The sequence below is a fragment of the Campylobacteraceae bacterium genome (genome assembly GCA_013215945.1).
Classification (GTDB): domain Bacteria; phylum Campylobacterota; class Campylobacteria; order Campylobacterales; family Arcobacteraceae; genus NORP36.
The window spans coordinates 1-57,671 of record JABSOM010000002.1 but is presented as its reverse complement, the minus strand read 5'-3'; the positions used below and the strand labels follow the sequence as shown (position 1 = coordinate 57,671).

Genomic DNA, 57,671 nt, shown 5'->3' with positions numbered 1-57,671 from the left:
ATCACCAGAAGGTTCAGTTTCTTGACCCATTATATAATTAGAACCAAAAGTATTAATATTTTCTAAAAGTTCTCTTCTTGATGCTCTTAATTCTCTTAAATCTTCTGATTTATAAGTAATATTATTTGAAGTAGTATATTCTTTTCTTCTATACACAGCAGATATTGCAGCGTTAACTTCTGCTAGTTCTTGACCTAAAGTTAAAGTTGCACCTGCCATGTTATTCCTTTTAGTATATTTTAAAAGTGAATTTTGACAGAATAGAAAATAAAAAAGTAGGGTAGGATTTCTTACCCTACCTTTTTTTTAAAAATTATGATAAGGATAAAAAAATAATGATTATGATAGAATTTTCCAAACTAAAACAAGGCCTTTGATGATTAAAAACATACTATTACTTACACTTTTAATATTCTCTTTTTCATACGCTAAAGAAACAAATGTCACAAATCAAATATTGCAAATGAATAAAGAGATTCAAGAATTAAAAAAAAATCAGAATAATCCACTTTTGGAATATAAATTAAAAAGAATAGAAGAAAAAGAAGAAAAATTATTTGAATATGAAAAGAAACTTGTTAAAGATACAGTACTTTATAACCATAAGATAAAACTTATTCAAACAGATATAAATTCTCATATAGATGGCTATAAAACGATAGCTACACAGACAAGCAATTTTATGTCAAATGCACTTACAGCATTTAGTTTATTTATATTAATCTCTACAGTTTTAATAAGTGTTACTGGGCTTTTTTTCACAAGAAAATGGATTGGAGAAAAAGTTAATGAATCTATTCAAAAAAAAGCTGAATTAAAGATTTATGAATTAAATGAGAAAGTTAAAAGTGTAGATAAAGTAAAAACAGAATTTGAGACTGAATCTAAGTTGACAATTGAATCGTTAAATAATAAGCTAAAAGAAGCGACAGAATCTCTAGAAAAAATTAAGTCAACGACAAATTATGCAAAAAAGGAAATTGACTCATTTAAAGAAATTTTTAAAGTTATAGTTGAAAAAAATCAAGATAAACAAACAGACACGGATAAAAATATTGTTAAAATAATTAATGAAAATATTGACGAATCACAATTGAAAACTTTTGATGATTACTTTTTTAAAGCAATGGAATATAGTGCAAAAGCTGATTACCTTAATTCCATTAAGTTTTATGAAAAAGCTATACTACTAAGCGTAAATAATGCAAATTTATTCACTAATATTGGAGTTACTTATGGGAAATTAGGAAGATATGAGGAATCAATTGTTGCGTTTAAAAGGTCTATAAAAATAAAACCTAATAATGATGATACATTTGTTCATATGGGATTTGCCTATCATAATCTTAAAAGATATGATGAAGCGCTGGACTCTTATAAAAAGGCTATAGAAATTAATCCAAACAATGACCGTGCATTTTCTAATATAGGAGTTGTGTACGAAATACATAAGAAATATGAAGAAGCGATTATTGAGCACAAAAAAGCTATAAAAATAAACCCGAATAACTACAACACTTTTTATAATCTAGGAGTTATCTATAGTAAAACTGGAAAATATAATGAAGCTATTTTGCAATACAGAAAATCTATTGAAATTAATCCTAAGCATGAAGCCACTTTTTATAATATGGGTAGTGATTATGTTGAGCTTAAAGAGTATAGTGAAGCCAATAAGGCATATCTCAAGGCAATAGAAATCAACCCTATGAATGGCTTGGTTCTTGCTATTATAGGATTTAACTATTCTATGATGAAACAATACAATAAAGCTATAGATTTCTTAAAAAAAGCTACTGAAGTTAATCCAAATAATGAGAATGCATTTTTGAATATGGCAAGTGTTTACTGTAAGTTGGAAAATTATGATGATGCTATTTCTGCATTTAAAAAGGCTATTGAAATTGACCCCACCAATCACGATTCCTTTTTTAAATTGGGGCTTTCATATGCTTATTTAGACAACTATTCTGAAGCAATTAAATCAATTAAAATTGCAATAGAAATTGAACCGAAAAATCAATATAAAGAAAAATTAGATGAACTTTTAAAGTAGAAATAAAGTTTATCCTTTTTTTATGTCATCAAAATCTTCACTAAGTTCATCTAGTATTTCATCGTATAAACCATCAGTACTCATAACCCTCTCAATGGCTATTCCAAGCGCAACACTATCTCTTTCCATAAGAAAAGAAATCACTTCTAAGCTTCTATGGCTTAGGGATGGTTTATTTTTTAGGTTCTCTCTTTTATCCCAAAAAGATTTCTTTGAATTTATTAAATTATTAACACTCATTAGTAATTATCCCTCCAATCATTATAGTTCTGTGGTCTTTCTTCATTTTCCTCTTCCTCATTTGTAATTGCATTTAATTCATTCTCAATTTTTTCATGAAATTCATCTTCTAAAACATCCCAATCCATTCCTTGTGGGTAATACATCATTTCTATAAGTTCAAGTGCAGCCATTGAATAAACTCTGCAATCAACTCCTTCATTTCTCGTTCTAAATTTCACCCATCTTCCATCATCACCACGTTTTTCGGCAGTTAGTTGTTTAAAGTATTTTGAATCATAAATAAATTTCTTATCGCTTTTTTCTCTTTTTGGAAAGTGCATATATCCTGCACCTGCATCTTCTGTCATTAAATTTGTGTGTAAAACGTCTTTTGTAGTATTTACTCCAACAGAAAATAAAGGTATTTTCCCAGTATTATTTCGTGTTGCATTACCTTTTATCGTAGGAGTATTAATTCCTTTATCTCCTTTGATTGCAAAAATATTTAGTTCAAATCTTTTTTTACAATAGGCATAAACGTATTTAGTTCTATGTCCTCCTGTATCAATACAAGCAGCCATAACTTTTAAATCAATTCCACTTTCATGTTTGTATGTTCTATCAAGTAAATGCATATCCAGTTTTTCCCATACATTTGGATATTTAGGATCACCATCCAATACCAAATAATCAATAGACCAACTCTCTCCATATTTTCCCCAACCTACAATTTCAACTTCAAGCCTGTTATCTTGTGTATCAATACCTGCTGTTATTACAAGTACTCCTTCAGGTACTTCACTTGTATAAAGTTCACATCTTGTATCAAATTTATGAGTATCTACTTTTTCATAGTTTTCTTCCCAGACATTTGCATCCCTTGTATTGGTCCATGTTTTCATCAAAGTAACATTGCCCTGGTTCATTTTCTTTTTTGCTTCTAAAAACTCTGTGAATATTTCATTCCATGTAAGCATTGGAGAATAATAAGAAGGAATATTAAAACCTGCATGAGGATGGCCTTCATTTGTTGCTATCCATTTTGCACCGTTTTTTTCGTCCATCATCCATGTTTTATGATGTTCTTCAATTAATGTTCCACACTTATGACAACACGCTTTTACATCGTTTGTTAATCTATAAGTTTCCTGATCATATTCAAAAATAAAAGTATCTTTAGTAAAATAAAATAGTCCTTTACAAGAAGGACACACCACATGATATTCTCGTTGGTCACTTTCGTCATATTCAATTTCAATATTACTTCTACCTTTTACAGTAGGTGTTGAGTTTAAATATATTTTTCTATTTGGAAAAGCATCTGTTCTTTTTTTGAAAACAGATATTGCACTTCCCTCCCCGTTTAGATCATGAGGGAAACCATCAATATCATCTAAATCTAAAACTTTAAAACTCAAAGACCTACCTTGTGCAGTTGAATTAGACCAACCAAATACCAACATTCCACCAGGGAATTCCATGCTATCTGCAGTTCCAATATCATCTTTGGTTTTACCTCTTTTTATTTTGTTTGCAATATTAGGCATTAGCTCTAAGCTTGGTACCAGCTTGAATATTCTGTGTTTCTTCATTAGTCCTTCTGTTGGCATAACTAACATCATAGGGCAAGGATAAATGTCCATATAACACATTAAAAAGTTGTTTCCTATTTCAGTACCACCAATTTGAGTACCTTTTTTAACTTTCACTTGTTGTATCGGATTTTGAGGTCCTAATACATCCATAATTTCTCTTACAAAAGGGAAACGACTTGTTCTCCATTGTCCTGGTTCAGAACTTGATTTTTTTGGAAGCTGTCTTCTTTCATCTGCCCACTTAGATATTTTAAATAAAGGATCAGGCAATAAACCATTTAAAAAAGAGTTTTTATACACTCCAATGTTATTCATCATCTGCCAAAGCCTTTAATATATAATTTATTTCTATTGTTAATAACTCATGTATTTTTGTTTTATTTTGATTTAGCAGCTGTGCAGATAATCTATCTGGTAATGATGAAAAACTATCTCTTATTTTTCGTGCTAATTCAAAAGCTTCAATTTTTACAACATTAATATCAACTAAGTTTTTTTCTAACTCCTGGTTCTTTAAAAACTTTTCAATTTTAATATCTTCTTCTTTTGAAATACTTGCTTTTTGTAAAGGAGTTTTAGCAAGTGTAATTAAGCCCTGATAAAATTTCCTTATATCTTCTACAGTTTGAGATTCAAATGATTCATTATTTGTATTTTCTATTTCTTCTTCCGGAGCTTTTGTTTTAGTTAATTTATCAACATAAGATTTTAATGCAGCCAACCTATAAAGTTTTTTGCCATCGTAACAATGTTTAAATATTCCATTTTTATCTAAGGCAGAAATTCTAGGAGCAGATACACCAAAAGCCAAGGCCAAATCTTTTTTTGTGATGTATTGTTTTTGGGTATCTCTTTTATTTGCATTGGCTTCTCTTTGTGAATCACGTGTAAAATCTATATTATTTAAATAAGCTTCTATTGTTTCAAAGCGAAGAAGTTTGTTATCTTCAATACAATCTATAAATACATCCTTAGCTTCTAGCTTCGTAATGTATGGTGCAGACGTGCCTACAATCTTTGAAAGCTCTGATTTCGTAATATATTTTTTATCCATTCTTAACCTTATATTTCAATAATTAACCAACTTAACCAAGTTGGGTTAATTTCTCTACATGGCCCTAGCCATAATACTTAGAGATACTTTTTTCTATGATTTACCCAAGTTGAAAGTTAACCAAGTTGAAAAATCCCAAAATTATCCAACTCTTGCGTCGCAAGTTTCCCTTATACTTTGAAACCCTCCGGAGTACCTTTTTTTTCTGTGTCATATAAGCACTTATTTACTTATATAAAACTCCAAGTTCTTTCTAAATCTTTTACCAAATTCTCTGTCTTTTATTTCCTCTGCTTTCTTTAAAGTTTTAGCATTAAACATTTGAGGAACAGACAAGGTTTGTACTGCTCTTATTTCTTGTGAGCCATCTACTCTTTGTAAAATAGCAGGACTATTTTTAGCTTTAAAAGCACGCTTCAATACTTTTCTTCCTCCTTGTTTCTTAATTCTAATACTCACCTGCCCTCGTTTCTTTAGGACTTTAGCTCCAAAGTTAGAAACATTTCTTTGTTTAGAACTAATCACAATATTAAAAATCAATCTTCCTTGGGAGGAACGACTAACCTTGATAAACTTTCTTAAGCTTTTTGCTTTAATATTATAATTAGCTCTTACATCTTGGCTCATTTTCGTAGTCATTTTTCTACCAATTTCATTGATAGTTCTACTCAAAGATTGATTGTAAACCTTTGGATTTAATGCATAAGTTAATTTGTCTAATCCTTCTAATTTAACATCAACAAACATCTAATTTACTCCCTTTTTAAAAGATACTATAGACTTATATGGAAAAGTAGTTCTTAGATATATACTTACTACTTCGATTACTACGTGTGTTATTGCCATAAATCTACTCGCTTTTTTTATTGCTTTTTGTACCCTATTTGTACCCATTATTTTTATTAACCTTTTTGGTACATTGAGTTAACTTTTTTTGCACCAGTATTTTCATGTAAATGAGTGTATCTTTTGGTCATCTTTTCATCTGCATGATTCATTAATCCCTGTACTACAATAGAGTTTTCACCCTCCATAGTTAAGTGACTTCCAAAGGTATGTCTAAACGTATGCATTACTGCTTTGTTTTTTCTATCTCTTTTTAATATCCCTTCATTAAATGGTTTTAATATCTTTTTAAATCGTACATACATAGCACTATATGAGAGTTTTTTCTTTTTATTTGATGTCAAATATATGTTTGCTTTTGATGCAGAGAAGTGTATGTTAAGCAGATAAAGAACATCATTACTAAGTATCCCCATGTAATTAATCTCTCGTTTAAAATCATATAAAAGAATAGTTTTGTTATCAAAGTTAATGTGCTTCATTTGTATACTAAGTATTGATTCAGCCCTTGCACCAGTAGATAAAGACAAGTAAGCGAACATTAGTGTTCCTATTTTTTCATCTTTTAATAGATCATATAAATTATGTACTTCTGATTTACTAAGGATTCTATCTCTTGCATTATTACATTTAATAAGTGGCACGTTTTTACAGTTATGAGTAGTAATCATATTGCTTTTTATAGCATGATTTAATATTGTTTTTACCAGGGTAATTGTTCGATTACTTGAAGCAGCTGAATACCCATATTTATGATAAATCTTCTGTAAATCAAGTAATGAACTATCACTTAATTTGTTAATTGAATGTGGCCCAATGAAAGGTTTGATATGTTTTATATATATTAATTTTGATGATTCATTTGATTTATTATGTAGTTCTTTATCGCAGAAATACTTCATTGCCAAAGTATCAAACTTTAAAAGTTTAATAGATTTTTTTATTGATAAATCTTCTCCATGTCTAATATTCATTACTGTTGAATTGTATTTTTGGATACAAGTATTCTCATTAATTCCTTCACTAGCTCTTCCAATTTTAGTACGAACCCTTTTACCCTCTTCATCTTTATAAAAAATATAATATGTTTTATCTCCATTCTTCAATAAATATGTTTGAATTTTACATCCAAACTTTAAAGAGTTTATAAAAGGTGTTACACTCATAAACTTGGAGCCAACATTTCGTAAAATCTTATTTTATAAATAATAGATCTATATTCTGCAAGAACATCTTCGCTAAGTTCAAATTTATTTACAATATCTTTTACTTTTACAGATGCACTAAATTGAACTTCCTCTGTTGCAGCTAAATTGGCTAATTCTTCTATTCTGTTTAACAGTAATTCAATTCTTTTTTTAATCATAGATTCAATCATATTTTTTCCTTGTTTCTGAACTTTCTTGAGAAACTTCATTATGTGCTTTTTCATTTTTACACTTATCCTTCTCTTCATAAAACTTATTAACTGATTTGTTAAAAAATGATTCAGGTACTTTTTCTTTATATAATAATTGCTTTTTATTATTCACTATCTTCATAATATTTTCAATTCTGTCATAACTTAAATATCCAATATCTACAATTTTAAACCTAGTCATGTGTTAATGCTTTCTTCTTTAAATCTGCTAAAGGTATGAAACTATCTTTTTGTTGGATTAAAAAGGCTTTATTTAATCGTGTATAAGCATTAAAAAGTTTATTTAGAAAATTATCATCTTGAAAGTGAGCTAAACAATATTCTAAACTCCCTACTTCATTTAAAAGTTTTTGATCTTGCTGAGTAAAGGCACATTCATCATTTCTCTTTAGTTGTTCATATTTAACATTTGCAAGAAATTTTGTTGTTTCTACAATCTCTGATATTGCTGCATCAATTGCACGTGAACAATGACCTAACTCTTTGATTATGCTTTTACATTTTTTAGTCATTGAATCTTCTTTTGCATCTTTCTCAACTTCTTTAAACTTCATAAACATTGCATCAAACTTTTGTACACCTGTTAGATAATTAAATTCTGAATTTCTTTGATTTTCTTTGATATATATTCTAAATTCATTTAAATTTTGGATAGAAGAAAGGTCCTGCTGAATATCCATAAGAACTAAATAAGATTCACTTTTAATGTTTAACTTTTCAATCACATAATTTAATATTTCATTCGCAGCTTCTAATTTTTGATTACTACTCATGAATTTCTCCTTGAAAAATAGTGTCATCTTCTTGTCTGATTTGTGAGAACATTTCATTTGCTTTTGCTATTGTTGCATTACCTGTGAAAGTAGAATTTTTAAAATTTATTGTAGGTTTATATAAATCTTTCCAATTACTACTAATAGCATTTTTAAGAATATTTTTATCTCTTCCATATTCAAAATATTTATTTAGTAATCTCTCATGAATTTTATATGTTGTTTGTAATTTCATGCTTTTTCTTAATGCACAATATTCTAAATATAATTCTTTTTCAGTACTGTCTAATTCTTTATATAAGTGATGGTTAAATATAGTAAGTGATGGTTTAGGTACAACCCTTTGACCTTGGGTACCCATTTGTGGTACAGCTGCTTGACTTTGGGTGGGTAGTACAACCCTTTGACCTTGGCTAATTTTAATATTAAATCTTTTTAAAATATCTTCGTCTAATTTTGGTATATTTTCTAATGGATAAATAATATACATTGTAGAATTTCTTCCACCTTTTGAACTGCTTCTTTTTTTAGATAGAAGGGTTTGATTAATTTCTAATTCTTTTAAATGTTTAATTACAGTAGTTCTTGATAAAGAAGTTTTCAAGACAATATTATTTAATGATGGATAACAAAATCCTTCATCATTAGCATTATCTGATAATGAAAGCATTACAAGCTTCTTATTGGGTTCCAAAGAACAATCTTTAAAGACTTTAGTCATCATTGAGATACTCATAACTATCTCTTTATCTTTACTAATTCAAAGCCATTTATATAACCAATTAATACTATTCTTGTAGTGGTGTTCTTTTTAGTTGTTTTACATTGCATGTTATATCTCCCAAGACATAAAGCCTTAATAAACAAACCAACATTAATCTTGGGAGGATTAAAGTGTAAGTTGGTTTATTAAAGACACTTGTTTAGCCTTTTTAGATATACTAATCGGGCACAGCGCGAGTGCAAACAAAGCAAGAGTTTTATTTTGAACAGTCAAACTCTTGTTTATCTACAATTAACTCTAAGAATAGTAATTTTCACATGTACTACTCTATGGAATTAATATGTCTCCGACATTGATGTCGGTAACATACCTCTATAGCTTTTTGAATTTTTTATTTAATTTTTTCAATCTTTTTACTAATCGTTTTTCGATTACTTGAGATACTTCAACTGTATCTTTTGAAGTTAATACACCTTGAATCTCTAATTCAATACCAGTTTCTTTTGAATGTGAACGGATTACTATTTTATGATTCTTATGATTAGTAGTAAATGCACCAAACTTTGTAATCTCACTCAACTTTCTTTTAATAGCAACAATCTCTGCTTTCAATAAAGAAGCCTTTGCAAACGTAATATTTTTCATTTCTTTCCTTTTTAATTTTTAAATAATCACAATAGAACCCTAAAACTAGAACTCTATGAAATTACTATTTCTTTAGCTTTAGAAATATCAAGTTTTCTAACAACAATCTTTTTTTCACTATCTTTAATATTTATAAAATCATGTATTTCTGTACTGATAATTTGCTTCATAATTAATCCTTAGTTATTTCTACTGATTTGATTAAACTAATTGCATTTTTTGTTTGCAGTGCAGCTTCGATTGAATCATCTACTTCTTTTAACATATTGGTTTTTTCTTCTTCTGTAATCTGTCCATCTTTAATAGCTCTTTTAATTTCTGAAAAACTTTCATTTGATTCTATTTGCATACTATCTGCCAATTCACCTAAATTACTAACATCACCTGGTGATTGAGGTTCAGTTGATGTAATTACAAAATCAAACATACTTGCCAAATATTTCAAGGGACTATAATCTCCTGTAATTTCCATAATATGAATAAATTCTTCAATAGAGATAGCATTTATCTGATTCGACATTTTTAATTTATTTGAAAGCACTCCACTTGTTGTACCGATTTCATTTGCAAACTCTTCATTTTCAATAGTATTTCTCTTGCAATCAGCTTTGATACTTTTTTTAATAGAAATTAAAAGACCATGGTCCTTAGCTCTTTTGTTGTTTCCAAATCTGTATTTTTCCATTTTCTTATCCTAATTTTTATTTTTTTGTACTTCAAGTACTTCATTGTTTTTTGTTACACTTTCCGTATGATTTGTAATGAATGATTTAATATCTTTCCAAAATAACACTGGAATATTGTGATTCACTGATACTGCAATAGCTTTTGTAGTAGGAGGATCATATTTCCAAGGTTCACGTTTATACTTTCTTGCCATACATGAATTAATATTCATAGTTTCAGCAAGAACTTTAGTGTCAATTTTTCTTAGTTTTTCTAAGTAATTTTTTGTTTTCATTCATAATGATAATATTATTCCCCTAAAATTAAACTTAATAATGGGAATTTTATTATCTTTTTAAATAGTAATATATCATTATTAATAAAAAGGAATATTTTGAGTATCTTTAGCAGTAAAAAACTAGATAAATATGCAGAGAAAAGATTTAAAACAAATAAAGAATTTTTAAGCTGTTTGCTTTCAAGTGGAATTGATAAGAAAGAAGATGCAATTAAAAAATGGAGGCAAGGAAATAGTATTCCAAAGACAAATGAACTTCCTATAATTGCAGATTGTTTAGAGTGTAATATTACTGATTTATTTGAAGATTCTGATGCACAAAATGAAAAAATAGCAAAACTTGAAATTACTAAAAATGCGAGTAAATATTTAAATCTTATGACTATCGAAAACAATGAGAACATAATTACCCTTCCTTATTTTGAAGATATGTACGCTTGTGCAGGAAATGGAGTAACTAATTTTGAATCAAATGCTAAACCAATAAGCTTTGATAAAAGTTTCCTAAAAAAATATTTAGGAGATATAAAATTTGACAATCTTCATATGATAAATGTAATAGGAAATTCAATGCACCCTACTATAAAAGAAAAAGAAATTATATTTATTAATCCATTTGAAAATGAAAGTCAGATTGTTAAAAGTGGAGCTGTCTACACTTTAAAGTATTATGATGAAGTATTTATTAAACGTATAGTTAGTAATCCCAAAACAGGAGAGATCGTTCTTCATAGTGATAATAAAGAGGAACACCCACCTATTGAAATATTAGAAGAAGATAAGCACAACTTTGAAATAATTGGAAGAGTTGTTGCACATTTTGATTGGATTTAGTAAATAATGAAACCTATTTACATCATCTATATAATTTTAGCATTGATAACAATTGTAATGTTTTCATATAAAGATGATGGTGCAGTAAGTAAGATTAAGACACACAAGGAAGCTATTGATAGAGCTTCGGATATGTTGAACGAGTATTAATAAAGCATTTATTCATCGAGATTAAAAAAACCTCCAGAATCTGTATTTTTTTCTTCTGGTGGAGCGATAATTCCATATACCTTTAATACGTAATACTTTCTATCAATTACCTCTAAATCATTGTTGAAAATAATTACGGACTTAAATTCACAATCGAGCATATCACCTGCATAAATTGGAGATTCTCTATTTCTTAAACTTTCGATCCAATTATTATCAAGAATTTCAACATCGAGACTCCTATCTAAAATTAATTCCCACTTAGCATTACCAAATAATGTTGGTTTTTTTATAATTAAGCTTGCTCTGAAAATATTTATCTTTGTATTTTCTTTAAAAGTTTCTTCATAGTCATATTTGAACTTACCTGAGAGTGTATGTGTTTCGTTATCGAATTTTACTTTAAACGTATTTTCAGAGCTTCTAACCGCATTATATACATCATTAGCCCCTTTTAATAGTTTATCTTTTTTAACTTTGAATCCGTAATTAGCCAACTCACTTTTTTTAATTATCTCATTAATATCAGTATATAATTTATCTTCTTTTTGTTTTTGGGTTAAGTCTTCTCTTTCGGCTGCTTCAATTAGCTTTTTCTTTCCCAAAACAAGGAAGTCTCCAACAACAGCCATTGGATTTGTAACATATGCCTTTAATTTATCATCTGGTAATTTTTTGATTGCATCACGTACTGTTGATAGAATTGAACCATGCTCAATATCAACCAAGAAAGAAGAAACAACAATCTCATCACTTATAGTCTCTAATAATGCTTTATTGTAATTATCAATTCCCACCATAAACTCAAACATTGATTCAAATACTTTTTTTGCATCACTATTTTTTTTAAAATCTAATATTATTTTATATTCATTATCTTCCAAAATTACACCATCTCTCAAATAAAAATTATTTAACTCAATCATTTTACCCTACTCCTTATTAATATATAACTTCAGAAGTATTATAGCATGAATTTCACAAAAAGGGAATTTAATTATCAATTTAAGCTTTCTTTAAAGGGAATTAAATTATCATTACACACACCAAAAGCAAACCAGCTTTTAAGTTCTTTAAAAAAACATTGTTAATAAATCCAATCGGCACAGTAATCTAAAAAGATGAAAGGTTGAAGCAACAGAGTAGTTAATAATTTCCTCTATTGGTAACAAACAGCTTAGGCAAGAGTTAAATAAATTATAAAAATATATTTATATTTGAGTTACTAATTAACTGGTAATTCAATAGTGAATATAGGAGGAATATATGGCAGATGATTGGTTTATTTTTATGTGGTTGTTTTTTACGAGTATTTGGTTATTTGATATGTAGGGAGTGCCTACATATCTCTTTTTTGGTTATCACCGGGTTCAACTGGTTCAGGAATAATAATGGGTTTTCCAGAACTCATATATAAATCAAATAGTTTGTGCATATATTCTCCTTTCAAAAGTTTTAACTAAAAAAAGATTTATATATTGCAAAAAATAACATGATTGCAATTGAAAATAATGAGAGCCAATTTGATTGAGTTAGCAACTTTGCTGTACTCGTTATAGCTTCGTTATTAAATTTTATTGCTCTTATAAGAACATTATTTATATGTTCAAGTGCCGTAATTGTCGGTGTATCGGATTCGTCATATCTCTTCATTACATCAATTTCTAACCAAACTCCACCTTTTGAGTACTTATTACGTAGAAATGCACACAAGATAGTAATTATCGCGAATACAGAACCTAATAATGAGCTTGAAAACATTGATATTTCTATAATGTCTTCCAATGGATTAGATTTAAGAAATTGTAATGCAAGTGCAATAACTAAGAAGTTAACCCATAAAATAGTTTTCATGATTTTAATTTGTTCTGGCATGTCTGTATTCAAATTAATGTTTAATCTTGCTCTTAGCTCTGTTTGATGAAGCTTTAAATTGTTTTCGTATCCTTGCTCTTTTTCGGTCATTGTGAACCCCTATATTATTTAAATTTGAGCCCTTTTTTTATACGTTTTTGTGATAAAAATATTATATCAGAAAAGGTCTCTACTTTGAATAACCAATTATAAATAATATTACTAAAAGGATCATCATGGAATACATAATTTATTTAGGCCCAGTAACAATTACTATTACCTGTATCTTGTTTGTCTATGTTAGAGATAAGAATTCGGAGAAAAGAAAAATTAAATTTGATATGAAGAATAAACTATGAACAACACAATCATAGTATCAGACAGCATAGCAAATAAATTCAAAAAAATCTATGCAAAAAAAAATAAAAACATGGTGGTAGTTTCAATTAGTGAAGCTGCTAAAGAGATATTGAAAATTAAAGGATAAAAGATGAATGAAGAAATTAAAAATATATTAGAGTGTTCAATGAAAGATGTTGTATTAGAGGCAGTAGCAGAAGTAGATATTAAAGGGATTATGGCAAATCAAATTAAAGAAGTTACAAACAGCATAGCAAGAGATATGTTTGGAAATTATGGAGATTTTAGAAAAGAGCTTGAGAAAAAGCTTCAAAAAGAAGTTGCTTTTAATCTGGATAGATTATCAGTACCTAACTTTGGAGAAATAGCAGTTGATGCTATACAAGCAGAACTAGGATTAATTGAGTTAGAGAACAAAGCAGATATTCAACTTAAAGCCACTCAAAAACTAAGGAACTTTTTAGGCTCGAACAAAGAAACAATTACTTGTTTGGATTTAGAAAATGAATTTGCAACATTTTTAAAAGATGAACTATCAGATGAATTTGATTGTTCATCAGCAATGGAGGAAATTCAAGGACTAGACGAACTAAATAATTCAACAGAATACATGAGTTCAGAAGTAGAAATCACATCAGTATTAACAGAAAAAACATCTCAATATAGCTCATGGAAATCATGCACTACTCACTTAATATTTAGTTGTAAAAAAGATGATGAATGTTTATATGAAGTATCTATGCATCTTAATAGACAAAGAGATGAAGAAGCTGGAGAAACATATTCAGATGATGACTATTTTGTAGAAGACAGAAAAAACCTTTATTCAATTATTGGTATTCAAATAAATGGTAGAAGTATTGATGAATCAGGAACTTTATTTCTTAAAACAATTAGAAATGAACTAGAACAAATGGCATTAAACTCATTTATTAATGGTGTTAAAATTGACATGAATAAAAGATCTTTGACTGAAATAGAGGAAGAGTAATGCTTAATACAATTTTATTAGTAGTCTTTATCCTGATGTTAGGTACTGGTGTTTATTATCAAGTCAAAAGAGATAAACAAACAAAGATTTTACATGTACTTCAATTTGAAAATGAAAATAAAAGAAGTGATTTGTTAGATATGAACATTGAAGAACAGGAATTAAGATTAAGAGTTTTAAATGAAAAATATAATGAAAGTGAGAAAGAATAATGAGTATATTAAACAGAAAAGCATTAGAAGAGATAGGAAAATTAATTGACATTAATAATCCTAAATATGAGTTAAATTATCTATTAGTTGATAAATCAAATGTTGTAAGTACAAATACAAAAGCATTGTGTGTTGTAAAACATTATGAGCCTGTTAAAGAAGCTTTTTTAATACATGGAAGCATTGTAAAAAAAGCACTTACAGAAAGAAAAGCAACCGACTTTGTTTTGTCAAAAAATAAAATTGTTGTTATGAATGATAATGAAGAACTCATGACATATTCATTATCATCTAGTTTTGAGGATTTTAAATATCCTGATTATGAAAGAATATTTCCAAAAGGACTTGCAGAGGAATGTATTTCCTTTACTGACAATTCGCAAATATCTGGAATATGTGCATTAAGTAAAGTTCATCTAAATCCTAAACATATACCAAAATTGAAATCAGGAACAATCAAAATTAATACACCTGATTTACCTGTTCTAATTGAAGATGGTGAAGAAAATATAAAAATAATTGTAATGCCTATTGTTGATAAATTTAAAGAATTTGAAAATGAAGGTCCTTTTTAACCCACACTTAACTCAACCAATTAGAACACTAACAAAATGAAATCAGGGGTGTTCCTATACACTATGTACACCTAAGTAGTTAGTACATACAGTTTAATGTATTTTAATGTAAAATACATTTTTATAAGCAAGTAATATTACTTACATAACCAATTAAATACTAACAATAAATTTTACATCTTAATTTAGGGTGTAAATCAATGAAAGGAAACAAATGAATATATATCAAACTATTCCCTATGAAATAAGAAAAGAAGATGAAACGCACTTAACAATCGAAGATGTTGAGAAAGCATTAAAAGATTCTTTCTTTAGTAGTCATGTCAGTACTCCCCAAATTATGAGTGTATATATAGATAATAAATATACCCCTCTTCGTATTGAAGTTAATACCTACAAAAATACTGTACCTCTTGAAAATAATATTTCAGTACCATATAAAGATTATAAGGACGAACAAGGTGAATATATTGAAATCATTGTAATATACATTGAAACTAAAGAGGAATATAACTTAGTAAAACATACATGCAAAGGATTAGGAATAACATACAATCAGTTGGGCTTATTTATTGGATATGGAGAAAACTCAATAAGTAATGCTTCAAGAGGAGATGTTAGTAAAGCCATGAAAAAAGCCATTGAGTTATATACCGAAACTTTGAAATTAAAAAAAGAATTAGAGAATTCAGATAAAATTAAAGCAACTCTCAAAGAATGGCTTAAGTAGGTACCTCTAGAAAGGTGTTCAGATAACTAAACACCTTTAAAGTGGCAATTAAAATAAATTCCCACTTTAAAAATACTTTAATCTATTGACAAAACACTTTAAATCAATTATACTTGCACAATAAAACTCAAATAAGGTGTAATTATGAATAGTATAAACTTAGTTAAAGTGAACTTCAATTTAACTCATGTAGATGTTATAGAGGAAACACAATCAATAGTAGTAAAAGATATTTGCGAAAATATTGGACTAATCTTTTCAGGACAATTCACAAAGATAAAAACAGACCCAAGCTACCAAAGTAAATTAATTAAAGTTCAAACTAATGGTGGAGAACAAGAAGTATTTACAATCCCATTATCAAAACTAAATGGTTGGCTGTTCAGTATCAATCCAAATAAAGTTAGACCAGAAGTAAAACAAAAATTAATCGAATACAAAAATGAGTGTTTTGATGTCTTAAATAATTATTTCAACAAAGGAATTGTAGTTAATGAAAAGTTCCATAGACAACAAATAAACGGTTACAAATCTCAACTATCACAAAAAAATAAACTAATAGCCAACCTCAAAAAAAATAATAGTCAAACCACAATAGAACAAGAAATAAGAAAGCTAATAGAAAAAGGCTTGAAATACGATGAAGAGAGAAAAAGGTTTGAGAAACTATATGGAGAATATTGGAGATTAAAAGCAATAACAAATAAGTTGCAGAATACTTTTAATGAACTAAATTTCCTAAACATCTAAAGGTAATAACAAACCCTAAGCACACACATAAGTTATGCAATCTTAAGTATAGGGTTTGCATTGCTGAAAAGTATAACTAAAAATTAATTTAATAAGGAATAAGTAATGGCTTGTAAAAATATGTTTCCTAAGGGTGCAGGTTTCGGCTTTATTTGTAGTGATATTGGACATAAAAATAAATCTGATACCTTTTATAATGAAGAACAAAAAAAAGATGTTAAAAAGTATAAATATGAATTTATAAAAATGATAAAAAAATATACTAAATGTGATTCTTATGGAGCATATCATGAAGTTATTGCACACATTGAAAATGTAGGATTATCTGAATTAAATCTTAATGACCCTTTTGAAGATGTAGAAGAGTGCGTTAGTTATTGGGATTGATATGAAAAAAGAAAAATTAAAACAAAATGATTGGTGTTTCTTTTGGAATGAAAATATTAAAAAAGGAGTTGTTTATCAATTTTTTGAATATAGCAAGCACAAGCATCCTTATGTCTCAATAGATAAATCAGATGATAATGATTTAAGTTGGTGGTTAAATGCTAGAAAATTAACTGATGAAGAATTTGAACAAATTATAGATAAGGAAAAACAATGAAGAAATTAGCATATAGCCTAGATGGAGAAACATATTACGAGAGAGAGCATATTGAATATGAACTTGAATCATATGGTGAAAGTGACATTGTTTATGTTGGAGAACAAATAAAACAAAAACATAGTGATTTTATAGGTATCGATGATTTAATTGAAAAAATGAAAGAAAATGCACATGAAGTTTCTCCTGATTTTTCAGATGATTACTTAGGAGACATGACAAAAGAACATCAAAATAATATTGAAAAGATTATTCTTGATTATTTGGATAAAAACATTGAACAACCAACTTTTTATTTAATTGAAAATGTGAAAGAAATTACACCAGAAGAATTTTTAAAGGGTAATAAATGAAAAAAATAATTATAGTTAAAACAGTCGAAATAACACTTGGTGCAGAATGTGACAAACTATCAGACACTCAACTAATAAATGATATTCAAGGGCTATATGATAACTATGGAATTGATTCAACTATGACAATGGGAGAAAGTCAAGAAACAGAATCCATTCATATTGAGTCAATAAATGGTGAAATGGTTTTTAGTGATGGAGGAAGGCTTGATTATGCAGGAGGTGGCCCAGTTATTATTGATGGGAAAAAGCTTTGGAGAGAAGATGATGAATAAATATAAAATTTATGATACAAAAGAAAAAAGATTTTTGGGATTGCACGAAGCCGCCATAAGTAATGAAGGTAATGTTATTACTTTTAAAAATGGTGCAATTTATGATGTAGCAACTAATAGCAATAGATATACAATTCACTACTACATAGGTAAAACAGATATAAACGATAAAAAGATTTATGATGATTGTTCTATTATTGAATTTGATTTTATTGGATTCGGAGATAATGAAAGTGTTAAATATAACGGTTTTATTAAATGGAACAAGTCAAGGTTTAGATATGACATAGAAACAATTTCTCATGGAGATAAAGATGGTGATAATTATATTTTTGACTTAGGAAAATGCATTGATAGAATAAAAAATATTAAAATCATTGGAACACTACAAGAAAAAGCATCAGTATGTGGTTCGTGTCATGGGGACGGTGAATATGAGGTATCTGCAGGAAGTCATTCTTTTTTTGTTGATTGTCATTGCATTAAAAATAAAAAAGTACCAAGACACAACTTAAAAAAGGAAAAATCATGAGTGAAAGAATAGACAGAATATTAAAAATCACAGAAGTAACTGATATATTTGGCGTTTCACGACCTACAATTTATAACAGAATTAAAAGCGGTGATTTCCCTAAGCCTATAAAATTAACAAAAGCCTCCGTAGGATGGCTTGAATCAGAAATTAAAGCTCTAATCCAAAATAAAAAAGATGAAAGAGATAATTCCTAGTCTTTTTTTAAGTTATCTAAAAAACTACTCCACCAGTTCATTAAATCAATTCTTTCATCCAAATATATTGCTTTATTATAAATTTGATGAACAGTACTTCCAACTTTATGAGCAAGCTGCATTTCAATAATATCACTCTTAATTTTATGTATTCTATTATTTTCATGTAACAATGTTGAAGCAGTATGTCTAAAGCCATGAGCCGTCAAATCAAACCCCATTCTTTTTAATGAAAAATTCAGTGTGTTTTCTGATAAGGTTTTTGAATTAGATACTCTTGATGGAAAAACATATTTACTTACATCTTTACTTACCTTCTTCATTTCTTCAATAACCCCTAACACACTACTTGACAATGGAACAATGTGATCCTTTTTTGTTTTCATTTTTGTACCAGGAATAGTCCATAGCTTATCTATGAAATTAATTTCATTCCATTCCATATATCTTAAATTATAAGGCCTTACAAATAAATGTGGCAAAATTTTTAAAGCCATTTTTGTTGAATAATCCCCTCCATAGTAATCAATAGCATGTAGTACAGCAGAAAGCTCTTTTATATCTGTAGTATGTGCGAAGTTTTTAACTTCTACTTTCCTAAATATTAAATTTCTATCTACATCCCCCATAATATTTCTTTTAGCTTTCCCAACTGTTGAAGCATATCTATAAATTCTCTCTACTATGTTAAAAGTTCTTTTAGCAGAAACATTTGCTCCCCTCTTATCTATAATCTGTAACACCTCTACCATTCTCAAAGATTCAATATCGTCCATATACTCTTCTCCAACGTATGGATAAATATCTTTTTCTAATTTCCTAATGCAATCACCTTTGTATCTCTCATTCAAATCCTCACGCATCATAAAGTACTCTCTAGCTACGTCAATAAATTTATGTTCATCTTTTCTAATATTTTTATTTTTTGCTCTAGAAGAAGGGTTAATATTATTGCTAAGGCCTTTTAAAGTATCATTCCGTTTCTCACGAGCTTCTTTTAATGTTAATAAAGGATATTTACCAAAAGATAATGTATTTGTTTTTTTCTCATAGACATATCTAAGGTACCATCTTTTAATTCCATTACTAAAGACTTTAAGATACAGACCACTTCCATCATATAACTTGTAATCTTTTTCACTTACTTTTGCATTTTTTATTTCAGCTTCGCTTAGAGGTTTCGTGATTCGAGCCATTAAAGTCCTTTGATTGTAGAAAATAAGGGTACACTTTTTATTTTCAGAAAGTGTACCCCTAAATGTACCCTTAAAAATCTTTAATTCATCTTTATTAGACTATATTGACTTTTACAAGCTATTTTATTAAGAACCTAGTATAGGGCTAATTATGGGAGTTATATGTAAGTTTTTGATTGATTTTGATTGTATAATGGCAGACGGTAGGGGATTTGAACCCCTGGTTCCGTGAAGAACACTAACTTTCCAAGCTAGCGGATTAAACCGCTCTCCCAACCGTCTTTAAGTTTATTCTACAAAAGATGTAAAATAATTTTGTGTGTAGAGTTTTATCAAGTTTTTACTTTAGCTTGGATTAGTTTGGGCGTATTTGTTCTTTTATTTTTTAAATTTAGTGCCAAGGGTTCAGCTTTCATCATTTTCTTGTTTTTACACACTGATAATAATATTGATAAGCCCCTCTTCCTTTTTTAGGAACAAGACCAAGACCCAAATCTTTATCCAATAAAAGCATTGTTTTTTCATTTGAATAAGAAATTAATTCATTCTTTTTCATTTTAAATTCATAAATTTCATCTGCGCTGGAATAAAGTTTATTTTTGTGCAACATTATCTTTAAAGGTTTTTTAATTGCTTCATCATAACTAAGGGTTATTCTTTTTCCTTGTATTATATTATAGGTATTCAAACAGGTATATTTAATATTTTGTTCAAAAACTTTAGAAGCAAAAAGCGCGGGACTTAATAATACAAGAGCCAATAAATATTTCATTATTGTTTTTTCTCTATTTTTCTAATAACATCATTAATCTTTTTGATTCTGGTACTTGAACTGGGATGTGTTGAGAAAAATTCATTTTTTTCTTTTTTTCCAAGGCTCATATTTTGCCAAAATTTTAAGGCTTCTTTTGTATCATAACCTGCTTTGTCCATTAAATAAATACCTATTTCATCGGCTTCACTTTCTTGCATTCTTCCATAAGGCAACATAACACCAAATTGACTTCCAATACCGTAAGCTTGATTAAAAGTATTCGTATATTCAGGTGCTTGTGATGCTATTACAACATTTCCTATAACTAACAAACCTTTTTGCAGCATTGAAGAAGTCATACGTTCAGCCCCATGCCGTGCAAGCGCATGAGCTATTTCATGAGACATAACCGTTGCTAGTTGATCATCATTTTTAGCCGCTTTTAAAATTCCTGTATAAATCACTACTTTTCCACCTGGTAAACAAAAAGCATTCATTGCTTTGTTTTCTACTAAATTAAATTCCCATTTAAAATCAGGTCGATTGGCGATTTTGGCTATTTTTTTTCCAATTTCTTTTATTTTTCGTGATTCTTTTGTATTGACAATTACTTTTGATTTTTTAAGTGTTTCTTTATAGCTTTTTTCGCCCAAAGAAAGTTCTTCTGAGACAGACATGAAAATCATTTGTGATCTGTTGGTATAAGGCGTTTTACTTGAACATCCAAGTATTATAAACGCAAGTAGAAAAGTTAAGATTATATTTTTATAGTATTTCATTTGAATCCTTGATACTGAAGATTATATCAAACATTATATTATTTAAAAGTGGATTTGTTATAGAAAAAGAGTAAAAAGAAGAAAAGCCATTGCTTTTCTACTTTTATGAACTAATAATTAGCTGGTCTTCTTTTTGCGCTTGGTTTAGAAGAAGGTTTATTGTCTTTTGAAGAAGAAGTAGAAGATGAAAAAGATGATTTTGATCGTGAATCATTGTTTTTTGAACGTCCATCACTTCTGTTTCTTGAATCATTTGAGTTAGCACGTGAATCGTTGTTTCTTGAACGTCCATCGTTTCTGTTTCTTGAATCATTTGAGTTAGCTCTTGAATCATTGTTTCTTGGACGTCCGTCAGTTCTGCTTCTTGAATCATTTGAGTTAGCACGTGAATCAGCGTTTCTTGAACGCCCTTCATTTCTGCTTCTTGAATCAGTTGAGCTTGCTCGTGAGTCATTGTTTCTTGAACGTCCATCATTTCTGTTTCTTGAATCATTTGAGTTAGCACGTGAATCGTTGTTTCTTGAACGTCCGTCATTTCTGTTTCTTGAATCCCCTGAGTTTGAATGTTCTTCTTTTCTTGAACTTCCATTTTCATTACGAGAATGTTTTCGATCAGCGTTAGTACGTCCTCCTCTATCATTACGAGGTTTAGAGTTTCCTCTTTGGTTTCCTCGATTACCACCTTGTTTAGGAGGGCTAACTTTCTTTTGAACAGAAGTAAAATCATCAATTTCTATTACTTCAACATCTTTTTTAATTAAAGTTTCTATGTCTTCAAGCATTTGCATTTCTTCACCACATACTAAAGACATAGCAACACCATTGTTTCCAGCTCGTCCTGTTCTTCCAATTCTATGTACATAATCTTCTGGAACATTTGGTAATTCAAAGTTTACAACATGAGGAAGTAAATCAATATCAATTCCACGTGCTGCAATATCTGTTGCTACTAAAACCTTGATTTTACCTGCTTTAAAATCTGCCAAAGCTTTTGTTCTTGCACCTTGAGATTTATTTCCATGAATGGCAGCTGAAAGTATAAAGTTCTTGTTTAAATGCTCACTTAATTTATTAGCTCCATGTTTAGTACGTGTAAATACAAGTACTTGTGTCCATTTTTCTTCATGAATCAAGTGGGTTAATAAAGCTTTTTTTGTATCTTTATCTACATAATGAATAATTTGTTTGATTTGCTCAGAAGAAGTATTTCTTCTTGCAACTTCAATTAATTCTGGTTGGTGTAATAAACCATCTGATAATTTTTTAATTTCATCTGAAAATGTAGCAGAGAAAAGAAGTGTTTGTTTGTCTTTTGGTAATACTTTTAATATTCTTTTAATATCGTGAATAAAACCCATGTCTAACATTCTGTCTGCTTCATCAAGAATTAAACACTCAATATCACTTAAGTTAATACTTCCTTGAGACATTAAATCCAATAATCTTCCTGGTGTTGCCGTTACGATATCAACACCTTTTTTTAAGATTGCTTTTTGAGGGTTGATTCCAACTCCACCAAAAATAACGCAAGATTTAAAAGAAAGATATTTTCCATACGTTTCAATACTCTCAGCAACTTGTGCTGCTAATTCTCTAGTAGGCGTTAAAATAAGTGCTCTTACTTTAGGCTTACCTTTTGTTGGGTTCTGATTTAATAATTCTAATAAGGGAAGAGTAAAACCAGCTGTTTTACCAGTACCTGTTTGTGCTCCCGCTAGAACATCTTTTCTTTGTAATACAATAGGAATGGCTTGAGCCTGAATTGGAGTAGGACTTGTATATCCCTGATCTTCTATTGCTTTTAAAATTGGTTCACATAAACCAAGTTGTGTAAATAACATTAACTACCTTTTATTTTTTGTCTGTAATAATATAAATGCTTCTGCATTTAGGGATTAATAATTTGTTTGGATGTTTACAAGACTTACGTTAAACTCTTTGTTTAAATCATCTTGAAAAAAGCGCATTATACCATAATAATTAAAAGATTTTCTTTGTAAAATTTTACTCTTCTTTTTCTTTAAAATAAAAAGAAGTTTTGTTTTTGTTTTCACTCCAAGAATATGCTTCATCTTTTAGTACTTTTAAATAAAATAACTCCCCAGAATTTCTCCATGCATCTAAAATCAAACCGCCTAAAAAATTCTGATAAACGGAGCTTACCACCAAAGCATTGTGCTCAAAATACTCCCCTTTTTTATGAACCGCCCAATAAAATTTAAATGTTTTAAAATTATATTTTTTAATTTTTTTAACCAAATCTTGCGTATAATCATAACAAAAACCGCGCTCTTTAAGCCCTAAGTTAATCAAAGAATTATGCATCCAAGCACTGCCTGTTATATTATAAGAATTGGCAAGTTCTAAAGAATGTAGTATGAGTATGCGTGAGAGTATTTTGGCTTCTTTTTTATTGATAGTTGAAGATAAAGAAAGTAAATCATGCTCTAATTTTTTTATTTCATAGTTTTGGGGACTTGAAATGTTTTTATATTTTTTATCTACGCTGTATTTTGAAGAACAAGAAACAAAAAAGAATACAAAAAAAACAAGTACTAATAGTTTCATATTCATTTCCTTTTTTATTTAAACTATTTTGTAGCTAATATTTAAAAGCATACAAAACACAAAATTTTTATATCTAAAAAATACTTTCTTCTCTTACGCTTTTGAAGCAGTAAAAATGATTTCTAACAAGGTGGTAGGACTGGCCATATTCGCTTCTACACAAGCACGAGCTGGAGGAGTATCTTTTGAAACCCATTCATCCCAAATCACATTAAACGCTTTAAAATCACTGTATATATCTTTTACAAAAACTTCTGCTCTTAAAATATCATGTTTTGAAATGCCAGCAAGTGCAAATCTTTCTTCTGCCATTTCTAATACTCTTTTACTTTGTCCTGTAATATCTAAGGTTTTATCATCTGAAACGATTCCTGCGAAATATACTGTATCTCCATGAATTACGATACGACTCATTCTTTTATCTACTAAGTCTCTTTTTATCATTTATATTCCTTAAATTTTATATCACAGTATAGCAAGAAATAAACACTTTATTGTAAAAAAACGAAATTATTAATAACTTTTTAGAGATAAATTTGGCAGTAAATATTTTATAAACAATTATCATTACAAATCCCATAAAATAGCTAAAAAATTTATTTACCTAGACTAATTAAGCTGCTTTAATAAACATATGATAACTATAACAAGGGCTATAGCTAAGTAAATAATTTTATTTGAATAAAAGCAATAATGACACAATTAAAATGTTGTTTATTTGCCCTATTTTTATGCTAAACTTTTTCATATTTTAATTAAGGAAATACAATGGATAAATTTTTATACTTAACAGATCAAAATGAAAACAGCGAAAATACTTTTATAGGACCCTTATTTGAGAAATACCTAAATAAACACTTTATTGTACATATTGTTTATTTTTCTAAAACAAACTATGAATTTTCTATAAAAAATGGAAATCAATTTATTATGCCTTTAAAATACAAAAATGAAATTATAAGCGAATTGGCTAAAAATGACATCTCTTTAAATGATTATTCTTTTGTTCTTGTACGAAATCATACTTCTATTTTAAAAGAAGTATTAAAAATCAAACATATATACAATTTTAAACTGGGCTTTAGACTCTCTTTTCCAAAACGTATTGCAAAATTGCAAAAAGATGAAGCAAACAACAAAAAAAGTTTTTTTGATGTAATTTCAAATAAAATCAAAACCTTTACAGAAGCTTCTTTAATAAATGAATGTGATATTTTTCTGCCAACCTCAAGACAAATGAGAGATGATTATTTACAAAACGTTAAAACAAGAACCTTTGTTATTCCCTCCGCAATTGATCCAGAAGTTTTATATCCAAATATTCAACATGAAGGGGAAGAAAAACGCTTCTTTTACGCAGGAACGTTGGATAAATTAAGAGAATTTGAAACCGTTTTAGAAGCTTTTTCAAAAATAGATACAAGCAAATTTAAATTAATGATTTCAACTAAAGATCCTAAATATTTAAAAGAAATGATTTCTAAGTACCCAAACCTGGAAGATTCAATAGAAATCCACAATGCAAATACGAAACATGAACTTTTAGAGCTCATAGCAAAAGCAGATATAGGTTTAGCAATACTGCCAAGTATTACTTTGTTTAACAGCTCAACACCTATGAAGGTCCTTGATTATTATGCTTCAGCCATTCCATGTTTAATGACTAATAATGCAAACAATGCTTCTATTTTTGATGCCGATTCAAGTGCTTGGATGTGTGATTTTACAAAAGAAGAGATAACAAACAAACTTGAATATATTATTTCATTATCCAAAGATGAAGTTTCACAAGTAGGATTACAAGGACAAGAAAGACTTCTTGCTGTAAGAAACTATAAACGCATTGCAGATGAATTAGCTCACCAACTTAATATCTTATAAAATAAAACCTTCTACGTTTTATATCTTAGGATAATAAATCGTAGAAGTCTTTTGGTGCTTCTTGTTTAAAGCTTATTTTTTTATCATCTTTTGGATGATAAAAAGAAAGTTCACAAGCATGTAAAGCCATACGTGGTCCTTTTTTTCCATAACGTTCATCACCAATAACACTGTGGCCCAAATATGCCATATGTGCTCGTATTTGATGCTGTCGTCCAGTTTCTAAATTCACTTTTAATAAAGATCTTTTATTTTTCTCTTTTAGTACTTCATAATGAGTAATCGCTTCTTTTGCATCTTTATGTGCACCTACATGCATTTTATAAATTTTTTCATCCAAACGTAAAGGTTCGTTAATTGTAGATTTTTTTACTTTTAAGATGCCATGTACTATGGTTAAGTATGTTTTAGTACTTAAAGGCCATTTGCTCATTATTTGTTCTCGCCCTTCTTTTGAAGTAGCAAATAAAAGAAGACCTGAGGTATCACGGTCTAATCTGTGTACTGGCCACAAAGCAATTTTATTATTTCCACGACTTAATTGTCTTCGCAATATTGCTAAAGCATGTTCTTTGTTCTCACTAGCACTTGAAACACTTAACAGTCCAGAAGGTTTATTAATAAGAACAATATCTTTGTCTTGGTAAATAATTTCAACACTTGCAAAAGAAGAGGATGTTTTACTAATTACGCCAATTTCTACAATATCATCTGTTTTTAAAGCAAAATCATGTTTATTTTGCATAATCTCATTAACTCTTACACTTGCATTTTGCAAACGTTGTTTTACTCTTTTTTTAGGCCAAGACTGCAGTTTTGAAAATAAAAAGTCCAGAAGTTTGGTATTTTTTTCTACTTTAAATTTTTCTGCCATTGTTGCTATGCCTTATTTTTTTGTATTTTGAAAGTATAGCTAATAAATTTATTTTCCTCTATCCGAAGAAAAAAAATTCTTATAAAAAAATTTATTAATTTATTATTTATTTACTTTTATTCGCTGTTTTCCCATAAAATATAAGTAAATTTATGTTATTCTTATTTAAAATCAAAAGGTTAAAAATGAAATCTATTTTTTTAGTATTATTCTCTTTATTTATCTTAAGTTCAAACTCTTTAGCAAATGAAAAAGAAGTTTTATTGACATTAACCAGCGGCGAAAAAACAATTCACTTAACAAGAAAAGACTTAGAAAGATTTAATCAAATAACTATTAAACAAGTAACATTCTGGACAAAAGGACAAACCTCTTTTACAGGTCCTTTATTAAGAGATATCTTAGATAAATACAAACTAAAAGGGAAAAAGTTTGTAGCAAGTGCTTACAATGACTATAAAATTACTATTCCTACAAAAGATTTTTATAACTACGACGTAATTATTGCAAGCCATGTAAACAATAAAGAACTAACAGTAAGAACAAAAGGTCCTTTATGGTTGATGTACCCTTGGGGAGAAAACACAGAATTGGATCAAAAAACATATTATTCTCGTGCAATTTGGCAAATGACAAAAGCAAATATTAATGACTAAAAAAAGAGACAGAAAACCTCTTTTTTTTATTGCTATATTATTGGGCGTTTTTTTATTAAGTTTGTTAAGTTCTGTAATGATTTTCAATCAAGCTGCTTATCAATCAAAAAAAGAAACTACCTATCATATGTTGTTTTATATGACACAATATGAATATGAATTAAGACAAATTAATTTAGCAATTACAGAAGTATACTACCAAAAAAACGAAGAATGGGAAAGTTTTGACAAGTGGTTTAATATTTTATGGTCACGCGTTGAGGGTTTATATATTGGAGGTTTGAACAAAGAAATTGAAAACAAAGCTTTTGATTTATCTTCTTTAAAAAAAAATATGGCAAAAATAGATGAAGATCTTTATGTTAATAGAAAAACAGTAAATAAAAAAGTCATTTTTGAAGTAAAAGAACTCTTAAAAAAAATGACACATGATGTACATGCGTTTAGATTAGGAAAAGAGTTTGACAAACGTCTGATTTGGAAAAACGAAAAAGCATTTACTTTTTCATCTTTTAAAAATTCTATCATTATTAATATGATGACTTTGCTTTTTTGTTTGTTTATTATATATTCTTTGTACCGCAATAACAAAAACTTAAGTAATTTACAAATCACTTTAGAAAAGCGTGTAAATTCTCGTACTAAAAAACTACTAAAAAGTAATTTAAACTTACAAAAAGAAATAGAAGAAAGATATCTTGTTGAAAATAAACTAAGAAAATCCTATGAAGAAGCAAAAAAGATATCTGCTTTGGTTCAGAACCAAGCAAACTACGATTTTTTAACCCAATTAGCAAACAGAAATCTTCTTTTGGAACGTTTTTCCCAAGCGTTAATTAGGGCAAAAAGAGAAAACAATAAAGTTGCTTTGATTTTTATTGATTTGGATAGATTTAAATATGTCAATGATACGTTTGGACACAGTGTGGGAGATTCACTCTTAAAAGAAGTAGCTGCAAGGTTGCTGTATATTTTAAGAGAAAGTGATACGGCTTCTCGTTTAGGGGGAGATGAGTTTGCAATTATTTTACCCGATGTAAAAAAAGAGCAAGAAATTGAAATTGTTGTTCAAAGAATTCTGGAGAGTTTGGTAAAACCCTTTAATTTAGAGGGTCATGAAGCTTTTATTTCTGCAAGTATTGGCGTTACTTTTTTTCCAGAAGATGGGCAAGATACAGAAACACTGCTAAGAAAAGCAGATACAGCCATGTATAAAGCCAAACAAAAAGGACGAAATAATTTTCAATTTTTTACCAATGTTATGGATTTAGAAATTCAACACAGAAGAGAATTAGAAACAGGTTTACACAAAGCCTTGGAAAAAGAGGAATTTGACATTCATTATCAAGCTATTGTTGATATAAATACTAATGAAATTACAAGTGCGGAGGCTTTAATTAGATGGAAAGATCCTATAAAAGGGTATATCCCACCTGGTGATTTTATTTCTTTAGCCGAAGAAATTGGTTTAATTGTAGAAATTGGAGAATGGGCTTTAAAAACAGCTTGTAAAGAAGCAGCTTTATGGGAAAATCTTTTTATAGATGCACCTAAAGTTGCTGTAAATATGTCAAGCAGACAATTTCAACTAGTAGATACAGCTCTTTTAGTTAAAGAAGCTTTAGAAGAAAGTAACTTAAAAGCAGAACGTTTAATACTTGAAATTACAGAAGGTTTATTGGTTAATGATGATAAAAAAACATTAAAACAACTGAATAAAATTAGAAAAATGGGTATTGATTTATCTATTGATGATTTTGGTACTGGTTATTCATCTTTGAGTTATTTAAAAAAGTTTCCTATTAGTAAATTAAAAATTGACCGTTCTTTTATTCATGATTTGGATAAAAAAGAAGAAAATAAAGCGCTTATAAAAGCAATTATTGCAATGGCAAACAGTTTGAATTTAAAAACAGTAGCAGAAGGTGTGGAAACACAAGCGCAAAAAGATTTTTTACAAAAATACAATTGTAAGTATTATCAAGGTTATTATTATTCAAAACCCTTAAATAAAGAGGATTTTATGCTTTTACTTGAAAAAAATAAAATAAAAAAATAAATACTTCTTTTAAAGCTTTTTTCCTTTATACATTTGATATAATCCAAATAAAAAACTAGGAATACAATGATAATTGATAATGCTTTTTTAGAATTAATACTAAAAGACTCCCAACTAAATACTGCACAAGAAAATATTTTATCACTAAAAGAAAAAGACTATACGAAGGTTTTGAATAAAGATATCTCACTTGAACAAGCTGCTTTACTTATATTATTAAGAGGAACTTTTTCAAAAGAAACACAAGAACAAATACAAAAAAACTATTTTTCAATTAAAACCTTTAAAGAAGAATTATCAAAAACAAAAACAATCAAAAAAAACAAAACAACCGTTCAAAATAATAGTTTAACAATCTATTGTGATGGCGCGTGTTCTAATAATCCAGGAGAAGCAGGAAGCGGTTTGGCTTTATATTATGATGAAAATGCACCCATTTTGTTATATGGGCAGTATCACAGTATGGGGACGAATAATACGGCTGAGTTAAATGCTTTGTATAAAGCTTTATTATTAGCCCAAGAATCACAAGCTTCACGTATAACTATTTATTCTGATTCAAAATACAGTATAGATTGTATTTCAAAATGGGCATATTCATGGAAAAGTAAAAACTGGACTAAAAAAACAGGGGAAATAAAGAACTTAGAAATAATTAAACTTGCACACAATCTTTATGATGAAATAGAAAATAAAATCAGCTTAAAACATGTAAAAGCACATGCCGGAACACAAGGCAATGAATTAGCGGATAGAATGGCAGGTTATACTATAGATGCAAAAAATACGGACTATAAACAATATGATTACGAAGACATAAATATACCCTTATCATTAAAAAGAGATTAAATTAAGACTTTGACTTTAACTACTTGTAATTATATATAATAATTAAACATGTAATTAAATTGTAACCAACTTAGATTATTATTCCTTAAATTATTTAAATATATTTTAAGGATGTTAAATGTTTTCTACTATGTCGATTCGTGTAAAACTGTTTTCTTTATTACTCTTAACCATTGTTTCTTTAGGTTTATTAAGTGCTTTAATGTATGTATCAACCCAGGATACGAAAGAATTTGGTCAAATAGAAAGTAAAATTGAAAAATTACAAAGTGACATGCTGATGTTACGAAGGAATGAAAAAGATTTTATTTTACGAAAAGACTTAAAATACAAACAAAAGTTTGAGAAAAATATTAATGTTTTAATAAACGATATCAGGTATTTAAAAAAACATTTACAAAGCCAAAATATTGAAAACAATAAACTTACTCTCTTTTCAAAATTCGTATTAGAATATAAAAACGATTTTTACGATTTTGTTAAAAATCAAGAAGAAATTGGGCTTCATCCAAAAGATGCATTGTATGGAAGTTTAAGAGCAAGTGTTCATAAAATACAAGATTATGCAAAAAAATCCAAGGATTATGAACTCTTGGCGAAAGTCTATGATTTAAGAAAACAAGAAAAAGATTTTATGTTAAGACTTGATTTAAAATATGTAGATAAATATAGTAAAAAGATTGATGCTTTGTCTTTAGAATTTACTAATAATAGTGAATTAATCAATAACCTGTATTCGTATAAAGAAGATTTTTTATCTTTAGTTGGGGCTCAACAAAGAATTGGCCTTTCAAGTAAACTTGGGGTTCAAGGTACAATGAGAAAAACGATTCATAAAGCGGAGACTTTATTATCTACACTAGCAAAAGAAATAAAAAATACAACAAGTCAAAAAATAGAAAATATGATTCAATTCTCTTTAATCATTTCTGCATTATTAATTCTAATTTTAATTACTTTTATACTTTTAATTATCAGAAGTATTACAAGCTCACTTGTTTCATTCCAAGATGGTTTTTTAAATTTCTTTAAATACATTAACAAAGAAAGTAAACATATAGAGCTTTTAGAAGAAAACTCAGAAGATGAATTAGGAAAAATGACCAAACTTCTTAATAAAAATATTCTAAAAACAAAACAATTAATGGAAGAAGATGAAATTCTTATTGAAGAAGTTAAAAAAGTTGTTTCTTTAGTAAAAGATGGAAAATTGTTACAAGAAATAAAGGCAAGTACTTCTAATGATAGTTTGGATGAATTAAAAACAAGTTTAAATGATATGCTGGAAACCATTTCAAACAATGTTGCAGATGATGTTAATGAAATACAAAAAGCCTTAGAAAAATTTCATAATCTTGATTTTTCTTATAGAATAACTTCTTCAAAAGGAGCTATGGTAGATAGCCTTAATTCTTTGGCGGAAACAATTAGTGAAATGTTACGGCAAAATAAAACCACAGGATTACGTTTAGAAATCAGTTCCAATGAATTATTAAAAAATGTTAAAAACCTAAGTAAGTCTTCAAATGAAGCAGCCGCATCGCTTGAAGAAACAGCAGCAGCTATTGAAGATATCTCTTCTGTTATGAGCGATACTACTTCTGATGTATCTAAAATGACGTCTAATGCGAATAAATTAAATACTTCTGTAAAAGAAGGGGAAGATTTTGCAAAACAAACAACACTTGCGATGGATGATATCAATAAAGAAGTAGAATCCATCAATGAAGCAATAGGTGTAATTGATCAAATTGCTTTTCAAACCAATATTCTTTCACTCAATGCTGCTGTTGAAGCAGCAACAGCTGGGGAAGCTGGAAAAGGGTTTGCAGTAGTTGCCCAAGAAGTAAGAAATCTGGCTTCACGTTCAGCCCAAGCAGCAAAAGAAATAAAAGATTTGGTTGAACATGCAACAACAAAAGCAAATACAGGAAAAGAAATTGCAAATAAAATGATTGCTGGATATGCAGGTTTAAATAAAAACATAGAAAATACCTTGAGTTTAATTAATAAAATAGAAACAGCAAGTTCAATGCAACAAAATAGTATTCATCAAATATCAAATTCAATTAATTTATTAGATAAACAAACACAAGAAAATGCAAACGTTGCAAGCATCACACAAGATATTGCTTTAGAAACACAAGACATTGCTTTAGTGATTGTTAAAAATGCGAATGAAAAAGAATTTACAGGTAAAAACAGTATCCAAGCAAGAGAAATTCCTCTCAAAGAAGAAACAAATGATTTCCTTGTAATACAAAACAGTAAACAAGTTTTACAAATTGAAGATAAAAAAGCAGTAAATAAAAACATTGCTATTAATAGTGCGAAGTTTATTCAAGACGACAGTAATGATGAGTGGGAAAGTTTTTAGACTAAAAGCAAAAGCTTTTAGTTTTTTAGATTCTAATTTTCTTAGAAGAGAGTTTTAACATTTGTAAAGCAATACTATGTAAACTCTCTTGGCTTAACCTAGCTGATAAACCAGCAATTCCAACCGCTCCTAAAAATGTATTTTCATAATCAAAAATAGGCACAGCCAAAGAACTTAAACCATATTCAAACTCTTCTTGTTCAAGTGCATATTTATTTTCCAAGACCCTGTTTAATTCTTTTTGTAAATAACGTGTTTTTAAAAGAGAATTTTTTGTATATTCATTTAAATCCAAAATAGAAATATCAATATCACTGTAAGCTAAAATAACTTTTCCCAAAGCCGTACAATGTAAGGGCGCATAAGAACCTATACTGTTTCTCATTTTTATAACACGCGTAGAATTATCTATTTGATTTAAATACAATAAAGAGTTGTTATCATTAATGGCTAAATAAACACATTCATTGGTAAGATTAAAAATATCTTCTAATAAATCTTGACTGCGTTGGATTAACACATCTTGACTGGCTTGTGAAGTCATAATATCCATAATGTCTGCTTTTACTATCTCTTTTGTATTGCCTAAGTATTTAATAAAACCTTCGTTCATCAAAGAAGTAATTAACCTAGACATTGTACTTTTATCAATATCAAGTTTTTGACACAACATAACAGCAGTAAGAGGTGTATTTGAAAACAAGATTTCTTTTAAAATCTGAAGACCTCTTGTTAATGACTTATTTTGATTGCGCATAAAGAACTTTCAAGCATTTATTTTTCATTACTTGTAGTATATAATAAAAAAATTTAAGCTTCTTTTAGCAAATGTAACAAAATGGTAAAATAATTTTTACAAATTTTGAAATTTTTCTTTCATTATCTGCTATTTTTGAAAAAAACTTTCTCATTATGTGGGAAAAACTTTTTTGTATATTCAACAATGCCTACATACAAGGCTCTACATAATATATAAATAATAGCTTAAAAATAAATATTACATTTTATTTTTATGTTTACACCTGTTTATTATGATTAAATTCTTCTATCGACATGTGTTACTAAAAAGAATTTAAGAAATATAATAAAGAAAAAGGCGTAAATTATGACTTCAGCAACAGTAGATTTAACAAAATTAACCGCAAAAGATGATTTGTTTCCAGTATTAGGAGGTCATTGGCCAGGAATTCAAATTTATTACCCACCTATTAAATTTAATCCTTTAGATGGAAATTATGAAAGCATTGCAGAAGCTAAATTAAGACTTCAAAAACATGCCTATAAAACAAAAGCACATACACTGTTATTTGATTTAGAAGATGGCTGTAGAATGAAAGAAATTTCTAGAAAATTACTTTTAGAAGAATTACCTAAGTTTCCAGAAAGAGATTTTCAAATTGCCATTAGAATTAATCCTTTTAGAACAGATGAATATGAAGAAGATTTAAAACTAATTAAACAAGTTCATAAATACATTGATGTAATTGTATTAGCAAAAGCTGGGGAAGTATATGGGGATGCTGAAATTAGAGATTTATCTTCTTGGTTAGTAACTATTGGAAGTAAATTAACAATACAACCTATTATTGAGCATCCTAAATCTTTACAAATTGCAGATAAATTAATGTCTTATTCTACGGTTAAACATGTAATCTTTGGTATTCATGATTTCTCTAAAGCAATGGCATACAAAATCACACCTGAGGGTTGGATTGATGAATTAGAGACTTTCTTTAATATTCTTACTATGGAAGCTAGGATTCAAGGATGTGGAGTAATTGGAGGGGTTGAAGTATTATTAACACCCAACTCTCTACCTGATTCTTGTTTAGAGAAAAAAGACATTAGAAGATGGTTGGATTTACATGGGGATGATGCATCAAGACATGTTTATGCACATGCAAAAAGAGAAACAGCTATGGGACTTACAGGAAAACAAGTAATTACACCCAATCATATTAATATTTGTAAGGTTGCATTTACTCCAAGCCCACAAGAAATTGCTAAAGATGTGTTTATATTAAAAGCAGCGCTTGAAGCAGATGCTTTATTAAGTGGTGCGATACGCTTTGAAGGGAAAATGTTAGATCCTCCAATGTTTGGTAAATCTTTACAAAATATTTTAAGAGCCTATGCTTTAAAAAGTTTAAACAAAGAAGATCAAGATTTTGCATTAACGGTACTTAATAAAATGCCTTTACATACATTTAAAGAAAACTGGCCATTTGGTCAAATATAAGGAGTTTAGTATGAAAATAGAACAATACCCACAGTTTGAAATAAAAGTTCCAGAATTTTTGAATATTGGTACGGCTTGTACAACTTCTCATATGGGAACAATTAAAGAAAATGCAACCGCTATGATTATTGAAGATTCTTCTTTAGGTACTTCACAAATTACCTATAAAGAATTAAATCAACAATCAGATAAATTTGCCAATTTTTTATTAAGTATTAAATTAGAGCCAAGAGACCGAACCTTAATATGTTTGAAAAATTCTTTGGCTTACCCTATTACTTTTTTTGGAAGTATTAAAGCGGGAATTGTTGCAGTTCCAACATCAACCCTTTTATCTGGGCCTGAAATTAAATATTTAGCAACAGATTCTCAAGCAAAAGCAATTGTTGTTTCTTTTTCTATGTATGATACTTTATTGCCTTACTTAGAAAACTTAGACAATTTAAAACATATTATAGTTTCAGGAGCTAAAGATATTACCTCTTTGCAAAAACCTCATGGAGCAAGGTTATATTGTTTTGAAACATCTATTGAAAATGCACATGTAACACCCAATCATTATAATTCAAAATCTGGTGAGCCTGCATATTTAGTATATACATCTGGGACTACTGGTTTTCCAAAAGGTGTATTACATTCTCACAGGTCATTAATTGGGCGCGCACCTGCTAGTGAATTTTGGTTTGATTTTAAAGACAATGATAGAATTATGCATTCTGGTAAATTTAACTGGACTTATGTTTTAGGTTCTGCATTAATGGATCCATTATACAAAGGGCAAACCGTTATTGCTTATGAAGGAAATAATGACGCTAAATCATGGGTTGAGCTTATTAAAAAACACAAGTGTACTATTTTTATAGGTGTACCTACAATTTACAGACAAATCCTACAAAAAACAAGTTTTACAATAGAAGATTGTCCAAGTTTACGACATTGTATGAGTGCGGGTGAACATTTATCTTCTGAAATGGTATCTTTATGGCAAGACAGATTTAAACAAGATATTTATGAAGCTATTGGAATGAGTGAGTTTTCGTATTATATTTCACATTCAAAATTCAGACCAATACGACCAGGATCAGCTGGTTTTGTACAACCTGGACATAATGTAAAATTATTAAACCCTGAAACAATGGAAGAAGTAGGACCACAAGAAGAAGGTATGATTTCTATTGGTTTGGAAAATCCGGGATTATTTTTAGAGTACTGGAATCAAGAAGAAGAAACAGCAAAAGTAAAAAGAAACGGTTATTTTTTAACAGGAGATTATGCTAAAAAAGACAAAGATGGTTATATTTGGTTCTTAGGAAGAAAAGATGATTTAATCAATACCTTTGGTTTTAGAGTAAGTCCACATGAAATTGAGAGAGTAATTAAAACACATGAAGATGTAAATGATTGTGTTGCAGTAGGTTTAGATGTGGAAGCCGGTAAAACCATTGTTGCTATTGCTATTTTAAGCGATAAAAAACTTTCTAAAGAAGATGAAAATAAAATATTGGCTTTTGGACAAAAAAACTTAGCAAAATACAAAGCACCTAAAAAAATCTTTGTGGTAAATGATTATCCTAAAACAAAGAATGGAAAAGTTTTAAGAAAAGAGTTGATTAAACAACTTCTTGCCCTAGGAGATGACGTAAGCCCTACATTAAAATCTGAAATATACAGACCAAGACGTTCTATGTTATTTGTACCTGCTTATAATGAAAAAAATGTACAAAGAGCAAGAATAGTACTTGCAGATGCTATTATTTTTGATTTTCAAGCTATTTTGCATGATCAAAAAGATGCAGCTAGAAAACTACTGGTAAAAGAATTTAAAAAAGACGATAATTTTGGAAATTCTGAAAAGATTGTAAGAATAAACAGATTAGATTCTGAGCAAATTAAAAAAGACCTAGAAGTACTAAATACAATAAAAGTAGATGGCGTTTTATTTTCAAGTATAGAAAGTGCTAGTGATGTAAAAAAAGCACAAAAAATTATTGACAGTATTGATTCAAAACTGGAGTTAATGATTATGATTGATACACCTTTGGGTGTATTAAACATTCAAGAAATATGTGCACAAAGTTCAAGTTTGGCTTGTATTATTATTGGTACGAATAATTTAGCACAAAAACTTCAACTCAATATTAAACACGGTTCAAAAGCAATGTTTCAATATATGAGTCAAATTTGTTTAGCTGCAAGGGCTTATGAAAAAGTAGTAATTGATGGACCTCATTTTAATGTACAAGATGAGTTCTCTTGTGAAGAAAGTGCTAAAGAAGCATTTTATTTAGGATGCGATGGAAAAGCAGCACTTCACCCTATTCAATTAGAATATATAAATGATATTTTTACACCTAAAAAAGCAGAAGTTGAAAATGCAAAAGAAATGATATCTGCTTATAATGAAGGTCTCAAAGATGGAAAAGAAGTAATAAAATTCGGATACGAATTGGTTGACAAATCAAGAATTAATTGGGCGCAGCGAACGATCACATTATACGACAGATTTAAAGAAATTGGAAAAAGTTCATTCTAAGGAGATAAGGTGTCTACAATAAGTACAAAAGTAAACCATGGTAATTTTTTTGAAGATTTTACCATAGGTCAAAAAATCATTCATCCTCTTGATAGAACAATAACAGATGGGGATGTATCTTTTTATATAGCGCTTACTGGAAGCAGATTTGCTTTGCATTCAAGTGATGTTTTAGCAAAAGATTTTGGTTATTCTAAACGGCCTCTTGATGATATGCTGGTTTTTCATTTGACTTTTGGAAAATCTGTTCAAGATATTTCTTTAAATGCGATTGCAAATTTAGGCTATGCAGAAGTAAGTTTTGCAAATCCTGTATTTGTAGGAGATACAGTAAGACTAGAAACGCAAGTTATTGGATTAAAAGAAAACTCCTCTGGCAAATCAGGCGTAGTTTATGTTCATTCTCTTGGTTATAACCAGAAGAACGAAGAAGTTTTAAACCTAAAACGATGGGTAATGATTCACAAAAAAGATCCAAGTGTAAAATCAGATATTAATGAAGTGCCTAGTTTTGCTAAAACAACAACAATTTCTTCAAAGATTTCTATTCCACATTTGGGAAATATTAATACACAAAAAACAGGTGGAGAGTATTTTTTTGAAGATTATAGTGTAGGTGAGAGAATTAATCACAGTGAAGGTCTTACGGTTGATAACAGTGATCATACCTTAGCAACTAAGTTATACCAAAACAATGCAAAAGTACATTTTGATGATTATATGATGAAAAGTACTCCGGTAGGTCAAAGGCTAATGTATGGAGGCCATGTTATTTCAATTGTACGAAGTATAAGTTTTAATGGTTTACAAAATGCACAATGGATTTATGCTATTAATGCAGGAACACATTGTAATCCTACTTTTGCTGGGGATACTATTTATGCTTATACAGAAATTTTAGAGAAAATTGAAGTAAACAGAGATGATATTGCACTTTTACGTTTAAGAAGTGTTGGTTTAAAAAACATGCAAGCAAAAGATTGTCTTGCTTTAAAAAATGATGAGGGAAAATACAACAAAAATGTAGTTCTAGATTTAGACTATACCGTTGTAATTCCTAAAAAAAACAGATAAAAAAAGGAAAATATTATGACACACCCAAATGAAGCACTATTTGATTCAGGAAATTCTTTACCAATAATACCAACATGTGAGCACTTCGCAGGCAGTGAAAAATTCATTTTAAAAGCAATGTCTTTGCAAGAAAAAATGGGACCCATTTTTGATATTACTTGTGACTGTGAAGATGGTGCAGAAACAGGAAAAGAAATAGAACATGCAAAAATGATTGTAAGACTTGTTAATTCTGATGCTAATAAATTTGATATGGCGGGATGTAGAATTCATGATCATGCAAGCCAATATTGGAGAGACGATGTTGATATTTTAGTGCCTGGTGCTGGTGAAAAACTAGCATATATTACTTTACCTAAATCACATTCTTATGAAGATATTAAAACACAAGTTGAATATATTCAAGCTAAATGTAAAGAAGCTGGAATTAAAAGAGAAATTCCTATTCATGTTTTAGTAGAAACACATGGAGCACTAAGAGATATTGAAAAAACAGCAACACTTCCTTGGTTACAAGTACTTGATTTTGGATTAATGGATTTTGTATCAGGGTACCAAGGTGCAATTGCAGCTTCAAATATGAGAAGTCCGGGACAATTTGATCATAAATTAATAGCAGCTGCAAAAGCCAAAGTAACACAAGCTGCTTTGTCTAATCATATTATTCCTTGTCACAATGTAACGCTTGATTTAAAAAACCCATACCAAACATTTAAAGATGCAGAGATTGCAAGAAATTCTTTTGGATTTATGAGAATGTGGTCAATCTACCCAACGCAAATTCAAGCTATTGTTGATGCAATGAAACCAGATTTTACAGAAGTATTAGATGCTCAAAATATTTTATTAGCAGCCCAAGACGCTGAATGGGGACCTATTCAGTATGAAGGAGAGTTACATGATAGAGCTACGTACCGATATTTTTGGGAATTAGTACAAAGAGCTAATTTTTCTGGTTTTAAATTACAAGAAGAAGTGAAAAAAAGATTTTTTTCTTAAGGTTTTTTAGCAAAGATAAAGATTAACTAAGTAAAATAATCAAAAAAAAGGAAACGGTATGGAAATGAATATTATTCAAATAAATAAACCAAACAAAGGCGCCAAGGAAGTTTTACTTCTGCTCGTCATGTCCGGTTTATTTATCCATACAAGAGTTTCAATTTAATCAAAAGATAAATAGAATAATTCTATTTATCTTGATCTTCAAAACTCCTTTATGATAAAACCACATTTTCATAATATTTTTTATACTATTGAAAAATATACTTTGTACTACGGTACGTTTATAAAAAGATAATACTTTTTATGTGTGTAAGAAGGAAAAAAAATGCAAAAAAATATATATACGACAGATAAATTCAAAAACTATTTAGGTTTTGGTGTTGCTGGGAATTTCGCAAATCATTTAAGCGAAGCTGGTGAAAGCGATGAGTTCTCAAAAATAAAAACCCAAGAAAAAGATGCACCCAAAGGTTTGTTCCCTTTTTATATTCCAAATGACAAGGGATTTTTAGGACATTTTCCAATCAGTGATGATAGTATTAATCACAATGATTGTGAATGTTTACAAGTAGAAGCAGAAGTTGCATTGTTATGTGATTTTATCTTTGAAAATGGGAAATTAATAGATTTAGTTCCTAAAGAATTTGCTGCTTTTAATGATTGCAGTATGAGACTAAGTGATGGTAATAAACTAAGTACAAAAAAGAACTGGGGTTCAAATTCAAAAGGAATATCCAATGAATTTATTGAAATTGATAGTTTCTGTGAAGATGGTATTTTAAACAATTATCATATTTGTTCTTTTATTAAAAGAAATGGAATCTTACATGATTATGGAACAACTTCTGCTGTAAATTCTTATTCATATTTTTTTGATACCTTAAAAACATGGATGATTGATAAGTTTAATACACAAGATGATTGTGGGCCACTAGAAGAGTTAAATCCTTTTATAAAAGATTTAGAAGGTAAAGATGGAGTATTAATAGCAGCAGGAGCTACAGCTTATGCAAACTTTGGGAAAAAACACTTTTTAGAAAAAGGGGATGAGATTTTTGTATATGTTTATAACGGACATATACACAGTTTTCAAGATATTATGAACGATATGAATGGTGGAAACTTACACTTAAAACATTGTTCAAAACTGCATCAAATAGTAGAATAAAAGAAGCAAAAGCTTCTTTTATTCTACAGCCTCATAACAATATTATTCAGATAAATTATTTAGCAAAAACTTCAGGAGCAGGAGTAGGAGTTGCCTTATATTTATCATTAAACTCCTTGTTTAAAGCACTTTTCACCGAAGTTGTAATATTAGAAGAAGAACCACTTCCAAAATTATATGAAAATGTTAAAAATGCAGAACTATCATTATAATCAAAATCATGCATAGCTCCAATCCCTACTTCCCAAGATTCACTTAACTGTTTAGAAATTCCAACATAAGTAACTTCTTCACTTGTAATTCCAATATAAGGCGATAAATATTTATCATCATTATATTTAACTCCAAAGCCTGCAATAGCTTTATCTATACTTAAATTTGTCTCATCCGTTTTACCACTAACATAACTCAGATCTAAAAAAACTTCTGTTTTAGGATAAACTTCTTTTTTTAATTCAAGTGTTGCATATCCTCCTAAAAAATCATCTTTTTTATTTGCATTTGTATTCAAATCATCTACACTAATAATTCCTAAACCTAGTTTTACATTCTCATTAAAAATATAACTTCCTCCAAGTACATACGCTTTATCTGTTGTTACAAGCACATTTGCTTCAAAACCTTTAGCATTCAAAGAGCCTATAGTTACAGCTGCAACTAAACTTACTTTACAAATGTTTTTGAGTATTAATAATTTCTTCATTTATTTCCTTAATAATTTTCATAATGATAAAGAAAAAATGTAAGACCTTTATAAGTTATTTGTCATATCTATGTAATATTTTTAAATTTAAGAATGAAATAAAATGCTAACAATACAAAAAGAAATATTGCTTGCAAAAATATTACATTCTTATGACATCCTTATGTTAAGATTCAAAAAAATAAAAGGAATAAAATGAAAAAAAGTGTTTTAATCGTATTTGTATTTTTGTATACAAGCGTTTTTGCAGTGGAGGGATATAAAGATATTTATATCAAAAGTAATATCAATATTTATGTACATACAATTTATTGTGCAAAGAATTTATTAAATATATCAGCATTACGCCCTTCAATAGTTTATACCAATACAAAAAGTATTGAAGATGGTACTTATTACATCAGTTCTAATGCGGGAGAGTATTCAAGTACTTTTAAAAAAATAAAAGGTAAACCTGATAGCATAAGAATACGAGGTATTTTAACTAAGGGACAAACATCAAAAAAACAAATGAATAAATCTATTTGTTTAGTTGAAAAAAACACACAACTCCCAAAAAATTTAAATGCAAGAATTGTAAGAGACCTTATAAAAAGCAATGATACTGCATGGAAGCAAAAGATACAAAAATATACAAATTTTTATGGGAAACCTGCTTATGCTAAAGGTAAATATTTAAGTAAAAGATAATAGTATTGTATGAAAATACAGTAATTAATACTCTTCAACAAGCCATTATAATTTGGGTTTGTTGTTTCTACTTACTTTAAAAAAATACTTAAAAATATTCATTCCGTCTTCATAACTAACTTCATATAAAATATTGTGTTTATTACAAATTGTTTTCACCATAGATAAACCCAAACCAAGGCTTCTTTTTGCATCATTATTTTCTTGGTAACTTTTTTCAAATATTCTTTTTGTATCAAAAATAGCTTGTGACTTTGATGCAAAACTTAAACAATAAACATCTTGTATTTTATAAAGTTTGATATATATCGTAGTATTCTCTTTGCTATATTTAATTGCGTTGGAGAGGTTATTATCAACTAAACGCTCTAACTCTATAGCATTGATTGTTATATATGCATCTTTATCAAAAGAATAACTAAGTTCACGATGTTGGACTTCAAGAATAGAGGAAAAAAAGTCAATACGATCTTGGATAAACCTACTTAGGTGTACAGAAGCGCTTAGATAAATAATATGAGAATTAGCACTTAAATATTCAAGATCATCATTGGATTTTTTCAACATATTAATTGCTGAATTAATTTGAAGTAAGTATTTATGAAGTTTACTTGAACTTTTCATTTCTAAAAATGAAAAGTTATTCATAATAATGGATAGAGGGGTACGCATATGCGCAGTCATTAACGTAATGAAGTCTCTGTTTTCTTCTAATACAAATTCTTTTACTTTTATTTCTTTTTCCAGTGCAAGCTGAGACATATGGTATTTTTTTGTAAAAAAATAAATTATAATAAGTAAAATAATATGAATAAGAACAAAAAGATAATAATAAAAAGTAATTTTTTCATTTAATTCTTTTTCATACTGCATGTCAATATAAAGCTCTAGTACAAAATCTCCCATTACATCAAGATATTTATTATTTTTTTTGATTAGTGGAATATAGAATATGATTGTATCTTCTAAGTATTTTTTTAATATTTTTTCTTTTCTATTCGAGTCTATAATTAAATTATCACTTGTGATACCTGTAGGAAACTTTTTCCGAGATTTGATATAAGCTTCTTTTGACAGCTGCGTATTTTTATTCAGCACATTATCGTAATATTCTGTTTCATCTAATTTTTTCTCAATTCTATAAAGTTGACTTCTCTTATCTGTAATTATTTGTATATTCTTCATTGTTTCTTTAAGAATGCTTTTTATATTATGATTAATAAACCCCATTTCTAAATAATAAGAATCATTCACTTTAGCATACGAGTAACTTTTCACATCTGAAGTAATAATATCAATAGAAATAGTATTTGAATAATGTACCAAATTATCACTATTTGAACGATTTAACTCTTTACGTGCATCAGGAACAAGTGATAAATCAAACCCTATATCCTTTAAATATGTTGATTCGGTAATAAGATAGTTTTTATTAATATAAAAAAGATGAAAATCAATATTTGAAATATCATATTTTTCTTGAAGTGTTTTTTTTAGTACGTCAATATTGATTTTTCCTTTTTTTCTTAATATAAACAATGCTTCATTGTGCATTCTAAGAAACATTTTTTCATTTGAATTAATTTCATTTTGAATGGTTACAAATGCATTTTTAATAAAACTTTTATTTATTTTAATACGTTTATCCAAATATACGGCTATTTTATTTTTCTGTTCCTCTTTATAACTTTTAAAGAGAGTATAGGTAAAATAAAGAGAGACAAAAGTAATAAGAATATTTAATAAGATAAGAAAATATTTATTTTTCATTAATAATACATCCTATTGTTTATACTGCTTGGTTTTAATAATATAACCTTGTTTTACTTTTGTAGTAATAATATCCATAGGAAGTTTTTTTCTTATATCCCTTAATAATTGTCGTAAGGGATACAATTCACGTATCTCTCCCTCCCATACATAATCATAAATAATTTCTGCAGGTACAAGTTTGTTCGCATTTTGTAATAGTATTTCAATCAAACGCTGTTCTTTGAAGCGTAAGTCAATCATCTCTTTTTGATATGAAAAAGATTTTTTTTCTTCATCATAGTAAAAATCATCAGAAAAATATATTACTTTAATCTCATTATGTAGGAGCTTATTAACACGAATTTCAAGTTCTTTTATATGAAAAGGTTTTTTTATATATTCACTACATCCAAAATCAAAAGCATCTGTAAGATTTTTAATTTCAAGAGATGCGGTTACAATTATAATGGGTGTTACAATATCGGTTTTCCGTATGAATTTTATAATATCAAGACCATTATAGGAAGGTAAATTAATATCAATAATATATAAGCCAACTTTATGAGAATTTGATTTTTCGATAAAATCTACCGCTTCTATACCATCGTGAATACAAATTGTTTTAAAGTTTTTCAAAGTGAAATATTCTGATAGAACTAAATTAAGTTGGATATCATCTTCTATTATTACAACGTTTAAAGTCATTTTAACCTCTTTATTTATTATATTTAATCTGTATTTTTAAAATGATATTCAAAAATGTTAAAATCATTTTCTCTTCTAAATACTATTTTTATATTATGTTTTTTTGCTATCAAACTTACTACATAAAGTCCCAAATTTAAGCGCTCTTGATTTTCTTCTTTCTCTTTTTTCTCAAATAACATTTCTTCATTTTTAATTTTATATCCCTGGTTTTTAAAGCTAATTACAATAGCAATTGAATTCTTTTTTAATGTAATATAAGTATCTTTTTGAAAATATGAATATTTGATTGCATTGGTTATCGTATTATCAATAATACGTTCTAACTCAAGATCATTGATTGTAAAAAAAATATTATCATTTATATTAGTTATCAGATTCATTTTATTAGCATTTGCGGCAGCATCAAAATAACTGACTCTTTTTTTTAAAAAATCACTTAAATCAATTCTTTTATTCTTATATAATAAAGAATCGTAAGAATTTATATACGATAGGTTTTCATAGGAGTTTGATAAGGTTGTAATCGATGCATTAATTTGATGAGCGTATTTATTTTTATCATTATTAAAATACTCCAAAAGTGAAAGATTACTCATAATAACAGCCAAGGGTGTTCTAATTTGATGTACCATATTGGAAATAAAATTTTTGTTATATTTAACTAAATTTTTATTTTTTAAAATTGCCTTTTTTAGATCCTTTTCTATGTTTTGATAAGAAGTTATAAAATAAAAAATCACCAGAATCATCAAGATATGCATTAAAACAAAATAAATTACATATTTATATGTTTTTTGAAAAAACAGTTTTTCAGAGGAAATATCTGATTCTATTTCCAGTACTATATCAGCAAAAAGAGGCAAAAGTTCATTGTCTTTTTTAAGTAAAGGTACATAAGTATAGAGTTTATTGTCTTTTTCTATACTATGGAATTTTCCTTCTTTTGATGCTTTAATAAAAGCCAAATCGATTAAAGATTGTTTTTTATTTTTATATAATTTTTCATAATATTCTGCGCGTGATGAAAACTCATCTGCTCTCATAAAAAATTTCATTGTATAATCAACCTTATTGCTGTCCCTAATAACATAACGATAATTAAGTTTTGTATGTAAGGAAATAACCAGATTTTTGAAAGCTTCTTTATGTTTTTTTGAAAATTCAAAAATTATACTTATTCCTAAATAGGAAGAATCTTTTAACTTGAAAAATGCATATTTTTTAATTGTTTGATCAAAAGCATCAAAAAAAACACCGGGAGATTGTTTTAAGACATGTACCTTTGTAATCTTGGAAAGGGTCTTTTTTTCATTTTTATTTATTGATATATAATAGTTGATATCAAAGGTATTACTACTATCAATTATTTTATAATCTTTATTTATTTTAAAAACTTCAAGTGAAAGCTCTTGTTTTTTTAAATCAAATCGATTTGATAGTTCATCTTTTACGTTTATTACGTTTGTATTGTCATCTATATACATTTTTTTAAGCTCATTTTCTATTTTCAAAAAAATTGCTTCCGTTTGTTTAACTTCTTTTTTAATATATTGTAAGTTGTTATTCATAAATTCTTTGTTTATTACAACAATTTGTTTTATTTGCTTGTCATAAGTATTGTTTTGATTTAATTTATAAGAATCATATATTAAAAACATAAATAACAGTGTTAAACATATAATGAATATATGAAGACTTAATATTTTATACTTTAAAGGCAAATTTTTCCTTCCTTACAAAAGTGTAAGCGTTCTTTTCTATAAGAAAATGCGAGTTTTTTCTATGACATATACACAGTTTCCAAGATATTATGAACGATATAAAGGGTGGAAACTTACACTTAAAACATTGTTCAAAACTGCATCAAATAGTAGAATAAAAGAAGCTAACGCTTCTTTTATAAATCCACCATTGCTTTAAACTTAGCCCCTACTCTTCCAATATTATCAACATTTATGTGATATCTCTCATCTATTCTATCGTCTTGTATATATTGTTTTTTTATTTCTAAGATAATAGGTACTGTTTTTCCTGGAAGTTCAACTGTAGAATAATAATCGCAAAATAAAGCACTTTGGCTTGAGCTAATCATGGGAGGGTAATCTTCTAATACTGTATTAACCTCTATTTCATATTTTTCTATTTCACTCTCATTATTTCCTAATGACGTAGCACTTAAAGCAGCTTGTTTTACATTGTTTTTATTAACAAAACAAATGGTTGCTTTTTTATTTTTTAAGATATTTGAAAGTGAGTCTTTTTGCGAACCATCTTCTTTATGTCCAATTGAAACTATAACAGTAGCAGGACTTGAAGATAAAGGAATAAAATATGAAAAAGGGGCTGCATTAATGACACCATTTTCTTGGGTTACTATCCAAGCAATAGGTCTTGGTACAACTGTATCTGACATAAGTTTATACTTATTTATGGTACTTTCTTCACTGTAATCTAAAAGCATTCTTTCCCTTTGTTTTTTATGTAAACTTTTTATTAGTATAGCAAAGTAATATTATTTTATTAAAAAAATATCAGCATTTTAAGTAAAAATGATGGGAACATAATACTTTGCTACAAAAGTGCCAGAGTTATCAAAATAATCATTTTTCACAAAACGTATATAAGAAGGAATAGTTGTAGCTTCATAACCAGAATTAGGTAACCAGTAATGATATACCCATTGAATCAACTTTAGAATATCTTCATATTTTCCTTCAAAAGAAAATTCTGCACACAAACCAGAATAAAGTGAAAAATAAGGTAAATTACTCTCTTTTAAAATATCTTTTTCATCAATTACAATTCCTGCAACGTAGTGGCAATCTTGAGGTTTTGTAATAATAGGATTGTCATGATAAATGCCAATTTGAAAATAGTTTTGAATATTATTTGAATATACCCATGCTTTTAGTTTTTGCCATGATTTATTGGAATTATTTCCATGTCCTTTTTCTCTTATATAATAGGCCACTTTTTTTTCAATTTTTACAATATTAGGTTCTTTACATATATCGTTTTTACCTATTAAAGAAATACCTGAACATAGATTTAATATTTTATTTGAATAGTCTTTATACCCACCTTTTCTCCACTCTTTTGGTGTTTGACCAAAGCGTTGTTTAAAAGCTCTCAAAAAAGAGGTAGAAGAGGAATAACCACATTGAGAAGCAATTCTACTAATGGTTGAAGCTTGATTCGTAAGTAATAAATTGCTTGCTTTTTGTAAACGAATGGATTTAATACTTTCATAAATATTTTCGCCCATTTGTTCTTTAAAGATACGTTGAAAATGAAATTTACTTATCTTAAATTCTAAAGCCATTTCATCTATATTAATAGGACTATCTATATAGGTGTTAATATAATTCATCATTTCATTTGCAATTTTACTGTGCAATAAAGTCGTCTCTTTTTTATGCATATTTTACTCCTAAAAATATATTATCACATAAGATATAAATACTTAGCACTAATTGCTGTATTTATTAGCACAAATAGATAAGGAATTAAGCACGAAAGATAAGGAATTAATAAAAGATACCTGCTATCATTATACAAAAAAGGAAATCCATGTCACTAAGAGATTTATTTATTGCACTAGGAATTACATTTATTTGGGGAATAAACTTTTCTTTTATAAAAATGGGGCTGGGCTCTTTAAATCCCTTTTTACTTGCAGGTCTGCGCTTTATGTTATGTGCCCTGCCTCTTGTATTTTTTATAAAACCACCGAAGGTTCCTTTTAAATATGTTATTGCTTATGGTTTGTTTTTTGGTGTTGGGTTATGGGGCATATTATATTTAGGTATGTTTTATGGAATTTCAGCAGGTGTTGCTTCAATTGTTTTAAACCTAGGCGTATTTTTTGCTGTAATTTTGTCTTATTTTATCTTAAAAGAGAAAATGACTGTTTATAATAAAATTGCTTTTATACTAGCTCTTGCTGGAATTGCTGTCATTTTTTTAGTTACAGATGGAACGGTTACACTAATAGGTATGTTATTTGTAATCTTAGCGGCTGTTTCTTTGGCTGTTATTCAAATAATTGTTAAAAAAGCAAATACCAAAGAAGCTTTTGCTTTTTTGATTTATTCAACCTTGTTTCCTCCTATTCCATTGTTTATAATGGCTTATTTAATGCAAGGAGAAAGTGTTTTTATTGATTTTGCACAGACCTTGGATAAACAAGCATTAATCTCAATAGCATTTCAAGTTTATCCGACAACCTTATTTGGATATTGGGTATGGAACTTACTTTTAGCTAAGTATCCTGTTAATTTATTAATGCCTCTTTCTTTGCTTATTCCTATTTTTGGTTTGTTTGGATCCTATGTTTTATTAGGGGAAGAAGTTGGTTTGTATAAAGTTTTGGCGTGTTTTATTATAGTAATTGCTTTAATAATTAATACTTTTGGAGAAAAAATCCGTTCAAGAATCAAAATCTTTAATAAATAGTTTATTTAAAAAAAGAAAGATAGTTTCCGGGACTGGTTCCATAAATAGTTTTGAATTTTTTACTAAAATGACTTTGATCAAAAAAACCTGTACTTAGTGCCACATCAGTAATATCTCCGCCTTTTAACAATAAGTTTCTTGCTTTTTGTATTTTAAGAAGTAATAAAAATTGATGAGGGCTTATATTAAACTGTTTTTTGAAATTTCGTATCAATTGGTATTTATCTCTTGGTATGAGTTTTGATAGTTCATCTAAAGAAATATTTTCTTCATAATTGTCACATAAATAATCTCTAATTATCATATTGTATTTATAGTCTTTAAAAGAAAGGCTTTCTTCTAACTTCACATCTCCATATTGAATAAACAGTTGATGAATATTATGCGTTAAGAGAGATTCTTTGTTCAAAGTAAAATCATCTTCTTCTAAACTTTTATGTAAACAATACAAAGAAGAAAATAAAGAGGGATTATTAATGCTGGCATTGTTTAATACCATTGAATGTTTTGAAAATGAATCTTTTAATATATTTTCAATGCATTTTTTATTGAAATAAAACATTCGATATGTCCAGCCTTTATTAGTCCCAGCAAAGCCAGTATGCATTTCACCTGGATTAATAGCTACAATATTACCTTGAGGAATCATAAGTTTTTTGCCATTATAATCTAATCCCTCTACTCCTTTTTCAATAATACCAAGAGCAAGTTCTTCATGAAAATGTTTTGAAAAAGAAAAATCAGTAAAAGAAGCACTTAAAAGTTCAATATCTTGATGTTCTTTATTTCTCCATAATTTTATAAAATCACTCAAGAATACTCCTTTTAAAAACCGATAAATACATTGGAATCAAGTATAAAACTAATAGCTACTAAAAGCAAAGAGCTTGCAAATAAATAGGCCTGCACTTTTTGATTTTTTACTATCTTTTTAAACATAAGAGAAGAAAAAGATATCCAAATCAAATGGCACGTTAGATTTAGAGCTGCCAACATAATACATAATATTAAGATATTTACACTTGAGTTCTCATAAGTTAAGGAGCTTGAAAATAAAGAAAACATCAAAACAATCATCATCCAACCTTTTACATTAAAAAACTGTATGATTAAACCATCAAAATAAGACAACTCTTTGCTTTGATGGTTTTCATTATTAAGTAGGGGTTTAATAAAACCATAAGCCAAATAGATTAAATACAGTGCACCAATAACTTGAAAATATGAAATAAAAACTTGATTGTTTTGTAAAAATGCACTTAAACCAAAACCTAAAAATAAAGACTTAATAAAAAAAACACTCTCAATTCCAAACATTAAAGGAAGAGATCTTTTAATTCCAAAACTAGCCCCTGATGCTGCAAAAGCAATATTAGCAGGTCCTGGAGAAAAAACCAAAGGAAACATTACGGCAAACCATGCCAATAAAAAAGTAATAGTCAAAATTTATCCTTAAGTTAAACAATACAATAAGAACGTATTAAGAAGTATTGTATGTTTAACGTAAATTACTTAAGCAAAAAGCTTATACGACACTATAATAAATTTTAAATAATTTGTCTTGTAAAAAATTGCATCTTTGTTACAAACACTGCTTGAGAATTTTCTTTTCATTAATTATGATTTGGATAAAATACCTAAAAAAGGTATTTCATGTTAACTTCAGTTGATACAAATATGGTAAATTCAGTAGCCGAGCTAATAAAACTCTCTGTTGCTCCTGTTTTTTTAATAGCGGCAGTTGCCGGTTTGTTAAATGTATTTACCGGACGATTAACGCGTATAATTGATAAAGTAGATAAACTGGAAGAAGAACAAGAAGCAGGTACATCCCCTTTTTCTGAGGCCCGTTTAAGAAAAAGGCATACCTTTTTAACCATGAGAATGAAGAATACCAACTTAGCTATTTTCTTTTGTGCAATTACTGGTTTATTGGTGGCTTTGGTTATTGTTACCATGTTTTTATCATCGGTATTTTCTTTTCACAGCTCCAATGTTATAAGTATTTTATTTATTTTAGCCATGTTATGTTTGATTTTTTCACTCTTAGTGTTTTTAAGAGAAATTTATTATACAACCTACTTTATACGAAGTAAAAAGAATTTATACAATAAATCATAAAGACTGTATAAACTTTTTAGTTTATATAGTCCCCTGCTCTTGATTCTTTATAGTATTGATCATACTTTCCACTCTCTTTTAATTTTTTTAAACCAGAGTTAAATAATTTCATCAAACGTATATTTTTTTTATGTTTTTTAGAAAGTATTAAATAATACACTGTCATTTCAGGGTTGTACTCAATAGAAGATAAAGTAGCTATCTCTTTTTTACTAAAGGATTGATTTAAAACATTATAAGCAACATCCTTGTTAGAAATTAGTAAATCGATTCTATTGTTTAAAAGTTTTTTAAAATTAATTTCCAATGTACTTACTTTTTGTTCATTCACTATATTATTTTTGACTGCATCATCAAAAACATCAAGGTATTTATAACCAATAAGCGTTCCAATAGTAAAACCTTTTAAGTTTTCATAGTTTTGTTTCTTAGTTTGCCAAGAAAGTTCTAAATCATTTTTATAAAAAAACATTGTTTGTCCAAGAATAACGCCTTCTTTGGAATAATAAACTTCTTTTTCCCGCTCTTTTTTACTTGCCCAAGCAAGGGATCCATCAAATTCTCCATTATTTACCAAAGCATATGCACGTTTCCATGGGAAAAAAGTGTATTCAACATCAATCCCTTCTAGTGCAAAAGCTTCTGTAACAATTCGGGAAGCCACTCCTTTATGTTTTAAAGTAGCAGACATATAAGGCAACCATTCCCCATTTGTTAAACGAATTGTTTCTTTTGCAAACAAAGAAGACAGTGAAAAAAGCACTAAGAAGATTAAGACAGAAAGTAGTTTGTTCATAAGTAAAACCTTTTAACTCTTATTTGATTTGTTAAGTTCATAAATTTTATTGCTTATTTCTTCATTCTTTGGAAAAGCAGCTTCTGTTTTAGAAAGTGCTAATTTATCAAAAATGACTACATCTTCAACAATAACCAAAAAGGTCCCACCTTTTCCTTCAATTAACTCAATATGCAGATCATTAAAATTACCATTTAATTCTTCTTCTAACCTAGAAGCTTCTGGTAAATAGTTTCATTCTCCACAGTAATATATTTTGATATTCATAACTTTCCTTTTAATTTATATATTAATTATGCCAATATATTCTTAAAAGCAGATGCGTTTTATTACTTAAAATCATTCCTTCTTTCATCACCCTTGTAATTAAGCTTATGAGATTTGGCATCTCTAATATCAATATCGTCCTTGCCATGAAACTTAGCAATACGAATAGAAGATACAACTTGTTTAGAAATATTATTACTTTGTGTTGAAATATGTTTTACTTTCTCAGCAGTATGAGCATTTTCTTGGGTAAAACGATCAATTTGTGAAATAGCATCATTAATTTGTTGAATACCAATTTCTTGTTCTTTTGATGACGTTTCAACTGTTTTAATTAAAGAAATTGTTTGCTTGATATTTTGACTTAAGTCTTGATATTCGTCGTACATTTCTTGGGAATTCTCTTTTCCTTCTTTTGTTTTGTCCGTCAAAATATTCATTAATGCTTCAATGCTTTTTGCAGCTTCTGCTGATTTATTTGCTAAGTTTCTTACTTCTTGTGCAACTACTGCAAAACCTTTTCCCGCTTCTCCTGCTGTTGCTGCTTCTACTGCTGCATTAAGAGATAGAATATTCGTTTGAAATGAGATTTGTGAAATCATACCAATGGCTTCAAAAGCATCTTTACACGCTTTTGAAATATCATCCATTGAAGATAAGTTCTTTGAAACAAGATCAATTCCTATATTTGCAGAGTTTTTTACTTTTTCACCCAAAACAGCCATCTCTTTTGACGTCACTCTGTTTTGAGAAATAGTTGTAGTAATTTCTTCAATAGAAGCAGCTGTTTCTTCTATAGTACTTGCTTGTGTCATAGTCGATTGCGCCAAGCGTTGTGCTTCGTTCAATAAAATACCAGACTCTTGTTCCAAAATCAAACCTTGGCGATAATTGGTTAATAAATTACTGGTAACTTTTTCTTTTAAAGAATTAATACCTAAAATTAAGTTTTTAAGCTCTCCTCCTCTAAAAAGATTTTCATCTATTTCTTGAAGATAGTTTTGTTCTTCATATTCTTTTAGTCTTAAAGTAACAATTTTTAAAGCAACATCAATTTTATGTACCATAACATTTACCGTTTGCGAAATATAATTAATTTTAGGATCAATAGATTTTTCACTGATTTCATCATCGGTATAACCATCCGATAATTTTTCACAAGTAAGCATGATTTCTCCAAAAACTTTTATATCTTGAGCGCGTTGTTCTTTAATATGAGAAGCAATGCTTAACATTTTTTTTTCAATATTTTTAAGTTTTTTTACAGTAGTTTTAGGAAGTTCCAAATCATTTGATTCATTTATTACATACTCTTCAAAATTTGATAAAAAAGCTAGAATTATTTTTTCATCCTTTTTTTTGGCAAAAAACATTATTTCTCCTCTTTTAAAAGTTTTTTATACATTTTTTGTGCATTTTCAATTTCTTTTGAAGTAGGTTTAATTCGTACTGAAATAAATCTGTGTTTACCATTGGATTTTTCAACAGGATAAGCAGTCGCATTAACCCAATAATAATCCCCATTTTTACAAAGATTTTTAACAATGCCCTTCCATGTTTTACCTTTTTGAACTGTTTTCCATAAATCTTTAAATGCAGCCCTTGGCATATCTTCATGCCGTACCATAGAGTGAGGTTTCCCTATTAATTCTTCTTTTGTAAAACCCGAAATTTTACAAAAATCACTGTTGGCATAAATTATATGTCCTTTAGAATTTGTTTCGCTTACAATCATAGTATTTTTTGATAATTTTATTTCTTTGTTCACATTTATCTCCCAAATTTTTATGAGCAAGTTTAATTAAAAATAATTACAGCTTGGTTACTTTTTCCCTATCTAGTTGAATCCAATTACTTAATGAATATCACATCTTTCTATAAAATAGATTACAATACAACTCGATGAAAAAGAAGATGAATTTATAATAATGTAGTTCAAAGAATTTATTTAAAATTTTAAATAAATTAGAATAAAATAAGAAACCATAATTTTTTAGAAGTAAGGATATAAAGGGAAATTATTTTATTGATTCCCAGATGTTTTAAAAGTATTTTTCTGCATTTTATAATCAAATCATAACGTTAATTAAAGATAACTGTAAAAAAAGGAGAATAATTTTACAGTTATTTATTAAATTCTAATAAGCGATTGATGGTAACCATGTAACTATGTCAGGAAAATAAAAAACTATCGCTAAACCTATTAATTGTAGAATAATAAAAGGAATAACTCCTTTATAGATATCTATTAACTGTATTTCTGGAGGACAAACCCCTTTTAAATAAAACAATGCAAAACCTACAGGTGGTGTTAAAAAGGATGTTTGTAAGGTCATAGCGACTAACAATACAAACCATACTAAAGTAGGTTCTTCAATGCCATAACCATTAATTTCTATAGCTAAATCACTAATAATAGGAGCAACTAAAGGTAAAACAATTAATGTAATTTCAATCCAATCAAGAACAAATCCTAAAATAAATACTAACACAAGTATAGAAACAATAATAATAATAGGATCTTCTGAAATTGAGTGTAGCGCAGAAAGTATTAGTTCATCTCCTCCTAATTCACGTAAAACAAGTGAAAAACAAGTAGCTCCAACAAAAATAGCAAAAATATATCCTGTTGTATTCATTGTTGCTTTAGATATATTTAATATTTTTCTAAAACTCAATTGTCCATTCACGGTCATTAATATAATTGCCCCAAAAGCGCCAATACCTGCTGCTTCTGTTGACGTTGCAAGTCCAAAAAATATGGAACCAAGAACAGATAGTATTAAAAAAGATGGAGGTAAAATATTCTTAAATAAATCCCATATTAAACTCATTTCAGGCTCATTATTTTCATTTTTATCTACTAAAGGCATTTTATGAGGCCTTAGTAATCCTAAAATAACAAGATATCCAACATATAAAGTTCCAAGTATTAAGCCTGGGAAAACAGCTCCCATGAAAAGATTTCCAACAGAAATACTTAACTGATCTGCCATAATAATTAACATAATACTAGGAGGAATTAAAATTCCTAAGGTACCAGAACTGGCAATTACTCCCAGTGCTGTTTGTTTGTCATACCCTTGTTTTAACATTAAAGGAAGAGACATTACTGCAAGTAAAACAACAGAAGCTCCAATAATTCCAGTAGAAGCAGCTAACATTACTCCTAAAATAACAACAGTAATAGCTAATCCACCTCTGGTTTTCCCAAAAAAGCGCTGTAAAGACTTTAAAAGTTTTTCAGCAATTCCTGATTCATCCAAAGCAAGCCCCATAAAAATAAACATAGGTAAAGCAACTAAAATCCAGTTGTCCATTATTTTATAAATTCTATTAGAAAGCAAACCAATTGTATTATAATCAAGCCCAGTAATAGTACCTAAGTACAGATCAGATAAATACCCAATACCAGCAAAAGCAACCCCAACACCTCCTAGTACCCAAGCAACGGGAATACCAGATATTAATAAAAATATAAAGGTGAAAAACATTGAAATAACCAGATAATCATTAATTTCCATTTGTATTTCCTTTCATTAAATACGATACATGTCGAATAAGACGAGAAATACAAGCCAGTAACAAGAGAAAAAAACTAACAGGCATTACTCCTTTAATTACCCATCTGTAAGGTAAACCCTCAGGAGAATCTGAACGTTCATTTACACGAAATGCTTCGTATGCTAAGTCCCAGCCATAATCAATTACTATGAAAATAAAAGGAAGCATTAAAAAAATAATACCTATTATTTCAATCTTTCTTTGTAATGTAGTTGAAAAATGTATTCGTGCGATATCAACACGTACATGAGAATGATTTACCATTGAATAAGATAAGCCAAACATAATAATAACAGCATATAAATGCCATTGAAGTTCTTCTAATTGAATAAAGATTATTCCAAATACGTATCGCAAAAAAACTTGTATTACAATAATTGCAATTAATAGTACAGACAGCCATGAAATGGCTGTCCCTACATTAAATATTATTTTATTAAGAATGTTACAAATTTCAGGTCTTTTCTCATTTTCTAAACCTGGTTCTTTGTCTTGTGTATGATTAATTTTGTCATATACTTGTATTGTTTCAACAATATGATCTTTTCCTGTCATTTTAATCCCTTTCTTTCTTCATAACTTATCTTGGTAAAAATGCTAAATTACTCCAATATTTATACTCTTCTCTAAAGGTACTTAAATCTTTCCATACATCATTAAACGTACTGTCTTTTCTTAAATCAACTAAAGCTTCCTTCCATGCTCCTCTAAATGCATTCAACATCTCAGGTGTCCATTTTTTTACAATTACACCATTTTTTTCTATATTCTCTCTAATAGCAGCACCTTGTGCAGCTTCACCCTCTGCTAAAGAAGCAGTCATATTTGCTTTACACGTAAGACTAATAGCATTTTGTTGCATTTGACTCATGTTATTCCATGTTTTTTTATTAATTAATAATTCAAAAACAGTTGCTTGTTGATGCCACCCTGGAAAATAATTATATTTTGCAATTTTATAAAAACCCAAACGTTTATCAACTACTGGAATAGAGAACTCACTTGCATCAATTACCCCTTTTTCAAGAGCTGAAAATATTTCTCCACCTGGAAGTAAAGAGGTAGCAACACCTAACTTTGTCATAACATCAGCACCTAAGCCAAAAAATCTCATTTTTAGACCTTTTAAATCTTCTGGTGTATTAATTTCTTTTCTAAACCAACCTGCTGTTTCAGGAGAATTAATAGCACAAGGCGTTACATGTACATTATATTTTGCGTCATCATACATTTTTTGATACAGTTTTAAACCATTTCCTTCATATAACCATGCAAAAAATTCTGGCGCTTCTGGACCAAAAGGTACGGAAGAAAAAATGGCAGCCGCAGGCATTTTACCCTTCCAATATCCAGCTGTTGACCAACCCGCATTTACTTTTCCAGAAGATACGGCATCCAGTATTTCAAAAGGTGCAACTAATTTTTTAGGCTCATAAATCTTTACTTTAATAGTAGAATTAATTGATTCTAAAGACTTTTTAAAAGCAGGAAGAGGTGTTCCTAAACCTATTAAATTGGTTGAAAATGTTGTTGGTACTTTTAGTAAAACTTTCTTTTCTTGCGCTAATCCTGCTGTACTCAAGACACATAACGACAAAGTCGTTGCTATTGTTATATTTTTGATGTTCATATTTTTCCTTTAAATGTTTGTTTATTTATTTTTTGATACACTATTTTCTAACACACTCCTTTCTTTAAATTTACTCTTTTTATTCGCTGTATTTTTCATTTAATAAAAGGAGTTTTTCCTAAATATTGTGCATAAACAATTTCAGCATCAATTTCTAGTAGTCTGTTATATTTGGCAATCCTGTCAGATCGTGACGTTGAACCTGTTTTGATTTGTCCACAATTTAAAGCCACTGCAAAATCAGCAATAAAAGTATCTTC

The 57,671-nt window shown here is 28.5% G+C and carries 64 protein-coding genes, 1 tRNA gene and 1 pseudogene (1 of these 66 running past the window's edge); 26 read left to right on the top strand and 40 right to left on the bottom strand.

What is annotated here, in order from left to right; all coding sequences use genetic code 11:
- On the bottom strand, positions 1–219 hold the 5' portion of the coding sequence (locus HRT41_02250) for a hypothetical protein (GenBank protein ID NQY22826.1). The gene continues 24 nt to the left of window position 1, outside the view; only the first 219 of its 243 coding nucleotides appear in the window; it begins with the start codon at positions 217–219; the stop codon falls past the left edge of the window.
- Positions 220–376: 157 nt separating this feature from the next.
- Here HRT41_02250 and HRT41_02245 point away from each other — a divergent pair, with 157 nt between their 5' ends.
- A complete protein-coding gene (locus HRT41_02245) occupies positions 377–2,056 on the top strand; it encodes a tetratricopeptide repeat protein (GenBank protein NQY22825.1) in 1,680 nt (559 codons plus the stop codon).
- A 9-nt stretch (positions 2,057–2,065) separates the two neighbouring features.
- Here HRT41_02245 and HRT41_02240 read toward each other — a convergent pair whose 3' ends face one another.
- From HRT41_02240 to HRT41_02185, 12 genes are all read right to left on the bottom strand, one after another.
- The gene (locus tag HRT41_02240; GenBank protein NQY22824.1) at positions 2,066–2,296 is read right to left on the bottom strand and encodes a hypothetical protein; all 231 of its coding nucleotides are present in this window, start codon (positions 2,294–2,296) and stop codon (positions 2,066–2,068) included.
- Positions 2,296–4,191: a phage terminase large subunit family protein gene (locus tag HRT41_02235; GenBank protein ID NQY22823.1), complete on the bottom strand. Its 1,896-nt coding sequence runs from the start codon at positions 4,189–4,191 to the stop codon at positions 2,296–2,298. Before HRT41_02235 ends, HRT41_02240 begins: the two co-directional genes overlap by 1 nt.
- Positions 4,181–4,927, bottom strand: a complete 747-nt coding sequence (locus HRT41_02230) for a hypothetical protein (protein NQY22822.1) — start codon at positions 4,925–4,927, stop codon at positions 4,181–4,183. Before HRT41_02230 ends, HRT41_02235 begins: the two co-directional genes overlap by 11 nt.
- A gap of 222 nt (positions 4,928–5,149) precedes the next feature.
- Entirely contained in the window at positions 5,150–5,674 is a 525-nt protein-coding gene (locus HRT41_02225; GenBank protein NQY22821.1) for a hypothetical protein, read from the bottom strand.
- A 155-nt stretch (positions 5,675–5,829) separates the two neighbouring features.
- Positions 5,830–6,939 carry a site-specific integrase gene (locus tag HRT41_02220; protein ID NQY22820.1) on the bottom strand — a complete coding sequence of 370 codons (1,110 nt, stop codon included), beginning with the start codon at positions 6,937–6,939 and terminating at the stop codon, positions 5,830–5,832.
- Positions 6,936–7,151, bottom strand: coding sequence for a hypothetical protein (locus tag HRT41_02215; protein ID NQY22819.1), 216 nt, complete (start codon positions 7,149–7,151; stop codon positions 6,936–6,938). Before HRT41_02215 ends, HRT41_02220 begins: the two co-directional genes overlap by 4 nt.
- Positions 7,144–7,374: a hypothetical protein gene (locus HRT41_02210; protein ID NQY22818.1), complete on the bottom strand. Its 231-nt coding sequence runs from the start codon at positions 7,372–7,374 to the stop codon at positions 7,144–7,146. The genes HRT41_02215 and HRT41_02210 overlap by 8 nt, the downstream gene beginning before the upstream one ends.
- On the bottom strand, positions 7,367–7,966 hold the full coding sequence (locus tag HRT41_02205) for a hypothetical protein (GenBank protein NQY22817.1): 600 nt from the start codon (positions 7,964–7,966) through the stop codon (positions 7,367–7,369). The genes HRT41_02210 and HRT41_02205 overlap by 8 nt, the downstream gene beginning before the upstream one ends.
- Positions 7,959–8,702: a helix-turn-helix domain-containing protein gene (locus HRT41_02200; GenBank protein NQY22816.1), complete on the bottom strand. Its 744-nt coding sequence runs from the start codon at positions 8,700–8,702 to the stop codon at positions 7,959–7,961. The genes HRT41_02205 and HRT41_02200 overlap by 8 nt, the downstream gene beginning before the upstream one ends.
- A 360-nt stretch (positions 8,703–9,062) precedes the next feature.
- Positions 9,063–9,335 carry a hypothetical protein gene (locus HRT41_02195; GenBank protein ID NQY22815.1) on the bottom strand — a complete coding sequence of 91 codons (273 nt, stop codon included), beginning with the start codon at positions 9,333–9,335 and terminating at the stop codon, positions 9,063–9,065.
- A 172-nt stretch (positions 9,336–9,507) separates the two neighbouring features.
- Positions 9,508–10,020, bottom strand: a complete 513-nt coding sequence (locus HRT41_02190; GenBank protein ID NQY22814.1) for a phage regulatory CII family protein — start codon at positions 10,018–10,020, stop codon at positions 9,508–9,510.
- Positions 10,021–10,029: 9 nt separating this feature from the next.
- Positions 10,030–10,296, bottom strand: a complete 267-nt coding sequence (locus HRT41_02185) for a hypothetical protein (GenBank protein ID NQY22813.1) — start codon at positions 10,294–10,296, stop codon at positions 10,030–10,032.
- Positions 10,297–10,395: 99 nt separating this feature from the next.
- Here HRT41_02185 and HRT41_02180 point away from each other — a divergent pair, with 99 nt between their 5' ends.
- Complete coding sequence (locus HRT41_02180; GenBank protein ID NQY22812.1) at positions 10,396–11,133, top strand: helix-turn-helix transcriptional regulator; 738 nt, start codon at positions 10,396–10,398, stop codon at positions 11,131–11,133.
- A 158-nt stretch (positions 11,134–11,291) separates the two neighbouring features.
- On the opposite strand, the gene HRT41_02175 is transcribed toward HRT41_02180, so the two are convergent.
- Together HRT41_02175 and HRT41_02170 are read right to left on the bottom strand one after the other, a co-directional pair.
- Entirely contained in the window at positions 11,292–12,209 is a 918-nt protein-coding gene (locus tag HRT41_02175; protein NQY22811.1) for a hypothetical protein, read from the bottom strand.
- Between the two features lie 529 nt (positions 12,210–12,738).
- A complete protein-coding gene (locus tag HRT41_02170; protein NQY22810.1) occupies positions 12,739–13,248 on the bottom strand; it encodes a hypothetical protein in 510 nt (169 codons plus the stop codon).
- 379 nt (positions 13,249–13,627) lie between these two features.
- Between HRT41_02170 and HRT41_02165 the strand changes: the two genes are divergently transcribed.
- From HRT41_02165 to HRT41_02115, 11 genes are all read left to right on the top strand, one after another.
- The gene (locus HRT41_02165) at positions 13,628–14,488 is read left to right on the top strand and encodes a hypothetical protein (GenBank protein ID NQY22809.1); all 861 of its coding nucleotides are present in this window, start codon (positions 13,628–13,630) and stop codon (positions 14,486–14,488) included.
- Entirely contained in the window at positions 14,488–14,700 is a 213-nt protein-coding gene (locus tag HRT41_02160; GenBank protein ID NQY22808.1) for a hypothetical protein, read from the top strand. The genes HRT41_02165 and HRT41_02160 overlap by 1 nt, the downstream gene beginning before the upstream one ends.
- On the top strand, positions 14,700–15,275 hold the full coding sequence (locus HRT41_02155; protein ID NQY22807.1) for a hypothetical protein: 576 nt from the start codon (positions 14,700–14,702) through the stop codon (positions 15,273–15,275). The genes HRT41_02160 and HRT41_02155 overlap by 1 nt, the downstream gene beginning before the upstream one ends.
- Before the next feature lie 490 nt (positions 15,276–15,765).
- Entirely contained in the window at positions 15,766–16,005 is a 240-nt protein-coding gene (locus HRT41_02150; GenBank protein ID NQY22806.1) for a transcriptional regulator, read from the top strand.
- Positions 16,006–16,149: 144 nt separating this feature from the next.
- Positions 16,150–16,755: a hypothetical protein gene (locus HRT41_02145; GenBank protein NQY22805.1), complete on the top strand. Its 606-nt coding sequence runs from the start codon at positions 16,150–16,152 to the stop codon at positions 16,753–16,755.
- A 105-nt stretch (positions 16,756–16,860) separates the two neighbouring features.
- Positions 16,861–17,142, top strand: a complete 282-nt coding sequence (locus HRT41_02140; GenBank protein NQY22804.1) for a hypothetical protein — start codon at positions 16,861–16,863, stop codon at positions 17,140–17,142.
- 1 nt (position 17,143) lies between these two features.
- Complete coding sequence (locus HRT41_02135) at positions 17,144–17,359, top strand: hypothetical protein (GenBank protein ID NQY22803.1); 216 nt, start codon at positions 17,144–17,146, stop codon at positions 17,357–17,359.
- Positions 17,356–17,712, top strand: coding sequence for a hypothetical protein (locus HRT41_02130; GenBank protein ID NQY22802.1), 357 nt, complete (start codon positions 17,356–17,358; stop codon positions 17,710–17,712). The genes HRT41_02135 and HRT41_02130 overlap by 4 nt, the downstream gene beginning before the upstream one ends.
- Positions 17,709–17,987 carry a hypothetical protein gene (locus tag HRT41_02125; GenBank protein ID NQY22801.1) on the top strand — a complete coding sequence of 93 codons (279 nt, stop codon included), beginning with the start codon at positions 17,709–17,711 and terminating at the stop codon, positions 17,985–17,987. The genes HRT41_02130 and HRT41_02125 overlap by 4 nt, the downstream gene beginning before the upstream one ends.
- Positions 17,977–18,519, top strand: coding sequence for a hypothetical protein (locus HRT41_02120; GenBank protein ID NQY22800.1), 543 nt, complete (start codon positions 17,977–17,979; stop codon positions 18,517–18,519). The genes HRT41_02125 and HRT41_02120 overlap by 11 nt, the downstream gene beginning before the upstream one ends.
- Entirely contained in the window at positions 18,516–18,716 is a 201-nt protein-coding gene (locus HRT41_02115; GenBank protein NQY22799.1) for an AlpA family transcriptional regulator, read from the top strand. The genes HRT41_02120 and HRT41_02115 overlap by 4 nt, the downstream gene beginning before the upstream one ends.
- Here the strand turns inward: HRT41_02115 and HRT41_02110 are convergent.
- The 7 genes from HRT41_02110 to HRT41_02080 form a co-directional block, all read right to left on the bottom strand.
- Entirely contained in the window at positions 18,713–19,912 is a 1,200-nt protein-coding gene (locus tag HRT41_02110) for a tyrosine-type recombinase/integrase (GenBank protein NQY22798.1), read from the bottom strand. The genes HRT41_02115 and HRT41_02110 overlap by 4 nt on opposite strands.
- A gap of 194 nt (positions 19,913–20,106) precedes the next feature.
- Positions 20,107–20,194 (bottom strand) — tRNA-Ser (locus HRT41_02105).
- Positions 20,195–20,327: 133 nt separating this feature from the next.
- Positions 20,328–20,684: a hypothetical protein gene (locus HRT41_02100; GenBank protein ID NQY22797.1), complete on the bottom strand. Its 357-nt coding sequence runs from the start codon at positions 20,682–20,684 to the stop codon at positions 20,328–20,330.
- Complete coding sequence (locus HRT41_02095) at positions 20,684–21,445, bottom strand: M48 family metallopeptidase (GenBank protein NQY22796.1); 762 nt, start codon at positions 21,443–21,445, stop codon at positions 20,684–20,686. Before HRT41_02095 ends, HRT41_02100 begins: the two co-directional genes overlap by 1 nt.
- Before the next feature lie 110 nt (positions 21,446–21,555).
- Entirely contained in the window at positions 21,556–23,286 is a 1,731-nt protein-coding gene (locus HRT41_02090) for a DEAD/DEAH box helicase (GenBank protein NQY22795.1), read from the bottom strand.
- A gap of 163 nt (positions 23,287–23,449) precedes the next feature.
- Positions 23,450–24,013, bottom strand: coding sequence for a hypothetical protein (locus tag HRT41_02085; GenBank protein ID NQY22794.1), 564 nt, complete (start codon positions 24,011–24,013; stop codon positions 23,450–23,452).
- A gap of 93 nt (positions 24,014–24,106) precedes the next feature.
- Positions 24,107–24,457 carry a RidA family protein gene (locus HRT41_02080; protein NQY22793.1) on the bottom strand — a complete coding sequence of 117 codons (351 nt, stop codon included), beginning with the start codon at positions 24,455–24,457 and terminating at the stop codon, positions 24,107–24,109.
- Positions 24,458–24,781: 324 nt separating this feature from the next.
- On the opposite strand from HRT41_02080, the gene HRT41_02075 reads away from it, so the two are divergent.
- A complete protein-coding gene (locus HRT41_02075; GenBank protein NQY22792.1) occupies positions 24,782–25,894 on the top strand; it encodes a glycosyltransferase family 4 protein in 1,113 nt (370 codons plus the stop codon).
- A gap of 25 nt (positions 25,895–25,919) precedes the next feature.
- Here the strand turns inward: HRT41_02075 and HRT41_02070 are convergent, their stop codons facing one another.
- A complete protein-coding gene (locus HRT41_02070; protein NQY22791.1) occupies positions 25,920–26,768 on the bottom strand; it encodes an RluA family pseudouridine synthase in 849 nt (282 codons plus the stop codon).
- Between the two features lie 185 nt (positions 26,769–26,953).
- Between HRT41_02070 and HRT41_02065 the strand changes: the two genes are divergently transcribed.
- The 4 genes from HRT41_02065 to HRT41_02050 all read left to right on the top strand — a co-directional run bounded on the left by HRT41_02065 (position 26,954) and on the right by HRT41_02050 (position 32,709).
- Positions 26,954–27,424, top strand: coding sequence for a molybdopterin-dependent oxidoreductase (locus tag HRT41_02065; GenBank protein NQY22790.1), 471 nt, complete (start codon positions 26,954–26,956; stop codon positions 27,422–27,424).
- Complete coding sequence (locus HRT41_02060; protein ID NQY22789.1) at positions 27,417–29,483, top strand: EAL domain-containing protein; 2,067 nt, start codon at positions 27,417–27,419, stop codon at positions 29,481–29,483. Before HRT41_02065 ends, HRT41_02060 begins: the two co-directional genes overlap by 8 nt.
- Positions 29,484–29,549: 66 nt before the next feature.
- Positions 29,550–30,332 carry a reverse transcriptase-like protein gene (locus tag HRT41_02055; GenBank protein NQY22788.1) on the top strand — a complete coding sequence of 261 codons (783 nt, stop codon included), beginning with the start codon at positions 29,550–29,552 and terminating at the stop codon, positions 30,330–30,332.
- A gap of 118 nt (positions 30,333–30,450) precedes the next feature.
- Positions 30,451–32,709: a methyl-accepting chemotaxis protein gene (locus tag HRT41_02050; protein ID NQY22787.1), complete on the top strand. Its 2,259-nt coding sequence runs from the start codon at positions 30,451–30,453 to the stop codon at positions 32,707–32,709.
- Positions 32,710–32,734: 25 nt separating this feature from the next.
- Here the strand turns inward: HRT41_02050 and HRT41_02045 are convergent, their stop codons facing one another.
- Positions 32,735–33,466, bottom strand: a complete 732-nt coding sequence (locus HRT41_02045) for an IclR family transcriptional regulator (protein NQY22786.1) — start codon at positions 33,464–33,466, stop codon at positions 32,735–32,737.
- A 348-nt stretch (positions 33,467–33,814) separates the two neighbouring features.
- Between HRT41_02045 and HRT41_02040 the strand changes: the two genes are divergently transcribed.
- The 5 genes from HRT41_02040 (at position 33,815) to HRT41_02020 (ending at position 40,725) form a co-directional block, all read left to right on the top strand.
- Positions 33,815–34,948 carry an aldolase gene (locus HRT41_02040; protein ID NQY22785.1) on the top strand — a complete coding sequence of 378 codons (1,134 nt, stop codon included), beginning with the start codon at positions 33,815–33,817 and terminating at the stop codon, positions 34,946–34,948.
- Positions 34,949–34,958: 10 nt separating this feature from the next.
- Positions 34,959–37,481, top strand: a complete 2,523-nt coding sequence (locus HRT41_02035) for an AMP-binding protein (protein NQY22784.1) — start codon at positions 34,959–34,961, stop codon at positions 37,479–37,481.
- 9 nt (positions 37,482–37,490) lie between these two features.
- Positions 37,491–38,555, top strand: coding sequence for a MaoC family dehydratase (locus HRT41_02030; GenBank protein ID NQY22783.1), 1,065 nt, complete (start codon positions 37,491–37,493; stop codon positions 38,553–38,555).
- A gap of 15 nt (positions 38,556–38,570) precedes the next feature.
- Complete coding sequence (locus HRT41_02025; protein NQY22782.1) at positions 38,571–39,554, top strand: CoA ester lyase; 984 nt, start codon at positions 38,571–38,573, stop codon at positions 39,552–39,554.
- A 328-nt stretch (positions 39,555–39,882) separates the two neighbouring features.
- Positions 39,883–40,725, top strand: coding sequence for a hypothetical protein (locus tag HRT41_02020; protein ID NQY22781.1), 843 nt, complete (start codon positions 39,883–39,885; stop codon positions 40,723–40,725).
- Between the two features lie 55 nt (positions 40,726–40,780).
- Here HRT41_02020 and HRT41_02015 read toward each other — a convergent pair whose 3' ends face one another.
- Positions 40,781–41,428, bottom strand: coding sequence for a hypothetical protein (locus HRT41_02015; protein NQY22780.1), 648 nt, complete (start codon positions 41,426–41,428; stop codon positions 40,781–40,783).
- A 195-nt stretch (positions 41,429–41,623) separates the two neighbouring features.
- Between HRT41_02015 and HRT41_02010 the strand changes: the two genes are divergently transcribed.
- Positions 41,624–42,118 carry a hypothetical protein gene (locus tag HRT41_02010; GenBank protein NQY22779.1) on the top strand — a complete coding sequence of 165 codons (495 nt, stop codon included), beginning with the start codon at positions 41,624–41,626 and terminating at the stop codon, positions 42,116–42,118.
- A 45-nt stretch (positions 42,119–42,163) separates the two neighbouring features.
- On the opposite strand, the gene HRT41_02005 is transcribed toward HRT41_02010, so the two are convergent.
- The 5 genes from HRT41_02005 to HRT41_01985 form a co-directional block, all read right to left on the bottom strand.
- Entirely contained in the window at positions 42,164–43,888 is a 1,725-nt protein-coding gene (locus HRT41_02005; protein NQY22778.1) for a HAMP domain-containing histidine kinase, read from the bottom strand.
- A 12-nt stretch (positions 43,889–43,900) separates the two neighbouring features.
- Positions 43,901–44,575 (bottom strand): response regulator transcription factor, encoded by a 675-nt coding sequence (locus HRT41_02000; protein ID NQY22777.1) that lies wholly within the window; start codon positions 44,573–44,575, stop codon positions 43,901–43,903.
- Positions 44,576–44,598: 23 nt separating this feature from the next.
- Positions 44,599–46,299, bottom strand: a complete 1,701-nt coding sequence (locus HRT41_01995; protein ID NQY22776.1) for a HAMP domain-containing histidine kinase — start codon at positions 46,297–46,299, stop codon at positions 44,599–44,601.
- 176 nt (positions 46,300–46,475) lie between these two features.
- The gene (locus HRT41_01990; GenBank protein NQY22775.1) at positions 46,476–47,039 is read right to left on the bottom strand and encodes a flavin reductase family protein; all 564 of its coding nucleotides are present in this window, start codon (positions 47,037–47,039) and stop codon (positions 46,476–46,478) included.
- A gap of 78 nt (positions 47,040–47,117) precedes the next feature.
- Positions 47,118–47,999: an AraC family transcriptional regulator gene (locus tag HRT41_01985; protein ID NQY22774.1), complete on the bottom strand. Its 882-nt coding sequence runs from the start codon at positions 47,997–47,999 to the stop codon at positions 47,118–47,120.
- Positions 48,000–48,148: 149 nt separating this feature from the next.
- Here HRT41_01985 and HRT41_01980 point away from each other — a divergent pair, with 149 nt between their 5' ends.
- A complete protein-coding gene (locus HRT41_01980) occupies positions 48,149–49,033 on the top strand; it encodes an EamA family transporter (GenBank protein NQY22773.1) in 885 nt (294 codons plus the stop codon).
- Between the two features lies 1 nt (position 49,034).
- Here the strand turns inward: HRT41_01980 and HRT41_01975 are convergent, their stop codons facing one another.
- The gene (locus HRT41_01975) at positions 49,035–49,847 is read right to left on the bottom strand and encodes an AraC family transcriptional regulator (protein NQY22772.1); all 813 of its coding nucleotides are present in this window, start codon (positions 49,845–49,847) and stop codon (positions 49,035–49,037) included.
- Between the two features lie 11 nt (positions 49,848–49,858).
- Positions 49,859–50,476 carry a LysE family translocator gene (locus HRT41_01970; protein ID NQY22771.1) on the bottom strand — a complete coding sequence of 206 codons (618 nt, stop codon included), beginning with the start codon at positions 50,474–50,476 and terminating at the stop codon, positions 49,859–49,861.
- Positions 50,477–50,686: 210 nt separating this feature from the next.
- Between HRT41_01970 and HRT41_01965 the strand changes: the two genes are divergently transcribed.
- Complete coding sequence (locus tag HRT41_01965) at positions 50,687–51,154, top strand: DUF2721 domain-containing protein (protein NQY22770.1); 468 nt, start codon at positions 50,687–50,689, stop codon at positions 51,152–51,154.
- A gap of 16 nt (positions 51,155–51,170) precedes the next feature.
- Here the strand turns inward: HRT41_01965 and HRT41_01960 are convergent, their stop codons facing one another.
- From HRT41_01960 to eno, 8 genes and pseudogenes are all read right to left on the bottom strand, one after another.
- Positions 51,171–51,950, bottom strand: a complete 780-nt coding sequence (locus tag HRT41_01960; protein NQY22769.1) for a transporter substrate-binding domain-containing protein — start codon at positions 51,948–51,950, stop codon at positions 51,171–51,173.
- 12 nt (positions 51,951–51,962) lie between these two features.
- Positions 51,963–52,178 (bottom strand): annotated as a pseudogene (locus tag HRT41_01955) (hypothetical protein).
- Positions 52,179–52,279: 101 nt separating this feature from the next.
- A complete protein-coding gene (locus HRT41_01950; protein ID NQY22768.1) occupies positions 52,280–53,590 on the bottom strand; it encodes a chemotaxis protein in 1,311 nt (436 codons plus the stop codon).
- Entirely contained in the window at positions 53,590–53,985 is a 396-nt protein-coding gene (locus HRT41_01945; protein ID NQY22767.1) for a PAS domain-containing protein, read from the bottom strand. Before HRT41_01945 ends, HRT41_01950 begins: the two co-directional genes overlap by 1 nt.
- A gap of 370 nt (positions 53,986–54,355) precedes the next feature.
- Entirely contained in the window at positions 54,356–55,741 is a 1,386-nt protein-coding gene (locus HRT41_01940; GenBank protein ID NQY22766.1) for a TRAP transporter large permease subunit, read from the bottom strand.
- Positions 55,731–56,336, bottom strand: a complete 606-nt coding sequence (locus HRT41_01935; protein ID NQY22765.1) for a TRAP transporter small permease subunit — start codon at positions 56,334–56,336, stop codon at positions 55,731–55,733. The genes HRT41_01940 and HRT41_01935 overlap by 11 nt, the downstream gene beginning before the upstream one ends.
- Before the next feature lie 25 nt (positions 56,337–56,361).
- Entirely contained in the window at positions 56,362–57,411 is a 1,050-nt protein-coding gene (locus tag HRT41_01930; GenBank protein ID NQY22764.1) for a TRAP transporter substrate-binding protein, read from the bottom strand.
- 95 nt (positions 57,412–57,506) lie between these two features.
- Positions 57,507–57,671: phosphopyruvate hydratase (gene eno, locus HRT41_01925; protein ID NQY22763.1), on the bottom strand; the 165-nt coding region annotated here is incomplete at its 5' end.

Excerpts from the sequence above, each read along its gene's own strand:
- HRT41_02245 (NQY22825.1), top strand. The coding sequence starts at position 377 with ATGATTAAAAACATACTATTACTTACACTTTTAATATTCTCTTTTTCA.
- HRT41_02240 (NQY22824.1), bottom strand. The coding sequence starts at position 2,296 with ATGAGTGTTAATAATTTAATAAATTCAAAGAAATCTTTTTGGGATAAA.
- HRT41_02235 (NQY22823.1), bottom strand. The coding sequence starts at position 4,191 with ATGATGAATAACATTGGAGTGTATAAAAACTCTTTTTTAAATGGTTTA.
- HRT41_02230 (NQY22822.1), bottom strand. The coding sequence starts at position 4,927 with ATGGATAAAAAATATATTACGAAATCAGAGCTTTCAAAGATTGTAGGC.
- HRT41_02225 (NQY22821.1), bottom strand. The coding sequence starts at position 5,674 with ATGTTTGTTGATGTTAAATTAGAAGGATTAGACAAATTAACTTATGCA.
- HRT41_02220 (NQY22820.1), bottom strand. The coding sequence starts at position 6,939 with ATGAGTGTAACACCTTTTATAAACTCTTTAAAGTTTGGATGTAAAATT.
- HRT41_02215 (NQY22819.1), bottom strand. The coding sequence starts at position 7,151 with ATGATTGAATCTATGATTAAAAAAAGAATTGAATTACTGTTAAACAGA.
- HRT41_02210 (NQY22818.1), bottom strand. The coding sequence starts at position 7,374 with ATGACTAGGTTTAAAATTGTAGATATTGGATATTTAAGTTATGACAGA.
- HRT41_02205 (NQY22817.1), bottom strand. The coding sequence starts at position 7,966 with ATGAGTAGTAATCAAAAATTAGAAGCTGCGAATGAAATATTAAATTAT.
- HRT41_02200 (NQY22816.1), bottom strand. The coding sequence starts at position 8,702 with ATGAGTATCTCAATGATGACTAAAGTCTTTAAAGATTGTTCTTTGGAA.
- HRT41_02195 (NQY22815.1), bottom strand. The coding sequence starts at position 9,335 with ATGAAAAATATTACGTTTGCAAAGGCTTCTTTATTGAAAGCAGAGATT.
- HRT41_02190 (NQY22814.1), bottom strand. The coding sequence starts at position 10,020 with ATGGAAAAATACAGATTTGGAAACAACAAAAGAGCTAAGGACCATGGT.
- HRT41_02185 (NQY22813.1), bottom strand. The coding sequence starts at position 10,296 with ATGAAAACAAAAAATTACTTAGAAAAACTAAGAAAAATTGACACTAAA.
- HRT41_02175 (NQY22811.1), bottom strand. The coding sequence starts at position 12,209 with ATGATTGAGTTAAATAATTTTTATTTGAGAGATGGTGTAATTTTGGAA.
- HRT41_02170 (NQY22810.1), bottom strand. The coding sequence starts at position 13,248 with ATGACCGAAAAAGAGCAAGGATACGAAAACAATTTAAAGCTTCATCAA.
- HRT41_02165 (NQY22809.1), top strand. The coding sequence starts at position 13,628 with ATGAATGAAGAAATTAAAAATATATTAGAGTGTTCAATGAAAGATGTT.
- HRT41_02160 (NQY22808.1), top strand. The coding sequence starts at position 14,488 with ATGCTTAATACAATTTTATTAGTAGTCTTTATCCTGATGTTAGGTACT.
- HRT41_02155 (NQY22807.1), top strand. The coding sequence starts at position 14,700 with ATGAGTATATTAAACAGAAAAGCATTAGAAGAGATAGGAAAATTAATT.
- HRT41_02145 (NQY22805.1), top strand. The coding sequence starts at position 16,150 with ATGAATAGTATAAACTTAGTTAAAGTGAACTTCAATTTAACTCATGTA.
- HRT41_02140 (NQY22804.1), top strand. The coding sequence starts at position 16,861 with ATGGCTTGTAAAAATATGTTTCCTAAGGGTGCAGGTTTCGGCTTTATT.
- HRT41_02135 (NQY22803.1), top strand. The coding sequence starts at position 17,144 with ATGAAAAAAGAAAAATTAAAACAAAATGATTGGTGTTTCTTTTGGAAT.
- HRT41_02130 (NQY22802.1), top strand. The coding sequence starts at position 17,356 with ATGAAGAAATTAGCATATAGCCTAGATGGAGAAACATATTACGAGAGA.
- HRT41_02125 (NQY22801.1), top strand. The coding sequence starts at position 17,709 with ATGAAAAAAATAATTATAGTTAAAACAGTCGAAATAACACTTGGTGCA.
- HRT41_02120 (NQY22800.1), top strand. The coding sequence starts at position 17,977 with ATGATGAATAAATATAAAATTTATGATACAAAAGAAAAAAGATTTTTG.
- HRT41_02115 (NQY22799.1), top strand. The coding sequence starts at position 18,516 with ATGAGTGAAAGAATAGACAGAATATTAAAAATCACAGAAGTAACTGAT.
- HRT41_02110 (NQY22798.1), bottom strand. The coding sequence starts at position 19,912 with ATGGCTCGAATCACGAAACCTCTAAGCGAAGCTGAAATAAAAAATGCA.
- HRT41_02100 (NQY22797.1), bottom strand. The coding sequence starts at position 20,684 with ATGAAATATTTATTGGCTCTTGTATTATTAAGTCCCGCGCTTTTTGCT.
- HRT41_02095 (NQY22796.1), bottom strand. The coding sequence starts at position 21,445 with ATGAAATACTATAAAAATATAATCTTAACTTTTCTACTTGCGTTTATA.
- HRT41_02090 (NQY22795.1), bottom strand. The coding sequence starts at position 23,286 with ATGTTATTTACACAACTTGGTTTATGTGAACCAATTTTAAAAGCAATA.
- HRT41_02085 (NQY22794.1), bottom strand. The coding sequence starts at position 24,013 with ATGAAACTATTAGTACTTGTTTTTTTTGTATTCTTTTTTGTTTCTTGT.
- HRT41_02080 (NQY22793.1), bottom strand. The coding sequence starts at position 24,457 with ATGATAAAAAGAGACTTAGTAGATAAAAGAATGAGTCGTATCGTAATT.
- HRT41_02075 (NQY22792.1), top strand. The coding sequence starts at position 24,782 with ATGGATAAATTTTTATACTTAACAGATCAAAATGAAAACAGCGAAAAT.
- HRT41_02070 (NQY22791.1), bottom strand. The coding sequence starts at position 26,768 with ATGGCAGAAAAATTTAAAGTAGAAAAAAATACCAAACTTCTGGACTTT.
- HRT41_02065 (NQY22790.1), top strand. The coding sequence starts at position 26,954 with ATGAAATCTATTTTTTTAGTATTATTCTCTTTATTTATCTTAAGTTCA.
- HRT41_02060 (NQY22789.1), top strand. The coding sequence starts at position 27,417 with ATGACTAAAAAAAGAGACAGAAAACCTCTTTTTTTTATTGCTATATTA.
- HRT41_02055 (NQY22788.1), top strand. The coding sequence starts at position 29,550 with ATGATAATTGATAATGCTTTTTTAGAATTAATACTAAAAGACTCCCAA.
- HRT41_02050 (NQY22787.1), top strand. The coding sequence starts at position 30,451 with ATGTTTTCTACTATGTCGATTCGTGTAAAACTGTTTTCTTTATTACTC.
- HRT41_02045 (NQY22786.1), bottom strand. The coding sequence starts at position 33,466 with ATGCGCAATCAAAATAAGTCATTAACAAGAGGTCTTCAGATTTTAAAA.
- HRT41_02040 (NQY22785.1), top strand. The coding sequence starts at position 33,815 with ATGACTTCAGCAACAGTAGATTTAACAAAATTAACCGCAAAAGATGAT.
- HRT41_02035 (NQY22784.1), top strand. The coding sequence starts at position 34,959 with ATGAAAATAGAACAATACCCACAGTTTGAAATAAAAGTTCCAGAATTT.
- HRT41_02025 (NQY22782.1), top strand. The coding sequence starts at position 38,571 with ATGACACACCCAAATGAAGCACTATTTGATTCAGGAAATTCTTTACCA.
- HRT41_02020 (NQY22781.1), top strand. The coding sequence starts at position 39,883 with ATGCAAAAAAATATATATACGACAGATAAATTCAAAAACTATTTAGGT.
- HRT41_02015 (NQY22780.1), bottom strand. The coding sequence starts at position 41,428 with ATGAAGAAATTATTAATACTCAAAAACATTTGTAAAGTAAGTTTAGTT.
- HRT41_02010 (NQY22779.1), top strand. The coding sequence starts at position 41,624 with ATGAAAAAAAGTGTTTTAATCGTATTTGTATTTTTGTATACAAGCGTT.
- HRT41_02005 (NQY22778.1), bottom strand. The coding sequence starts at position 43,888 with ATGAAAAATAAATATTTTCTTATCTTATTAAATATTCTTATTACTTTT.
- HRT41_02000 (NQY22777.1), bottom strand. The coding sequence starts at position 44,575 with ATGACTTTAAACGTTGTAATAATAGAAGATGATATCCAACTTAATTTA.
- HRT41_01990 (NQY22775.1), bottom strand. The coding sequence starts at position 47,039 with ATGCTTTTAGATTACAGTGAAGAAAGTACCATAAATAAGTATAAACTT.
- HRT41_01985 (NQY22774.1), bottom strand. The coding sequence starts at position 47,999 with ATGCATAAAAAAGAGACGACTTTATTGCACAGTAAAATTGCAAATGAA.
- HRT41_01980 (NQY22773.1), top strand. The coding sequence starts at position 48,149 with ATGTCACTAAGAGATTTATTTATTGCACTAGGAATTACATTTATTTGG.
- HRT41_01965 (NQY22770.1), top strand. The coding sequence starts at position 50,687 with ATGTTAACTTCAGTTGATACAAATATGGTAAATTCAGTAGCCGAGCTA.
- HRT41_01960 (NQY22769.1), bottom strand. The coding sequence starts at position 51,950 with ATGAACAAACTACTTTCTGTCTTAATCTTCTTAGTGCTTTTTTCACTG.
- HRT41_01950 (NQY22768.1), bottom strand. The coding sequence starts at position 53,590 with ATGTTTTTTGCCAAAAAAAAGGATGAAAAAATAATTCTAGCTTTTTTA.
- HRT41_01940 (NQY22766.1), bottom strand. The coding sequence starts at position 55,741 with ATGGAAATTAATGATTATCTGGTTATTTCAATGTTTTTCACCTTTATA.
- HRT41_01935 (NQY22765.1), bottom strand. The coding sequence starts at position 56,336 with ATGACAGGAAAAGATCATATTGTTGAAACAATACAAGTATATGACAAA.
- HRT41_01930 (NQY22764.1), bottom strand. The coding sequence starts at position 57,411 with ATGAACATCAAAAATATAACAATAGCAACGACTTTGTCGTTATGTGTC.